The organism is Acinetobacter sp. CAU_H_56 (genome assembly GCF_058599425.1).
In genome coordinates, this window is the sequence record NZ_CM178654.1 from 2709716 (window position 1) to 2767386 (window position 57671).

The 57671-nt window shown below is 44.7% G+C and carries 49 protein-coding genes and 3 tRNA genes (2 of these 52 running past the window's edge); 30 read left to right on the plus strand and 22 right to left on the minus strand.

The genetic code is table 11. The features are described 5' to 3' along the window. The 5 genes from AC4MCC_RS12805 to AC4MCC_RS12825 form a co-directional block, all read left to right on the plus strand. Window positions 1–2943 carry the 3' portion of an Rne/Rng family ribonuclease gene (locus AC4MCC_RS12805; protein WP_491880542.1) on the plus strand. The gene continues 492 nt to the left of window position 1, outside the view, so 2943 of the gene's 3435 nt are visible here — the last part of the coding sequence; its start codon lies beyond the left edge, outside the window; its stop codon occupies window positions 2941–2943. A 174-nt stretch (window positions 2944–3117) separates the two neighbouring features. Continuing rightward, window positions 3118–4959 carry a long-chain-acyl-CoA synthetase gene (locus tag AC4MCC_RS12810; RefSeq protein WP_419363766.1) on the plus strand — a complete coding sequence of 614 codons (1842 nt, stop codon included), beginning with the start codon at window positions 3118–3120 and terminating at the stop codon, window positions 4957–4959. Window positions 4960–5156: 197 nt separating this feature from the next. After that, window positions 5157–5232, plus strand: a tRNA-Lys gene (locus AC4MCC_RS12815). A gap of 21 nt (window positions 5233–5253) precedes the next feature. Continuing rightward, window positions 5254–5329: transfer RNA gene (locus AC4MCC_RS12820), tRNA-Lys, on the plus strand. A gap of 57 nt (window positions 5330–5386) precedes the next feature. Continuing rightward, window positions 5387–5462 (plus strand) — tRNA-Lys (locus AC4MCC_RS12825). 158 nt (window positions 5463–5620) lie between these two features. Here the strand turns inward: AC4MCC_RS12825 and AC4MCC_RS12830 are convergent. Beyond that, window positions 5621–6307, minus strand: coding sequence for a hypothetical protein (locus AC4MCC_RS12830; protein WP_491880541.1), 687 nt, complete (start codon window positions 6305–6307; stop codon window positions 5621–5623). 250 nt (window positions 6308–6557) lie between these two features. On the opposite strand from AC4MCC_RS12830, the gene AC4MCC_RS12835 reads away from it, so the two are divergent. The 3 genes from AC4MCC_RS12835 (at window position 6558) to AC4MCC_RS12845 (ending at window position 9288) form a co-directional block, all read left to right on the plus strand. Further along, the gene (locus AC4MCC_RS12835; protein ID WP_419363769.1) at window positions 6558–6830 is read left to right on the plus strand and encodes a PspC domain-containing protein; all 273 of its coding nucleotides are present in this window, start codon (window positions 6558–6560) and stop codon (window positions 6828–6830) included. Between the two features lie 180 nt (window positions 6831–7010). Next, window positions 7011–7793: a sulfite exporter TauE/SafE family protein gene (locus AC4MCC_RS12840; RefSeq protein ID WP_419375038.1), complete on the plus strand. Its 783-nt coding sequence runs from the start codon at window positions 7011–7013 to the stop codon at window positions 7791–7793. Between the two features lie 85 nt (window positions 7794–7878). After that, the gene (locus tag AC4MCC_RS12845; protein ID WP_419363773.1) at window positions 7879–9288 is read left to right on the plus strand and encodes an SLC13 family permease; all 1410 of its coding nucleotides are present in this window, start codon (window positions 7879–7881) and stop codon (window positions 9286–9288) included. 71 nt (window positions 9289–9359) lie between these two features. Here AC4MCC_RS12845 and AC4MCC_RS12850 read toward each other — a convergent pair whose 3' ends face one another. Together AC4MCC_RS12850 and AC4MCC_RS12855 are read right to left on the minus strand one after the other, a co-directional pair. Beyond that, window positions 9360–10469, minus strand: a complete 1110-nt coding sequence (locus tag AC4MCC_RS12850) for an HPP family protein (protein ID WP_491876228.1) — start codon at window positions 10467–10469, stop codon at window positions 9360–9362. 199 nt (window positions 10470–10668) lie between these two features. Further along, window positions 10669–11496 carry a transglutaminase-like domain-containing protein gene (locus AC4MCC_RS12855; protein WP_491885402.1) on the minus strand — a complete coding sequence of 276 codons (828 nt, stop codon included), beginning with the start codon at window positions 11494–11496 and terminating at the stop codon, window positions 10669–10671. Between the two features lie 314 nt (window positions 11497–11810). On the opposite strand from AC4MCC_RS12855, the gene glyQ reads away from it, so the two are divergent. From glyQ to AC4MCC_RS12890, 7 genes are all read left to right on the plus strand, one after another. Then, window positions 11811–12800, plus strand: a complete 990-nt coding sequence (gene glyQ / locus AC4MCC_RS12860) for a glycine--tRNA ligase subunit alpha (protein WP_005232423.1) — start codon at window positions 11811–11813, stop codon at window positions 12798–12800. Then, window positions 12800–14869, plus strand: a complete 2070-nt coding sequence (glyS, locus tag AC4MCC_RS12865) for a glycine--tRNA ligase subunit beta (RefSeq protein ID WP_491885403.1) — start codon at window positions 12800–12802, stop codon at window positions 14867–14869. The genes glyQ and glyS overlap by 1 nt, the downstream gene beginning before the upstream one ends. A gap of 69 nt (window positions 14870–14938) precedes the next feature. Next, complete coding sequence (locus tag AC4MCC_RS12870) at window positions 14939–15670, plus strand: hypothetical protein (RefSeq protein ID WP_491885404.1); 732 nt, start codon at window positions 14939–14941, stop codon at window positions 15668–15670. 8 nt (window positions 15671–15678) lie between these two features. After that, window positions 15679–15918, plus strand: a complete 240-nt coding sequence (locus tag AC4MCC_RS12875) for a hypothetical protein (RefSeq protein WP_491885405.1) — start codon at window positions 15679–15681, stop codon at window positions 15916–15918. Between the two features lie 69 nt (window positions 15919–15987). Then, the gene (locus tag AC4MCC_RS12880; RefSeq protein ID WP_159123919.1) at window positions 15988–16377 is read left to right on the plus strand and encodes a hypothetical protein; all 390 of its coding nucleotides are present in this window, start codon (window positions 15988–15990) and stop codon (window positions 16375–16377) included. A 235-nt stretch (window positions 16378–16612) separates the two neighbouring features. Beyond that, entirely contained in the window at window positions 16613–17092 is a 480-nt protein-coding gene (locus tag AC4MCC_RS12885; RefSeq protein ID WP_180018241.1) for a hypothetical protein, read from the plus strand. A 108-nt stretch (window positions 17093–17200) separates the two neighbouring features. Beyond that, window positions 17201–17719, plus strand: coding sequence for a hypothetical protein (locus AC4MCC_RS12890; RefSeq protein ID WP_491885406.1), 519 nt, complete (start codon window positions 17201–17203; stop codon window positions 17717–17719). Window positions 17720–17758: 39 nt separating this feature from the next. Here AC4MCC_RS12890 and AC4MCC_RS12895 read toward each other — a convergent pair whose 3' ends face one another. The 3 genes from AC4MCC_RS12895 to AC4MCC_RS12905 form a co-directional block, all read right to left on the minus strand. Next, window positions 17759–18712 carry a 2-hydroxyacid dehydrogenase gene (locus AC4MCC_RS12895; protein WP_491885407.1) on the minus strand — a complete coding sequence of 318 codons (954 nt, stop codon included), beginning with the start codon at window positions 18710–18712 and terminating at the stop codon, window positions 17759–17761. 94 nt (window positions 18713–18806) lie between these two features. Then, window positions 18807–19001, minus strand: a complete 195-nt coding sequence (locus AC4MCC_RS12900; RefSeq protein ID WP_004781776.1) for a hypothetical protein — start codon at window positions 18999–19001, stop codon at window positions 18807–18809. A gap of 122 nt (window positions 19002–19123) precedes the next feature. Further along, complete coding sequence (locus AC4MCC_RS12905) at window positions 19124–20395, minus strand: hypothetical protein (protein WP_491876234.1); 1272 nt, start codon at window positions 20393–20395, stop codon at window positions 19124–19126. Between the two features lie 113 nt (window positions 20396–20508). Between AC4MCC_RS12905 and AC4MCC_RS12910 the strand changes: the two genes are divergently transcribed. Further along, the gene (locus AC4MCC_RS12910) at window positions 20509–21285 is read left to right on the plus strand and encodes a class I SAM-dependent methyltransferase (RefSeq protein WP_491876235.1); all 777 of its coding nucleotides are present in this window, start codon (window positions 20509–20511) and stop codon (window positions 21283–21285) included. Between the two features lie 15 nt (window positions 21286–21300). Further along, complete coding sequence (locus AC4MCC_RS12915; RefSeq protein WP_491885408.1) at window positions 21301–21879, plus strand: hypothetical protein; 579 nt, start codon at window positions 21301–21303, stop codon at window positions 21877–21879. 83 nt (window positions 21880–21962) lie between these two features. On the opposite strand, the gene AC4MCC_RS12920 is transcribed toward AC4MCC_RS12915, so the two are convergent. Beyond that, entirely contained in the window at window positions 21963–23165 is a 1203-nt protein-coding gene (locus AC4MCC_RS12920; RefSeq protein ID WP_491885409.1) for a TIGR03862 family flavoprotein, read from the minus strand. 3 nt (window positions 23166–23168) lie between these two features. Further along, on the minus strand, window positions 23169–23813 hold the full coding sequence (locus AC4MCC_RS12925) for a class I SAM-dependent methyltransferase (protein WP_419363882.1): 645 nt from the start codon (window positions 23811–23813) through the stop codon (window positions 23169–23171). A gap of 84 nt (window positions 23814–23897) precedes the next feature. Between AC4MCC_RS12925 and AC4MCC_RS12930 the strand changes: the two genes are divergently transcribed. Together AC4MCC_RS12930 and AC4MCC_RS12935 are read left to right on the plus strand one after the other, a co-directional pair. After that, entirely contained in the window at window positions 23898–24074 is a 177-nt protein-coding gene (locus tag AC4MCC_RS12930) for a DNA gyrase inhibitor YacG (RefSeq protein ID WP_419363792.1), read from the plus strand. 208 nt (window positions 24075–24282) lie between these two features. Further along, window positions 24283–24411: a hypothetical protein gene (locus AC4MCC_RS12935; protein WP_312535453.1), complete on the plus strand. Its 129-nt coding sequence runs from the start codon at window positions 24283–24285 to the stop codon at window positions 24409–24411. 32 nt (window positions 24412–24443) lie between these two features. Here AC4MCC_RS12935 and AC4MCC_RS12940 read toward each other — a convergent pair whose 3' ends face one another. From AC4MCC_RS12940 to AC4MCC_RS12960, 5 genes are all read right to left on the minus strand, one after another. Further along, window positions 24444–25088, minus strand: coding sequence for an MBL fold metallo-hydrolase (locus AC4MCC_RS12940; protein ID WP_491885410.1), 645 nt, complete (start codon window positions 25086–25088; stop codon window positions 24444–24446). 21 nt (window positions 25089–25109) lie between these two features. Further along, window positions 25110–26123 (minus strand): ferrochelatase, encoded by a 1014-nt coding sequence (gene hemH, locus AC4MCC_RS12945; protein WP_491885411.1) that lies wholly within the window; start codon window positions 26121–26123, stop codon window positions 25110–25112. Window positions 26124–26188: 65 nt separating this feature from the next. Next, window positions 26189–27217, minus strand: a complete 1029-nt coding sequence (locus AC4MCC_RS12950) for a DUF4062 domain-containing protein (RefSeq protein WP_312156452.1) — start codon at window positions 27215–27217, stop codon at window positions 26189–26191. A 115-nt stretch (window positions 27218–27332) separates the two neighbouring features. Next, entirely contained in the window at window positions 27333–28211 is an 879-nt protein-coding gene (gene murI, locus AC4MCC_RS12955; protein WP_419363798.1) for a glutamate racemase, read from the minus strand. A 49-nt stretch (window positions 28212–28260) separates the two neighbouring features. Continuing rightward, on the minus strand, window positions 28261–28872 hold the full coding sequence (locus AC4MCC_RS12960; protein ID WP_419363800.1) for a DUF1285 domain-containing protein: 612 nt from the start codon (window positions 28870–28872) through the stop codon (window positions 28261–28263). A 187-nt stretch (window positions 28873–29059) separates the two neighbouring features. On the opposite strand from AC4MCC_RS12960, the gene AC4MCC_RS12965 reads away from it, so the two are divergent. Beyond that, window positions 29060–30772: an electron transfer flavoprotein-ubiquinone oxidoreductase gene (locus tag AC4MCC_RS12965; protein ID WP_005232462.1), complete on the plus strand. Its 1713-nt coding sequence runs from the start codon at window positions 29060–29062 to the stop codon at window positions 30770–30772. A gap of 288 nt (window positions 30773–31060) precedes the next feature. On the opposite strand, the gene tusA is transcribed toward AC4MCC_RS12965, so the two are convergent. Further along, complete coding sequence (tusA, locus tag AC4MCC_RS12970; RefSeq protein ID WP_004781744.1) at window positions 31061–31321, minus strand: sulfurtransferase TusA; 261 nt, start codon at window positions 31319–31321, stop codon at window positions 31061–31063. Between the two features lie 201 nt (window positions 31322–31522). Between tusA and AC4MCC_RS12975 the strand changes: the two genes are divergently transcribed. Together AC4MCC_RS12975 and lnt are read left to right on the plus strand one after the other, a co-directional pair. Next, the gene (locus AC4MCC_RS12975) at window positions 31523–32362 is read left to right on the plus strand and encodes a CorC family transporter (protein WP_004781742.1); all 840 of its coding nucleotides are present in this window, start codon (window positions 31523–31525) and stop codon (window positions 32360–32362) included. Continuing rightward, window positions 32359–33918 carry an apolipoprotein N-acyltransferase gene (lnt, locus tag AC4MCC_RS12980; protein ID WP_491885412.1) on the plus strand — a complete coding sequence of 520 codons (1560 nt, stop codon included), beginning with the start codon at window positions 32359–32361 and terminating at the stop codon, window positions 33916–33918. The genes AC4MCC_RS12975 and lnt overlap by 4 nt, the downstream gene beginning before the upstream one ends. Before the next feature lie 144 nt (window positions 33919–34062). Here the strand turns inward: lnt and AC4MCC_RS12985 are convergent, their stop codons facing one another. The 3 genes from AC4MCC_RS12985 to gspF form a co-directional block, all read right to left on the minus strand. Then, window positions 34063–34398 (minus strand): hypothetical protein, encoded by a 336-nt coding sequence (locus AC4MCC_RS12985; RefSeq protein ID WP_104426673.1) that lies wholly within the window; start codon window positions 34396–34398, stop codon window positions 34063–34065. A gap of 284 nt (window positions 34399–34682) precedes the next feature. After that, window positions 34683–35066, minus strand: coding sequence for a type II secretion system major pseudopilin GspG (gene gspG, locus AC4MCC_RS12990; protein ID WP_240904185.1), 384 nt, complete (start codon window positions 35064–35066; stop codon window positions 34683–34685). Between the two features lie 183 nt (window positions 35067–35249). Beyond that, window positions 35250–36455 (minus strand): type II secretion system inner membrane protein GspF, encoded by a 1206-nt coding sequence (gene gspF, locus AC4MCC_RS12995; protein ID WP_491885413.1) that lies wholly within the window; start codon window positions 36453–36455, stop codon window positions 35250–35252. A 149-nt stretch (window positions 36456–36604) separates the two neighbouring features. Between gspF and AC4MCC_RS13000 the strand changes: the two genes are divergently transcribed. The 8 genes from AC4MCC_RS13000 (at window position 36605) to AC4MCC_RS13035 (ending at window position 44935) form a co-directional block, all read left to right on the plus strand. Then, window positions 36605–38827 carry a primosomal protein N' gene (locus AC4MCC_RS13000; protein WP_180011868.1) on the plus strand — a complete coding sequence of 741 codons (2223 nt, stop codon included), beginning with the start codon at window positions 36605–36607 and terminating at the stop codon, window positions 38825–38827. 74 nt (window positions 38828–38901) lie between these two features. After that, the gene (locus tag AC4MCC_RS13005; RefSeq protein ID WP_491885414.1) at window positions 38902–40758 is read left to right on the plus strand and encodes a cation:proton antiporter domain-containing protein; all 1857 of its coding nucleotides are present in this window, start codon (window positions 38902–38904) and stop codon (window positions 40756–40758) included. A 50-nt stretch (window positions 40759–40808) separates the two neighbouring features. After that, window positions 40809–41684, plus strand: a complete 876-nt coding sequence (gene hslO, locus AC4MCC_RS13010) for an Hsp33 family molecular chaperone HslO (RefSeq protein ID WP_159123419.1) — start codon at window positions 40809–40811, stop codon at window positions 41682–41684. 215 nt (window positions 41685–41899) lie between these two features. Further along, on the plus strand, window positions 41900–42349 hold the full coding sequence (locus tag AC4MCC_RS13015) for a DUF2147 domain-containing protein (protein ID WP_159123420.1): 450 nt from the start codon (window positions 41900–41902) through the stop codon (window positions 42347–42349). A 277-nt stretch (window positions 42350–42626) separates the two neighbouring features. Further along, window positions 42627–43088: a DUF2147 domain-containing protein gene (locus tag AC4MCC_RS13020; RefSeq protein WP_491880525.1), complete on the plus strand. Its 462-nt coding sequence runs from the start codon at window positions 42627–42629 to the stop codon at window positions 43086–43088. Window positions 43089–43275: 187 nt separating this feature from the next. After that, entirely contained in the window at window positions 43276–43737 is a 462-nt protein-coding gene (locus tag AC4MCC_RS13025) for a DUF2147 domain-containing protein (protein WP_491885415.1), read from the plus strand. Between the two features lie 511 nt (window positions 43738–44248). Continuing rightward, window positions 44249–44578 (plus strand): chaperone modulator CbpM, encoded by a 330-nt coding sequence (locus AC4MCC_RS13030; protein WP_004781729.1) that lies wholly within the window; start codon window positions 44249–44251, stop codon window positions 44576–44578. A gap of 93 nt (window positions 44579–44671) precedes the next feature. Further along, on the plus strand, window positions 44672–44935 hold the full coding sequence (locus AC4MCC_RS13035) for an HP1242/YdcH family protein (RefSeq protein WP_004781728.1): 264 nt from the start codon (window positions 44672–44674) through the stop codon (window positions 44933–44935). 162 nt (window positions 44936–45097) lie between these two features. Here the strand turns inward: AC4MCC_RS13035 and pnp are convergent, their stop codons facing one another. The 5 genes from pnp to AC4MCC_RS13060 all read right to left on the minus strand — a co-directional run. Next, window positions 45098–47185: a polyribonucleotide nucleotidyltransferase gene (pnp, locus tag AC4MCC_RS13040; RefSeq protein WP_491885859.1), complete on the minus strand. Its 2088-nt coding sequence runs from the start codon at window positions 47183–47185 to the stop codon at window positions 45098–45100. Window positions 47186–47437: 252 nt separating this feature from the next. Beyond that, window positions 47438–47707: a 30S ribosomal protein S15 gene (gene rpsO / locus AC4MCC_RS13045; protein ID WP_491885416.1), complete on the minus strand. Its 270-nt coding sequence runs from the start codon at window positions 47705–47707 to the stop codon at window positions 47438–47440. A gap of 893 nt (window positions 47708–48600) precedes the next feature. Further along, window positions 48601–50373: an exodeoxyribonuclease V subunit alpha gene (recD, locus tag AC4MCC_RS13050; protein WP_419375054.1), complete on the minus strand. Its 1773-nt coding sequence runs from the start codon at window positions 50371–50373 to the stop codon at window positions 48601–48603. A 71-nt stretch (window positions 50374–50444) separates the two neighbouring features. Then, complete coding sequence (locus AC4MCC_RS13055; RefSeq protein ID WP_491885417.1) at window positions 50445–54563, minus strand: UvrD-helicase domain-containing protein; 4119 nt, start codon at window positions 54561–54563, stop codon at window positions 50445–50447. Then, window positions 54563–57671, minus strand: partial view of an exodeoxyribonuclease V subunit gamma gene (locus AC4MCC_RS13060; RefSeq protein WP_491885418.1) — the 3' portion only. It continues 602 nt past the right edge of the window; the window shows 3109 of its 3711 coding nt (coding positions 603–3711); its start codon lies off the right edge, out of view — the gene reads right to left on this strand; its stop codon occupies window positions 54563–54565. Before AC4MCC_RS13060 ends, AC4MCC_RS13055 begins: the two co-directional genes overlap by 1 nt.

Here is a 57671-nt window from a genome sequence, read left to right on the forward strand (position 1 = left end):
ATTGTTCGTACAGCAGGCATTGGCCGTTCTCAAGAAGAATTACAGCTTGATCTGCAACATTTGCTAGACCTTTGGGCACAAATCCAAAGCACTGCAAATTCAGGCCCGTCACCTATGCTGGTCCATCAAGAAGCAGGTGTGGTAACTCGTGCGATCCGTGATTACCTGCGTGATGATGTAGCAGAAATCCTGATTGACTCTGAGCAGGCCTATAACGAAGCCTATAACTTCGTTAAAGCAGTAATGCCGCTTCAGTTAGACAAACTAAAAACTTATACATTGAATGAGCCTTTGTTTGCGCATTTCGGTATCGAAAGCCAAATCCAAACTGCTTATGAACGCGAAGTAAAACTGCCTTCAGGCGGTTCGATCGTGATCGACCAAACTGAAGCTTTAGTTTCAATCGACATCAACTCGGCAAAATCAACTCGTGGTCAGGACGTTGAAGATACAGCGTTAAATACCAACCTTGAAGCCGCTGAAGAAATTGCTCGCCAATTACGTTTACGTGATATCGGTGGTTTAGTTGTCATCGATTTCATCGACATGACCAAAGACCGTAACCAGCGTATGGTAGAAGCAAAACTGCGTGAAGCAACACAAAGCGACCGTGCACGTATCCAGTTTGGCCAACTGTCTCGTTTCGGCCTGATGGAAATGAGCCGTCAACGTCTGCGTCCTTCACTAGAAGAAGCAACTGGTTATGTCTGCCCACGCTGTCATGGTACGGGTATGGTCCGTGACCTGCGCTCTCTTTCACTTTCAATCATGCGTAAAGTGGAAGAAATCGCCCTTCGTGAACGTCATGGTGAAGTTCAGGTTGAAGTACCAGTAGAAATTGCAGCATTCATGCTGAATGAAAAACGTCATAGTCTGGTATATCTGGAACAAACTTCAAATACACGCGTAACTGTACTTCCACATCCACACTTGGAAACACCTCATTACGAAATTTCGTATAATCCTGAAGGTTTCGCACCGACAAGTTACGAGCGTACTGAAGCAACCCGTTCAAGCGAAAAAGAACTGGGTTATGAGTCTTCTGAGTGGCATTTAGAAGAAGAACATACGCATACCGCTGCACCAGCACCTGCACAGCAGCAAAACAACGGCAAAAACAATAAACGCCGCAATAACCAGAATCAGCAAAACGTACAGCAAGCACCTGTTGCACAACAGGCACCTGCTCAAGTTGCAGCACCTGCAGCAAGCCCATGTGCATGGTTAGAAAACCTGTTCGTACAAAAACAGGCAACTACTGTTGATCAATCTCGCACGGCGAATAATGCAGCTGCTGCCATCGAACAGATGGTGAATGGCGGTGCAGTGAGTCGTGGTCAGTTCGGCCAGGTTGCTCCTGTAACACCAGCAGTATCTGCACAGCCAGCAACTATTGCAGCACCGGTAACTACCGGTAATGCTTATCTAGCGCCTTCGACCGTAGCTCATAAACCAGAGCGTGATCAGTCTGAAAAAGCTGAACGTGAAGAGAAATCACAGCGTCATAACAAGAAAGCACGTAGCAACAAGCACAAAGAGCCACGTGAACAGGCACAGTCTGATAATGCATCACAACATCAGGTGCATGAAGAAGTGGTTCAGGTTTCTCGTCAGGAACAACGTCAGGAAGCGCGTGAAAACAAACGCAACTCTCGCCGTCAGCACCACAACGAGTCTGCACAGCAAAACGAAGCTCACGGCAATGAGCAACAGCAAAACGTGCCACGTCGTGACCGTCGCAACCAGCAACGTCCAGAACGTCCAAATCGCCACCGCGATCCAAGTGTTCTGAATGAACAAGCTGCACCTCAAGCACCTGCTGCCGTTGAAGCGCCAGCAGTCAATGAAAAGCAAGTTCGTGTGGAACTGGTCGATGCTCCTCGTAAAGAAGTGATGCCAACAGCAATGGTGGTAAATATTGACGAGGCGAAAAGCGAAATTGTGGCATTGAATGACACTGCTCCAGTCGCAAAACCTGCTGTTGAAGTGACTGCCCCTGCCGATGCTCCTGTAGAAGCACCAGCTGCGGAAGAGTTCCTGGCTGAAGTGACTGCATCTGCTCCTGCAGAGAAAACGCCTGAAGCTCAGTCATCATCAAAACAGCGTGCCAGCAATGACCCACGTCAACGTCGTCGCGACCGCCGTGCTGCACAAGGCCAACAGGCAAAAACTCAGCAATTGACACCATCACAGGTACCAACACTTGGCCAATACACCATTGGCAGCCTGATTCGCCATGTTTATGGTGAAGACTGTTCAGTCCTGATTGAACAGTTTGGTCTGTTACCAACCTTCAACCGTGCATTGCAAAAGTTCACGCAGGAATATAATGCGACTTTAGCAACTGTTTCGACTGCGACTACAGAGAAAAAACCTGTAACTCGCGATGTAGAAGTCAGCAAAGCACAACCTGAAGCAGAACCTGCACCTGTGCTGGATTTAACTCCGCCTGCACCGGTTTCAGAGAAACGTGTGGCGAATGATCCACGTGAGCGTCGCCGTCTCGCTAAACTGGCTGCCGAGCAAGCGTTACAGCAGGCTAAACAGCAAGCACAAGCTGAAGCAGAATCTACTGCGGCTGAACCTGCTGCAGAAGCAACAGCTCCAGCGGAAGAAGCGAAAGTTGAAAGTGCTGAAGCTGCACCTGCTGAAGCTCCAGTAGCCGCAGTGGAAAGTGCTGATACAACTGAAGCCACTCAAACTCCTGAACCAGCTGCTGAAGCGCCTGTAGAAACTGCGAAAGCTGAACAGGCTCCAGCTGAAGAAGTCACTGAAACGACTACAGCTGAAGCAACTCCAGCAGAAAACGAAGCTGCACCTACCGAAACTCCGGAAGCCGATAAAGCTGAAGAAACTGTAGCAAAAGCTGAAAAACCAGCTGCCCGCCCACGTCGTCCACGTGGCCGTCCACCGAAAAAAACCAATACTGCAACTGAGTCATAATTCGCCCAATTGCAGTTAACTAAAAAAACCTAGTCATTTCGGTGGCTAGGTTTTTTTTGCTAGATTTTGTCAGAATAGGTTGATTACTCTAGTTTCAACACGCTAAAAGATGGCTATCATCCGTTTATTGCATATAAATTAAACGCATTGGATACGAAAAATAATAGGACGCCCATGACCCAGACGAACCAACCCGATCTTATTGGCATTGCAGATGTCGCAGCCAAAATCCCTGCCTTCATCAGTAAGGTCCCTAATCTGCTGAACGGACTGCGACAGGCTTATTTACGTACTCCCAATACGCCCGCAGGCCTGGGTTTAGCTTTTGAAAAAGCAACACAGCGTAATCCTGAAGGTATTGCATTACGTTTTGAGGATCAGTCCTATACCTATGCTCACCTAAATGGCTGGGCGAACCAGATCGCACATTTCTACCTCTCTCTCGGTGCACAGAAAGGTGATGTGGTGGCCGTGATGGTCGAGAACCGTCCGGAGTTTATTGCCAGCGTGATTGGTCTAGCCAAGCTGGGCATCACGATTGCGCTGGTGAATACTTCTCAGGTCGGCAAAGTCCTGACACATAGTATTAATCTGGTGAAACCGATTGCGGTCATTGTCGGTGAAGAGTGCCGGGCTGCGGTTGATGAAATCCGTCATGATCTCAATATTGCTGCTGACCGTTTCCACTGGTTTGCCGATCAGAATACACAAGAAAATGCCGGACAGGCACCTGAAGGTTTTATTAACCTGGCAGAACAGATTGACCAGTTCCCGAAATTCAATACACCGACTACGCATTTAGTACAAGGCAAAGACGGCCTGTTCTATATCTATACTTCAGGTACCACCGGCTTACCTAAAGCGGTGGTCTTTACCAATAGCCGCTGGACACTCGCCTATGGCACCTATGGCCACGTCCTGAACCTGAATAAAGATGATGTGATGTACTGCACCCTGCCGCTTTATCATGCGACAGGCATTGTGGTGTGCTGGTGTGGAGTCATTGCCGGAAGCAGTACTTTTGCCATCCGCCGTAAATTCTCTACCTCTTCCTTCTGGAAAGATGTCAAAAAGTTCGATGCTTCTGCGATTGGTTATGTCGGTGAACTTTGCCGCTACCTGATGGATGCACCACCGTCTGAACTGGAAAAGGGCCACCGCGTTACTAAGATGATTGGTAATGGCATGCGCCCGAACATCTGGGATAAATTCAAATCCCGTTTTGGCATCAAGGAAGTACTGGAACTGTATGCCTCGAGCGAAGGTAATGTCGGTTTCAGCAATGTCTTTAACTTTGACAATACTGTTGGTTTTTCACCAACACCTTATGCCATTATCGAATTTGATAAAGATAAAAATGAGCCTGTGCGTGATGCCAAAGGTCGCTGCAAACGGGTGAAAAAAGGTGAAACCGGTTTATTGATTGGTAAAATTACCCGCCGCTCCCCTTTCGATGGCTATACCGATCCGGAAAAGAACAAGGCAGTCATCATGCATGACGTGTTCAGCAAAGGCGATTCCTACTTCAATACGGGCGATCTGGTGCGTAATATCGGTTTCCGTCATGCCCAGTTTGTCGACCGTCTCGGTGATACCTTCCGCTGGAAAGGTGAAAATGTTTCAACGACTGAAGTCGAAAACATGCTGACCGAGTATGACAAAATTATCGAAGCTGTGGTTTATGGCGTAGAAATTCCGAATACCAATGGCCGTGCCGGCATGGCTGCGATTACCCTGCAACCGGGAAGCACCTTGGATGAGCAAGACCTGAAAAATATGGTCAGCACCTTTAAACGCTGTCTGCCTGCATATGCAGTTCCGGTTTTTTTACGCATTCAAAAGCAGGTAGAAACGACCGGTACCTTCAAGTATCAGAAAAACAAACTGAAAGAACAGGCTTTTGATCCAAACAAGACCGATGAACGCCTGCTGGTTTTATTGCCAGGGAGCGATGCATATTGTGAACTGACTCAAGAAATTTTTGAGAACATTCAAGCCTATCAATATCGTTTCTAAGTGCTGAAGTTGCCTATTTTTTGTTTAGATAAAGCAGAATTGTTGTATTTATAATCAAACATAGGCAACTTTGTTATTTTTTACTTGCGCTGCAATGAGATCTTGCTACAATACGCTCCATCAAACAAAGTGGTGCTTTCAGAACTTTTTAGTTTCTCTTGCACTGCACGATTAAGCCTTGCTTAATTGTTGGTTCAGGGCCGTTAGCTCAGTTGGTAGAGCAGTGGACTTTTAATCCATTGGTCCCGCGTTCGAGTCGCGGACGGCCCACCATTAAATTTGATATCCCCTGATGGGCCGTTAGCTCAGTTGGTAGAGCAGTGGACTTTTAATCCATTGGTCCCGCGTTCGAGTCGCGGACGGCCCACCATCATTTCTAAAATCTCTTTTTAGAAACTTCAATCAAAGCTACTTTGATTACCCGAATGGGCCGTTAGCTCAGTTGGTAGAGCAGTGGACTTTTAATCCATTGGTCCCGCGTTCGAGTCGCGGACGGCCCACCATTCTCCCCTCTATATTTATTTTCTTCTTTCAATATTCTTATAATATTTCCTATATTATTCAGTTCATTCTTTTTATTTAAGCGCAGTTCATCCTGACAATTTTAAAATCGCCATTTTCATTTATGCTGTTTTTAAATTCTTTAGAGACTTTATCGCTTTTATTCAGTGATTTTAAATTCAGAATCTTTGACCAGCTCATACGCTTTAGAAGGCGCAGGATAACCCTGATCAAATAATTGCTGGTTTGCCCGTTCTTTTTCGTCATAAATTTTTTCCAGATTCATGACCAGATGGGTTGGGCTTTTAATCATATAGTAGAACTTTGCTCCTTCTTTACGGTCCACGATCAGTTCAGTTTGTTCCGGATTAATCGTCCAGCGATCCTTACGATAGGTCACATTGCTTTCGGTCTGAACCCGTCTGGAATTATTCACAAAGACTTTGCCATAATGCACGATACTGCGATGCACTGTACCATCTGGCAATAAAGTCAAAATAAACACCGACTTCCCTTCCGTACAAGGTGCAAACCGCCCGTCACAATCAATCTGGGTAAGATAACGCCCGACATAGCTTTTGGCATAATCCGGTAAAGGTTTAGGATCGACATTTGGTTCTACAGGCAATGCATTATAGGTTGCAGTCTGGGTGAGCGATTTAGCATTACGGGTATCATAACTTTCGTTGGCAGCGGAGATGACTACGCCATCTTGTGCCAAAGTTTTCGTAGTATCAGGTAAGGGTTTGCTTTGATGGTCATCACAGGCAATCAGTCCTGCAACACTTCCCAACACAAATCCAAGCCGGCACAAACCACTTAAATGATGCGATACATTCGATTTCATTTTAAAAACATACCTGAAGGGGTGCACATCTATATAGGCAGACGACTCACTGAAAAATTATAAATTTTAATAATGAATTCAATGGAATTTTTATGATCTTAGTGATTTTTTAAGGATTATTTAATCTCCCGTAACATTACTTAACGAATTTATTTTCAATAGATACTTTAAAAATTCAGATAAAACTCCATTCTTATAAATACGAGTCATTTTTTAGACTCAACCTTATTTTTTCTATCAGGAGACTTGGATGGCCAATGTTGGTTTATATCGCTCTAACCGCTCAAACATGATTGCAGGTGTAATGGGTGGTATTGCTGAACGTTTTGGTTGGAACGCAAATTTATTACGCTTGATCTTCGTGATTATTTCGGTCATGAGTGCTGCTTTCCCGGGTATCTTAGTTTATCTGGTTCTATGGTTAGTGATGCCAAAAAAGAATTCTATGCCTGATTATGCCGCGAGTAGAACTGATTATGAACATCCTGTGCGCACAGTAAATCAGGATAAAGACTACCGATAAAATCGTTTCCTCTTTCACCTAAATATTCATATGGTGAAATTTTTATGCCACGGTCCTTCCCCCAAAAGATCGTGGTTTTTTTTGCCTGATTTTTAGGTTTTGGTCTTATTACCATTTTATGCTTTACCCTGCTCGCCTATTCAGGATAAGTTGATGCTTTATTCTTGAAATGGATTTCAGATGACGCAGGCAGAATGGATTGTGCTTTGGCTGTGTGCGATCGCGGCATTACTGCATGGGGTCAGTGGCTTTGGCTTTCCTATGCTGAGTACGGCTGCCTTATCCAGTGAATATGCCTTAAGTACAGCAGTCACCCTGGTGATTCTCCCCTGCCTGTTATTGAATCTTTGGATGCTCAATAGTGATCCAAAACATAGCCTGTTGCAGAGCATTCGCTATTATGCCTCACGCTATTGGCCACTCATGCTCAGCAGTCTGGTCGGTAGCGTGATAGGGGTTAAACTACTCATCTGGATCAATGAAGGCTATCTTAAATTATTGCTGGGTCTGGTGATTATTTTCTATGTACTGGATCAGTTACGTTCTACTCCGCTTCGGGTCAGTAGCAGCCAGCTCAGTATGCTGGGATTCGGTTTACTGGCTGGCATGATCGGAGGCGCAACCAACGCCATGGCCCCCTTCCTGATGATGTATCTGCTTAGCTGTCAGCTCTCCAAAACCGATATTGTGATTATCAGTAATCTCAACTTTATTGCCAGCAAGCTGGTTCAGCTGACCTTACTTTTCCCGATCCTCATTTCTTTGCAAACCCATCAGCGACATATCCTGCTCGGAATCACATTATTTGCACTCATCGGCGTCTGGTTAGGGGGAAAAATACGGCATCGACTTTCCCAGCAACATTTCAAATATCTAGTGCTGTTTTTTCTATTTGGACTGGGGATTTACGCACTTTGGCAAAGTGTGGGATTATTACAACACTCTACTATACTGTTTAAATAATATCTTTTTTAATCAAACCACATATTTACTTTTATAAGAATTTCAAAAACGCTTTTTAAATAAAAAAGTTGAGCAAGGAGGTTGTATGAACGACCCTTTACGCACCCCGACTGATGCCATGCCAAAAGGAATTCGCAAAGGCTGGATTTTAATTGTGATCGCTGCAGTGATCTCTTATGGCTTGTATCATATTTTGCCTTATGACGAAAATGCCAACAAGGGATTGGCCTTACTGACCTTTATCGCCATTTTATGGCTGACCGAAGCGATTCACATCACCATTACTGCCCTGTTGGTACCCATACTGGCAGTCGTCCTCGCCATGCCCATGGCCAAAGGCGATGAACTGGAACCAATTACCACACAAGCAGCACTGACTACTTTTGCAGACCCCACTATCTTCCTGTTTTTTGGTGGTTTTGCCCTAGCCTCGGCGCTACATATCCAGAAACTGGATAAGAAAATTGCCACATGGATTATCTCGCTTTCCGGTGGACATCTTGGTGCTTCGGTACTGGCCATATTTTTAGTGACTGCTGCACTGTCGATGTGGATTTCCAATACCGCCACCGCAGCCATGATGTTGCCCCTAGCGCTGGGTTTACTTTCGCATCTGGATGTTGAAAAAGATCGTAAAACCTTTGTGTTTATTCTGCTCGGGATTGCCTATTCGGCCAGTATTGGTGGCTTGGGCACTATCGTTGGTTCTCCACCAAATGCGATTGCAGCCAAAGCCCTCGGTTATGACTTCGCTGACTGGATGAAAGTCGGCCTGCCAATGATGTTCATTATCCTGCCGGCAATGTTAGTAAGCCTGTATCTGGTGCTACGTCCAAAACTGAATCATAAGGTGAATTTTGTCACTGAAAATATTCCCTGGACCACGACCCGTATTGCCACCATGATTTTATTCCTTTGTACCGCGACTGCCTGGATTTTCAGTAAAAAATTGACTGAAAATTTCGGCATTTCACAGCCCGATACCTGGATCGCGATTCTGGCGGCCTGTATGGTAGTGATTCTGGGTACGGCTACATGGAAACAGGTTGCTGAAAATACCGATTGGGGTGTGCTCTACCTGTTTGGTGGCGGCTTGACCTTAAGTGCTGTCTTGAAGGATTCAGGCAGTTCTCTGGTTTTAGGTCAAACACTGGCAAATGCTTTTGGTGATGCCTCGCCTTTAATGATTATCTTTGTGGTGGCAACCTTCATCATCTTCCTGACCGAACTGACCAGTAATACTGCCTCGGCTGCCTTACTGGTTCCGGTCTTTGCGGCCATTGCCGACCAGATGGGTATGCCTAAAGAAATTCTGGTAATTGTGATCGGGATCGGTGCTTCTTGTGCCTTCATGTTGCCTGTAGCCACCCCACCGAATGCGATTGTATTCGGTAGCGGCCATATTCCTCAAAGAGAGATGATGAAAGTCGGCTTTGTCCTGAATGTGATGTGTGTGGTGCTGGTTTCCCTGTTTATTTACTGGTTCTTTATCTAAGTTGAGATAAATCCAGATTCCAAATAAAAAAGCACCCGAGGGTGCTTTTTTTAGGACAATCCCAAACAGTTTTAAGCTCTCATTTTAAAATGGTTCAGTTCCTGATTTAGGGCAGCGATAATATCTGCGCGGCTAATAATTCCGACCAGACGCTGCTCGCTCACTACCGGAATATAGTTAAAGGAACGCTCCACAAAATAGGGCACCAGATCCTGAATCGGCTGCAATGGCTGCACAGTGACCACTTTACGGGTCATAATATGTTTGACCTGATGTTCCCAGCTGCTGCGCACATCTGCAGCACGTTTAAACCATTCTACCACCTGATACATGGCCAGCGTTCCTACCAGCTTACCTTCCGCATTAACCACTGGCAGGCTCATCAGATTCATCTCTTTAAATTTATCCAGTGCATGCTGAATGTCATCATTGGCATTCAGGGTCACCACATCTTTGGTCATAATGTCCTGACAGGTGAACTGGTTGACCGCACGGGCATTGGCTCGGTCCTGCGCTTCTAGAATAATCTTTTGCAGGTCATATTCACTGATGTCCAGCAGCTCGGTTTGCTGATCCAGTACTTCCTGAATATCCTGTGGCTGGATGGTGACTTTCTGGGTCGGGGTCGGATCTTTGGAACGGGTATTTAATTGCGCCTGCTGCGGATAACGCTTGCCAATCATTCGGTTAAAGACAATCGCAATCACCATCAATAAAATTGAATTTAGCAGCACCGGATAGAAAACGAAAGCATAGCCGAGTTCATGGACCGCATTGCCGCCGAGTACCGCGGTAATGGCCACAGCACCACTGGGTGGATGTAGGGAATCTGTGGTCATCATCAGGATAATGGCCAAGGCCACCGCCAGACTAAAAGCTTCAGTTGGACTGGCAATAAACAAGGCGCAGGTTACACCGACTACAGCCGCAATAGTATTACCTACCAGAATATTCCAGGGCTGTGCCAAAGGACTGGCCGGAACTGCAAACAGCAGCACAGACGAGGCCCCCATCGGCGCGATATACCAGGCTTCAAAATCACCCAGAATCCATAAACTCAGTAATGACGATACCGTGAGACCCAGTAGTGCCCCAATACCGCAGAGTAAACGGTCTTTGAGTGGAAGAACTTTAAAATTTGGTTTTAAGGTATTGAGCCAGTCGAGATTGGAATGGAACACGGCGCGCCTGATTTTAATGTTTACAGATTTTGCGCATTATAAAACTAGTCGCTTTAAAGATGTATTCATTTTATATCTTTTAATCAAACTTAAATGGATGCTGTTTAAAAAGCCAAGTCTCTCTCCAGGCGACAGTCATCCATCTAGTCCTATTTTACTGTTCAATCTCTATAGAGGATTTTCAATAAGATAATTCATGTCAGGTGATTTTAGTCTCAACGCGACTATCGCATTCCAGTTTAATCAGAGGTTCGATTTTGAGCAGCTCGACCTGTCCATAATAGGTTGAGAAAGCCACATCTCCGGCATCTACCCCGGTGCCAATGCGAATCAGCTCGTCGACCGGAGCTAAACGGGTCGGATCAAACTGCATCCATCTTCCTTCCAGATAGGCTTCAAAAATGGCATGAAAATCAGGTAAAAACTTTTCAATTTCCACATAACCGACCACCATGCGTGCCGGAATGCCCAAAGCACGGCACAGCGCAATGCCTAAATGGGCAAAGTCACGGCATACCCCCGCCCGGTGGACCAGCACATCTGTCGCAGTCGTAAACTGGTCAGAACAGCCAGAGACATAAGAAATATTGTTATAAATCCACTGTTCAATGGCTTTTACACGCGTATAGCCGGGCGTCATCCAGCCAAATGAACGTTTTGCCATTTCTAGTAATAAATCTGAATTGCAATAGCGACTGGCCAGCAAATAAGGTAGGACTTCATCCGGCAGGTCTGGAATTTTGACTTCACTCAAGTTTTGCCTCAGATCATTCGGAATGCTCGGCTGACGGGTAACTGTCGCGCTATAATTCAGTTCAAATGCTTTACAAGGTTCGAGTTGCAACCGGATATGGCGGTTTTGATGCTGAGCATCCCGAAATTCATGCCACTTGACCGGCATATTTATGGTGAGCTGTTCTTCTAAAATATTTTGATCGGGATGATGGGCGACCTGAACCATAAAAATAAATTCGGTAGGTTGCACAATCTTGTATTTTAAATGGCACTGAATTTGGTAAGTGGTCATGAAGTTCCTTATTATTAGGCATTATTATATTGTGTGAAGATTAAACTAATTCTAAGACCGCAATCGTATGAGATCAGTTTAACTTTATCGCGTTTCAGTGAACAGGATGCTATACATCTGATTTATTCCTGATTTTTAGATCTCATCCCCTTGCTAATCCAGCATAAAATTGCAGCAAAGCCGCGCAAAATCTGGCATGAATAAAGACTATTTTAATTTTTTCCAAAATATTTTCAGCGTATTAACCCTTTGCCACTCCCCTGTAAAATCCTTATAATCAAGCACAATTTTTCTCTAATTTTAAGTGGATGACCATGAGTCGCGCCATATCGCATATTGATACCTTCCAAGGCTTAATTCTTGCCTTACAAAACTACTGGGCGGAGCAAGGCTGCGTCGTGTTACAGCCTTACGACATGGAAATGGGTGCAGGGACATTCCACACTGCAACTTTCCTTCGTGCGCTAGGTCCTGAAACCTGGAATGCTGCTTATGTTCAGCCATCACGCCGTCCGAAAGATGGCCGTTATGGTGAGAACCCGAACCGTCTGCAACATTATTACCAGTTCCAGGTTGTGCTTAAGCCAAACCCGGACAATATCCAGCAGCTTTACCTGGATTCTTTAAAAGCAATCGGTATTGATCCTCTCGTTCATGACATTCGTTTCGTGGAAGATAACTGGGAATCTCCAACACTGGGCGCTTGGGGCTTAGGTTGGGAAGTTTGGCTAAACGGTATGGAAGTGACTCAGTTCACTTACTTCCAGCAAGTTGGTGGTGTTGAATGCTACCCAGTTACTGGCGAAATCACTTACGGTCTTGAACGTCTGGCGATGTACCTACAAGGTGTAGACTCAGTTTACGATCTGGTTTGGACCAAAGGTCAGTTTGGTACTGTGACTTATGGCGATGTGTTCCATCAAAACGAAGTAGAACAATCGACTTATAACTTCGAATATGCACCAGTAGAAAAAATGTTCGAACTGTTCGATTTCTACGAAGCTGAAGCAACGCGTTTAATCGAAGCTGAACTGCCACTGCCAGCTTATGAGCAAGTAATTAAAGCATCACACAGCTTTAACCTGCTGGATGCGCGTGGCGCGATTTCCGTGACTGAACGTCAGCGTTATATCCTGCGTGTGCGTACTCTGGCACGTTCAATTGCGACCAGCTATGTGGCTGCACGTGCGAAACTTGGTTTCCCAATGGCAGAACCTCACCTACGTGACGAAGTCCTGGCTCAGCTTAAAGCTCAAGTAGAAGCAGAAGCGGCTCAAGCAGAAAAATCAGCGGAGAACAAATAATGTCTAAACATACAGTTTTATTTGAACTTGGCTGTGAAGAACTTCCACCAAAAAGCCTGAAAAAATTACGTGACGCTTTAAAAGCTGAAACTGAAAAAGGCTTAAAAGATGCGGGTCTGGCTTTCGACGCAATCGAAGCTTATGCCGCGCCACGTCGTCTGGCACTTAAAATCGTAAATGTTGATGCAGCTCAGGCCGATACGCAAAAACGTTTTGACGGCCCTGCTGTTCAAGCGGCTTATGATGCTGAAGGCAAACCGACCAAAGCGCTTGAAGGCTTTATGCGCGGTCAAGGCATTACGGTTGATCAGGTTTCTACTTTCCAGGCCGGTAAAGTTGAAAAAGTCTGCTACCTGAAAGACGTGAAAGGCCAAAGTCTGGACGTTTTACTGCCACAAATTCTGCAACATGCTCTGGATCAATTGCCAATCGCAAAACGTATGCGTTCTGCTGCTAGCCGTACTGAATTTGTTCGTCCGGTGAAATGGGTGGTGTTGTTAAAAGATAGCAATGTGATTGATGCAACCATTCAGGATCACAAAGCAGGCAACGTGACTTATGGTCACCGTTTCCATGCGCCTGAAGCGATTATCCTAGCCAATGCAGATGTTTATCTGGATGCCCTTCGCGCTGCGAAAGTAATTGCTTCTTTTGAAGAACGTCAGGCGATCATCGACCAGCAAGTCAAAGCACTGGCTGATGAAGTGAATGCGATTGCCATTGTTCCTGCTGATCTGCGTGACGAAGTCACTGCACTGGTTGAGTGGCCGGTTGCATTACGTGCCAGCTTCGAAGAACGCTTCCTTGCCGTTCCTCAAGAAGCATTGATCACGACTATGCAGGACAACCAGAAGTACTTCTGCTTGGTAAATGCTGAAAACAAATTACAGCCTTACTTCATTACCGTTTCAAATATTGAGTCTAAAGATCCGACTCAAATTATTGAAGGTAACGAGAAAGTGGTTCGTCCGCGTCTGTCAGATGCAGAATTCTTCTTCCTGCAAGACCAGAAACAGCCACTGGCTTCTCGTAAAGAGAAACTGGCAAACATGGTATTCCAGGCACAACTGGGTACTTTGTGGAACAAATCTGAACGTATTGCCAAACTGGCTGTAGCACTTGCTCCGATTACGGGTGCCAAAGCTGAAGATGCTGAAAAAGCTGCCCTGCTTGCAAAATGCGACTTAACTTCAGAGCTGGTGGGTGAATTCCCAGAACTTCAAGGGATCGCGGGTACTTACTACGCACGTCTTGAAGGTGAAAATGATGAAGTGGCTGAATCTTTAGGTGAACAATACTTACCTAAGTTCGCGGGTGATGTTCTACCTAAGACTAAAACTGGTACAACGATTGCGCTTGCGGATCGTCTAGATACTTTAACTGGTATTTTCGGTATTGGTCAGGCACCTACAGGTTCTAAAGACCCGTTTGCGCTACGTCGTTCTGCCATTGGTATTCTGCGTCTGGTGACTGAAAACGAACTTGATGTATCTATCGAAGACCTGATCAAGCTGGCATTGACTGCTTATGGCGATGTCTTGAAAGACCACGACAAGACTTTGGCGGATGCGGTTGCATTCCTGGAAGGTCGTTACCGTGCGAAATACGAAGACCAAGGCGTTGATGTTGACGTGATCCAGGCTGTTCAAGCGTTGTCACCAAAATCTCCGCTTGATTTTGACAAGCGTGTAAATGCGGTAAATCACTTCCGTGCATTGCCTGAAGCTGCTGCACTGGCTGCTGCGAACAAGCGTGTGGCGAATATTCTGGCTAAAGAAGCTGCGCCTGAAGGTGCTGTGGTTGAAGCAAATCTGGTGGAAGATGCTGAGAAAGCATTATTCGCTGAACTTGCGAAAATCACACCAGTGGTTGAGCCGTTATTCGCTTCTAAAGATTACACTGCTGCGTTGTCTGCATTGGCAGCCCTGCGTGCGCCAGTCGATGCGTTCTTTGACGGCGTAATGGTGATGGCGGATGATGCTGAACTAAAAGCAAACCGTTTACGTCTGCTTGCTCAGCTACGTGACCTGTTCACTAAAGTTGCAGATATTTCAGTGCTTCAGCACTAAGCCTTAATTAGTTGTAAAGTATATAAAACCCCGCTATAAATTAGTGGGGTTTTTCTATATATAAATACGATGCAAAAACTAGAAATATTTCTCATTAATTTATTCATGGTGGGAGAAGAATGCTCTGATTCAGTAAATGGACGAAGCGTATTAGATACTACTTTTATTAAATGTGGCGGTTATACTTTTGAATTTAAACAGCACGACATTCGTTTAAAACAAACTGATTATTATAATCAAAGCATTAACACGACTACTGTAACTGTAAAGAATGTGGCCGAACATGAAGTCGATCATATTTTGGAAATCGTAGATGATATCTGCCAATTACTATCTTTTGCTCAACAATCCTATGTCATTCGCAGAGGATATCAAATAGCAGATAAGCAACATTGCATAAACTGTGCAGGATTTTATATTTCTTCAAGAAGCAATATCATTGAGGACAAAGGTAAAAGTATTCGTAATTTTATCGAACAAGTTTATCCAACTTTCATCAAAATCAAAAATACTCGACAGCTTTCAGTTGTAATTAGTTATTTATGTGAAGCCAATCGTTCATCATTAGTCCAAGAGATTTCATTAATTTCGCATTATGTTGCGATAGAAAATTTAAAGCATACATTCGCAATAACTAATGGTTTCGAAAAAAAATGCAAGATACCAATTACTCACATCCTCAATATCCTGATCAGTTCTCACAACCAGCAGATTATCAGCACTATAAGAAAATTCCTAGAAAAAATGAAGAACCAATATATCGACATAAAATATTTGGAAAGTGTGGCTCTACAGAAATGACCAAAAGAATGTTCGAAGATATTGGAATTAATCGAAATGAAATCAAAGATATTTTAAAGAAAAGAAATAAAATTATTCACGAAGGAATTTTATTCACTATTGGTCATGAAGATTATAGTCAACATGCATATGAAGATTTAAAAGATGTTAATGATCTGATGCGTCAATACTTACTTATCCTTTTAAATTATAAGGGAGCTTATTATAGAAGTAGAGATCGGTTCGGCTGTTCTGTATGTTTGATTTAATATCCAAGTAGCGAAATTTCATACAATTCCCTATACTCATCTCAACAACACTCAACAAGAAAGAAGCGCATGAAATTTCAAACACTCATTATGACGACTCTTGCGGGTATCGCACTTACAGCATGTACATCTCAACCCACCATTCCACAACTGGAACTGGGTGTATTACAGGAAGTAAAAAATCTAGAAGTTATTCCAGAAACTACCAACAATAAGGCGAAACTGACCAAATTCCTCGACAAATGCGTGATTGAATTTACTGGCGACATCGGCAATAACCGTTCAGTTGAACAATGGTCATTTAAAGGCATGACCCTGATTGATGCCGGCTCAGCAACTTTCCAGCGCGACGGAACCAGCACCGCACAAAAATTTGACCTGCATGATGCGGCGGTACAAAAGAACTTTGTGACCCTGCGCAATCATTTTGCTAAAGATGCCCTGACTCAATGTGACTAAATAAATTGCCCTGTTTTTATGATGAAAATGGGGCTATTTATTTTAATGAATAGAAATTTAATCTTTCTTCTGATTTGATCTGCTCTTTCTTCCTCTTAAAAATTATAAAATCCTCGCATCAAACTACGCTGAACCTATACTCTCTTCACAGCTTATTCATTGTTTTTGGCTGATTATCCGTTACACTGAAAACCAAACTCAGACCGCTCTTTGACGAATTCGAGGTCGATCCATAATGAATATCAAAACCCCAATTATTTTAACGACAGCTTTAATGTTCTGCGCACCTGTATTTGCACAGACTGAAACCACTCAGACCACTAAACCGATTGCACCTTATGGTGAAAATCCGAACCTGCTGCATGTGTTTGCCTATAAAGCACAGGAAGGTGTTATCAATACCGCTGAAAAAGTAGGTGAAGTCACTGAAAAAGGCATTGCCAAAATCAAACCGGGTGTAGACCGTGCCTGGGGCAATACCAAGTCTGCGGCATCAGATACCATACAGAAAGTAGATGAAGGTGCGACTCAGGCAGCACAGCAAACGGGTCAGAAAATTCAGCAGACCCGAGAAGTCTGGCGCGGCAATTCACAACAGGCACCGATCGTGCAGCAGCCTTTGAGTCAGCCATCTACCGCAACTCAAAATTCATCGGTATCACAGCCCCAGTCAAGTTCCGGTACAGCGACCAGTTATGCAGTAGATGATCTCTAAATCATCGCATTAAAAAAAGCCCATTACGGGCTTTTTCTTTTAAGCATTGAAGATAGTTGAGTCTTTCTTTAGACTGAGCTCAAATAAAATCATGAGAAGATAATAAAAATGAAAAAAATTCTCCTCAGCTTTATCGCCGGCATTCTGTGTGGCGTAGCCATTCTATACATCACTTTACTGGTTTCAGGTGAAACCGTGACCTCAATTGCTGCGATTGATGATGAATTATCCTCCATCCCGAGCCTGTCTAGTGCGAATCCTTATAACCATAAAACCGAAGGCGAAAAAATCCAGCATATTCAAAACCTCGATGAAGCTGAATTTAGACCCGCCTCTGGCAATAATGCCGACCTGTATCGGATCAAGGATATGTGTAAATTAAGAATCGGGACTCAGGGAGATGACATTTATAGCTATCGAACTGCTTATTTCTCGCAGAATCATCTGATTTATATGTTTGAAACCCATTATCGAACATCTTATGACAAGCGTCCCGATGAACGGGTACCCGAATTTAAGCGTGTCTATCAGGAAATTATCTTTAATCCCCAGTCTGCACTGGTTCAGAGTGAATTTTTAAAACTGTTGGATAAATACATCACGCCAAAAAACCGAAAAAAATGCTGATCGAATTTGATCAGCATTTTGTTTTTATTCGATAATTTTTCAATTTACCTGACGGATGGGCTGGCCTTGTCTAAAGGCTGCTACATTTTCTACCATCTGATCCACAATGCATTGACGGGCATCAACGCTGCCCCAGGCATTGTGCGGTGTGACAATCAGGTTGGGAATTGAGGCATCGAGCAATACATTGCCTTCTTTCGGTGGCTCAACAGTAAGCACATCCGTCGCAGCACCGGCAATTTTGCCTTCGCGTAAGGCCTGAGCCAATGCCTGTTCATCGACGATTCCGCCACGTGCACAGTTAATTAAAAATGCACTTGGTTTCATCGCGTCCAATTCGGCATGACTGATTAAATGACGGGTATCTTCCGTTAAAGGGCAATGCAAGCTTAAAAAATCCACTTGTGGCAATAAATCGGCAAATGGAATACGTGAGTCATCTGCCGGACGGTTGGGCAAAGCTGCAATCAGTACTTTCATACCAAAGGCTTCTGCCAGTCTGGCAACTGCATGACCCAGCTCACCATAACCAACAATACCTAAGGTCTTGCCTGCCAGCTCCACAATAGGTGCACCCAATAGACAGAACTGGCTGGCTTTTTGCCATTCACCCTGCTGTACTGCACGCTGATAGGTTAAAAATGAAGTGGCCAGATTGAGCATCAGCATCAGGGTATGTTGAGCGACGGCAGAGGTGCCATAAGCCTGACAGTTACACACCACAATACCACGTGCCTTGGCCGCAGCCAGATCGACATTATTGGTGCCTGTGGCAGAAATCAGGATCAGTTTCAGTTGAGGGCATTGCTGGATAGTTGCCGCGTCAATCATGACTTTATTGGTAATGATGACATCGACATCGGCCACACGAAACTGAATCTCTGCAGCCGATGTGGCCGGGTATAAGGCCAGCTGATCAAATACTGCATGAAGTGCCTGAAAGTCCAAATCCTGTTGGTCTAAAGAAGCATAATCTAAATAAGCGGCTTTCATAGCGCTACCCTCAACCTTTTGTTTGACAATTTATTTTGATTGTCATTTAAAACAAGTCCTGCAGGGTTTTCAAGCAACTTACTGTCAGAAGTGGTTAATCTACAGACTTATCAATATGGTTACGCAGAGAACGACGCACCTTATAAATCACATATACACTGAGAAAGATCAGAAAAATAAGAGAAGAACTGAGCAAGATCACTGCAGGATGCACACTTTCTGCGTGTGCAAAATTAGGCAGCATCAGTCCAAGAATAAAACAAATACTTGAAACGCGTATGGATTGCATATATTTACTCCCTTGTCATATAAACAACCGGGAGCGGTGTGACTATTTTTCATACCGCCTAAGACCATATTAGGCCTTAGCGAACATAAGTCAAGTATTTGTTTTTTAGATAAATTTTTTGGTTAGTTCATTTCACTTCGTGTCACAAACTGTGTATTTTTGTCACTTGCGTCAACGAAACCGGAAGCGCCGTATTCATCTGTATGCAAATTCAGATGCTTATAGCTGAACATATAAAAATCAGCATAGCGTTTCATGATAATCGGATGCATGCCTACATTTAATTCGTCCTGTTCCTTGACCAGTTTCATGATATGCCGGTCATTCATTACCACCAGATAGCGTTCATCATTCAGATTGATGGTCAGCAAGCCATTACCTTTGGCATAAATTGGAATCAGGAATTTATGGTTCAGTGCAATCGCATCACCGGTATAGCTTTCGATCTTGTTGCTGATGACGTTAAAGACCAGTGCATGTCCATAGGCATCCAGCAATAACTGACGCTTTTCCTGCGGCAAATTAACGTGAATCCCAAGCTTGAGCAGATCCTGCTGATCCACCTGTTTATTACTCAGCAATTCACGCAAAATCACCTGTTTTTGCGCCGCATCAAAAAATTGGGTATCCAGCAGCAGATCATTATTTTTCAGGATACGCCCTAAAGCAAAACGATGGCGCGGCAAGATATTCTCAATCACCTTGCGATAATAGAACTTGCTGTTTTTCTTGACCCGACGCATTTTCTGGTAGAAATAACTTTCATCATATTCATGCAATAAAAAGTCATACAGCAGCTCGGAGCTGGCCAGAACAGCGATGGCATCATGGCCGGTAAATGGCAGATGCAGTACATGATGCTGCGGAAGTACGGCTTCCAGTTTCAGGTAATGTGCCCGGTCTTCGGTGCAATACGGATCATAAACCAGAATATATTCCCGTTCCGGACTGACATCTTCTGCCTCAATCCGCATGCCTTCATTCAGCTCAGGCTGGTAAAACATGTTGTAGCGGGCATCTTCGACATCTTCCGGATCAATCGAATATTGCGGCACCATCGCGACCACTCGCTGAACATTCAGAAGATTGGAATATTTAATCGCCGCATAACCGCCCATGGATCCACCATAGGCAATGCGCTGCTGAAACGGCGCAATCAGCTCGGCAATGGCTTGCAACATGTTCCACATGGAACTTTTTGGAAACCAGGATTTATGTTTGGGCATGATTCCCAAAACATTAAATTCAAATTTCGCTAATGATTTTTCGGCATTGATGCTCAAGCCCTTGGCACGGGTAATCAAATCTCCAAATGAAAAAATCAATTCTGAAGATGACCCCGGCATAAAAATTGTGCGTATATGCTCATCTTCAAAAACAATCTGCTTATCCATAACTTTCCCGTGCTGGTGAATCTAACTTTTCGGCAACAATTCACTCAATGAATAGGGCCGAAAAAGTGAATATGCTATTTTATATCGATGAAAAAGATTAAAAAGCGCAAAATATGACACAATCACTGCATCCTGCAGCTCAACAGGGGTTTAGTGCAGCGGCTGAGCTTTATCAGCAGGTACGCCCTGACTATCCGGCAGATCTTAGCCCATGGCTTGCCGAGACACTGTCATTGCCTGTAGATGCAGATCTTGTCGATTTGGGAACAGGAACAGGTAAATTTATTCCCTATTTGCGCCCACTCAGCAGCCACATCACCGCTATTGATCCTGTTCCTGAGATGCTGGCCCAGTTAAAACTGGCACATCCGGATATTCATATCCTCGAAGGGATGAGCCACCAGCTTCCCCTGCCCGATCATAGCGTGAATGCCGTGTTTTGTGCACAGTCATTTCACTGGTTTTCCAATCTTGAGACCTTAAAGGAGCTGGATCGGGTACTTAAACCTCAAGGCTTTCTGGTACTGGTCTGGAACCAACGAGATATTACAGTCGACTGGGTCAAAGCCCTGGCAGATTGCATTGCACCACTGGAAGGTGATACGCCACGCTATCATAGTGGTGCCTGGCGTGAGGTATTTGAAGAACAGAATCTCTTTCAGCCTTATGCTGAAACGCAAATGCGCCAGCTACAGCATGGCCCTGTCGAACAGGTGGTTTCCAAACGCTTATTGTCGACCAGCTTTATTGCCGCACTACCAAAAGAACAGCAACAGCAGCTCAAGCAGCAATTCGAACAAATTATCAAAAACTATACGGACAAGGGTGCAGAAGATATGATTAATTTCCCTTATATCACCTATGTTTATGTATTCAAGAAAAATAATTAGGAACAGGATTCAATCATGCACACGATTCAATTGATGTCACGAACTGCACTTTTCACTGCCGCCATGTTTTTGATGGCCTGTGACCAGAAAAGTTCACAATCTGTAGAACAGCAGGCAACGGAAGACTCTGCATCAGAGGAAATCATGCAGGAATTGAAAACTGGACCCGTGAAAAACTTCCCTAAAACAGAAGATGATTCACATGATATCGCTGCCTTAAATGACTATGAAGAACGTTTCCAGGAAATGAGCGCGGATCTGGAAGCTGAACTCAATGGCATGCGCAATGATGACAATCTGACTCCGGAATTTGTCCAGCAACGTCAACGTGATCATGTCCAGTCTTCGCTAAATATGCTCAAAGATCTGGAGCTGAAAACTGAACAGGGCCGTTATATTCAGGGTTTGATGTATCAATACTGGGAACATCAGGAAAAATTGGTGAATAGTCCGAAATCTCAGGCCACTACCGTAAATGAAGCCAGTGAAAATGTAAAAGGTCTGGGCAAATATCTACATGCCCAAGAGCAACTGGAACGCTGGCGTTCGCAATATCCAGAGATGATCACTGCAAATAAAGCCCCAGCACAATAAATAATACATTTCAGGAAGCAGATGCTTCCTGAAATTTTATATGCAGTCCTGAGATTTAACTTTCACTTTCTGAAGAATGCGTATTATTGAGCTTGAGCTAAATAGTGCTGCACCCCTTCTGCGGCTGCACGTCCAGTGGCAAAACAGGCTGTCAGCAAATAACCACCCGTAGGCGCATCCCAGTCCAGCATTTCACCACATAAGAACACATGTGGATTGGATTTAAGCTGAAGCTGCTCTGACAGAACCTCGCGTTTAACGCCACCTGCACAGCTAATCGCTTCCTGTATAGGACGGAAACCGGTTAAAGGAATTTTCAATTGCTTAATCTGCTGTGCTAATTCAGGAGCATTTTGCCAAAGCGGTTTTGGTACCAGTTCACGCACCAGAGCAGCTTTTGCACCATCCAGACCTGCTTTCCGCCAGATATTATTTAAAGATTGCTTTTTACTTGGCTGTAATTTTTTAGCTAATTGTTCTACGGTTTGATCCGGAAAAAGATCCAGATTCAGCTGCATCGGCTGGCCCTGTTTCAGCTGTTGACGCAGTCCCCGACCCTGTTTATAGATCAGACCACTTTCCAGACCATAGTGACTGATCACAATATCACCCTTAGTCTTGTCGCCACCCTCACCCCAAGCTTCGACCCGTTTTAAGGGCTGGCCAAAGATCGGCTGCATAAACTTGGACCATGGATATTCCACACCCGCATTACTGGCTTGGAAAGGTTCAATCTCGCTGCAATCAAGCCATGCTTGCCATTTCCCATCACTGCCGAGTTTTGACCATGACACTGCACCGCAGGCCAAAACAATCGCATCAAAGTTTTCTGTGAATGCGCAATCATTTTTTAAATCATGAATCTGTAGTTGATGATTTTCCAGATCTAGAATTTGATGGCGATAATGAAATTGCACCCCTTGCTCAGTTAAGCGTTTTAACCAGACACGCAATAGTGGAGCGGCTTTCATTTCTGTAGGAAAGACCCGACCTGAGGAACCGATATAAGGTTCAATGCCAAGATCTCTCATCCAGTTTTGAATCCATATGGCATCCCAGCGTTTGATCCAAGGCTCTAACCAGTCCACTTGATCATAACGTTGCACAAACTGTTCGACTGGCTCGGCATGGGAAATATTTAGACCGGTTTTCCCAGCCATCAGAAATTTACGGGCAGCCGAAGGCTTCTGTTCAAAAACATGTACTTCATAATCAGACTGGCTCAGAACTTCTGCAGCCATCAAGCCTGCCGGGCCAGCACCTACAATTGCAACGCGCTTCGTCATGGCTTATTCCGCTGAACTCACATTCTGCCCTTGTAGCGGCTGAAACTCATCAAAACGTGTTGTATAGCCTTCCGGTTTACTAATAATCAATTGCTGGCACAACTCACCACGCTCTAGATATTTAATTTCAAAATGAGTTCTTGCCGAGTCTTGGCCAATGATTTCTTTAACAAAAGGCAGCTTCCACAAGTTTTGAACCTGCTGTTCTGCTTCCTCAATATATTCAGGAATATTGCTGGCTAAAGTAATCGTGCCACCAGTTTTTAAACGCGATAATAAAAACTCAAAAAATGGCATATTCAGCCAGCGCTGTGCCGGGTTATGCGGCTCAGGGTTCGGATATAAAATAAAAAACTGTTCGACTTGCGCTGGATAGAGAGCATGCACAATCCACGGCAAGGCATCGGCATGAACCGTTTGTAAATTCGGTTGTCCTTCCAGCGCATGCTGTTTTTGCATGGCTAAAAATTTTTCTCGAGTTCGCTCGATCGCAATCAGCTTGCTGTTCGGATTGGTCTGGGTAAAGAGCAAAGCATGTTTACCTTTGCCCGCACCGATTTCCACACAAACCGGTTCAGAACTGATACTTTGGAAATCACGAGGCGCATGCATACGCTGTGCTTGAAATTGACGAATCGACATAATCAGATCAAACTAATAAAAACTGTATAAGTCTAACAAGTGCAGTTATATTTGCCTAATCGAAGCTTTATTTTTCTAGGGAGTGCGCTGATGTCGACCACTTTAAAATGTCCACGCTGTGGCAAACTGACCACTTGGGAAAATAATGAATTTCGTCCTTTCTGCTCGGAGCGCTGCAAAATGCTTGATCTAGGCGCTTGGGCCAGTGAGGAATATAAATTGCCGACCCAAGATGCTCCAGCGGCTGAATCTTCTGAAGAAGACTGAACCTTTTAAAATATCCTATCGCCTTAAGCATATCCTAAATAATCACATGATTTTTATAAAAGGCCTGTAGAAAACCAACACAAGTTAACAGCACATATGCCAGTTTAATACTATGTTCTTACGCAGAAATATCACATTATTTTAGAGCAAGAATATGGGCTACATTATTCTAAAGATCATTTTAATTGGGGTAGGAATACTTGCGATATTGTCATTAGGAATAGGCATTTTTCAACAGGATGGCTTATTTATTGTCGTTGGAGTTCTGCTTGCCATTATGACCTGGCTGATCTATGCACAAACCCGCCAGTCTTTGAATAATCCTTTTAGCAAATAAAAAGACCAGCTAGGCTGATCTTTTTACCTACTTTAACCCGCTTTTCCCGCAACGAAAGGGTTATGCTGCTTTTCAAAACCAATATTGCTGATCGGACCATGTCCTGAAATAAACCGAGTTTCATCCGGCAGACTAAAACATTCGCGCTGGATTGAATCGAGTAGCTGCTGATGATCGCCACGCGGAAAGTCTGTCCGTCCAATTGAGCCTTTAAACAGCACATCCCCTGTCCATAACAAAGCATGGTTCCTGTTATAGAACATCACATGACCTGGGGTATGACCCGGAGCAAAACGTACTTCAAACTCTTCATCACCCAGTTTGAGAACCTCTCCACCTTCCAGCCATTGCGTGACTTCTACTTTTTCCGGAATCGGAAAACCGTAACGGGCAGAGACTTCCTGAATCATATCCAGCCAGAATGCATCGTCCTTATGCGGACCAATCACCGGCACATCCCAAACGTTTTTTAAAGCACCAACTGCTCCAGCATGATCGAGATGACCATGAGTCAGCCATAAAGCCTTGACTGTTAAGCCCAGTGCTTCTACTTCCGCTTTTAATTTTTCAGGTTCGCCCCCTGCATCAATCAAAACAGCCTCTTTACTGTCACTATCCCAAAGAATCGAGCAGTTTTGCTGAAATGCAGTCACAGGAACAATTTTGACTTGTAACATAGGATAAGAAACCTCAAAAGATTAATGGGCAAGCGTCTGGCTCAATGCCTCAAGATTAGCCTGTAACAGCGTATTGAGCAATTGCACATGATCCTCACGATTATTCAAAGCCGGAATATAACTGTAGCTTTCCCCGCCATTGGCCTTGAAGGTCTCCCCATTTTCCATGGCCAACTCTTCTAGCGTTTCCAGACAGTCAGCCGAAAAAGCCGGACTCATCACCTGAATTGATTTCACGCCTTGTTTGCCCCACTCTTCAATTAAGGCATCCGTATAAGGCTTAACCCACTCCTGTTTACCAAACCGGGACTGGAAACTAATTGCATATTGATCTTCAGATAGACCTAAAGCTTCTGCAACCAATTTGCCTGTGATTCGGCAACGATCTGCATAGGGATCACCTTTATCGGCATAGGGCTGTGGAATACCATGAAATGACATCAACAGTTTTTCCGGCTGCCCATGAATCGCCTGATAATCCCGAACACTTTGCGCCAGTGACTGAATAAATAAAGGGTGTTGATAATAATCGCGGATAATCGACAAACCAGGTAAATTGCGCTGTTTCAGCACCCATTTTGCGACTGCATCATACAGAGGCGCGGTAGAGGTCGCTGAATACTGGGGAAATAATGGAAACAGAATAATGTGATCTTGGGGTTGAGCCGAAATCTGATCAAGGACAGCCTGAATATTGGGATTGCCATAGGTCATGGCAGGCACCACATTCAGTTCAAATTGCGGATATTGTTCAATGAGCTTGGCCTTTACTTGACTTACCTGCTGCAGCAGAATCTCACGCATGGGTGAATCCTCACCCCAGACCTGTGCATAAGCCTGGGAAACCCGCTTGGGACGGAACGGTAAAATAAATAAACGCAGAATAAGTTGCCAGATCGGCTTGGGAATTTCAATGACACGCTGATCAGATAAAAACTGCTTCAGGAAATCGCGTACTGCCGGCACAGTCGGTGCATCAGGTGTGCCTAAATTTGCCAATATAATCGTAACTTTCGGTTTAGCTGTAGAAAACATGCAGTACGCCCGTCGTGGTATCAACCCGCTTACTTTAACAGCTTTTTACTTATTCTCTATATGGATTAATACACTGACTTATATTGAAAAGTACGATCTTTATCCAGCAAGTTACTGTCCAGCAGTTTCTGTGCCTTAGGCGTAATCTGCCAAAGCAGACGCTGGCGGTCATCACGGCCCGACGGTACAATCCAGTCGTTCTGGCGCATTTGCAATTTCAGGCTATGTAGGGCACGGATATTAATCTGGGCACGGGCTACAGCATGTGCACGCGGCATTTCCGCTCGTGCATCTTCCAGACCGGTTTCATTCAAATACTCATTCATACGCTTGGAGAAAAATTCCTCCGGCGTTGGATTAATGAAGGTAGAGCCAAGAATAGCCAGCAATTGTGCCCAGGTCAGTCTCTTCTGAACTTTCAGCTCTTTAAAGTTACCATCCTGATAAGCATGCATACGGTATTCGAAAGAGAAAACTTCATGCATAGACACTTTCGGTAAGCTCAGGAAAGGGTCTACTTCACGCGTACCGCCATCTCGTTCCAGTTGGGCCACTTTGGCTTTGAGCTGGTCAATCTCGTCATGCAAGGCTTGAGTATTCTGCGGACGTACCCAGCCACTTACCGGATAACGTTCCAGCATTTGCGGCATGTTCAAACGCACCGCCATTTCCAGATCGCGCAGGGTGCGATAGCAAAAGACCTGATCAGCTTCCTGCTGCAATAACTGACGAAATTCTTTAAATTTTTCCTGTAATTCAGGTTTGGTATCGTGCAATGAAGAATCACGTGAGGCCGGATCTTCATGCATAAACACAATAATCGGTTTCTGCTTGGTCACAGCGTAAATGTATTCCAGGTGCATATAACCCACACCGGAAACCGACTGCTCGCCATACTGGCTGCCCAGCAGAATCACCACATAATCACAGTCATCAATCTGGCGACGCGCAAATGCAGTATTTAAAGGAGTGCGTTGTTCCAGCCCCCAGGAAAAGAAACCCATGCCGACCAAAGTCTGTGACAAGATGATCCGCTCTGGCTGCATTTCTGCACCAGAGGTGGAGATAAACACCTGATAACGTTTATCGAGCATTGATTATCCTCTTTTACTGCACATTGATCTGGCCGGCTAAACCCTGCCCTGACACAATATGACGACCCCAGTATAAAAATATATCTTTGAAAATTATAAGATGAGTGATGGTCGCCTAGCTGACTTCTGTCTCCATATTACTGACCTGCCATTTAATATCGGCTGGAATCAGATGCCCTAAAATCGGCTGGAGCTGTTCAGCATTTTGACCACTAACCACAAGTCGGATTTTTAGACTGTCCTTGCACTCATGTTCAAATAATAACCCATTTTTGATCAAAATTCGGGCCGTTTGTCTCGCAACCGCGAATCCTGAGTCAATTAATGTCAGCTTTTGACCAAAAATATACTGAATTGACGATTTTAGGAAGGGGTAATGTGTACATCCTAGCACTAAATAATCAGCACCCTGATCAACAACCGGTTGTAAAATCTGAGTTAATGTCGCCAGACACTCAGGACTCATCTGCTGACCGGCTTCTACAAAAGGCACCAGATCCAGACAGGTCACCGGAATCACTTTGACCTGTGCCGGCTCGGCAAAACGGGTCATGACATCCTTAATCAGCTGGCCACGAAAGGTTGCAGGTGTGGCCAGGACGGCCACCGTTTTGGATTGAGTATTGAGGACTGCAGGTTTGAGCGCTGGCACCAGTCCAATGATCGGAAAGTTTTCACCGTAATGCTCACGTAAATAATCCAGGCTAAATGCAGAAGCGGTATTACAGGCGACCACTGCAACTTTACAGCCTTCACGATACAGCCATTCAATCGCTCGCGCAGTCAGGTCACGGATTTCCTGATCTTTACGCGGTCCATAAGGTACGTAAGCCGTGTCGGCATAATAGACAAAGCGTTCATTGGGCAAATACCGGGCAATTTCCAAAGCAACCGATAGCCCTCCCACACCAGAATCAAAAATCCCGATAGGTGCATCAGCACTGGCTTTAGGCATGGGATTTACTAAGGGATAAATCGGTTGGATAGCGCTCATAACGTTGCTAGTTGCTTGTTTCAAATGACCTTGCGACAAAGCTTAAACCTCAGGTGCTTAAATGCAAGTCTAAATCACCACTTTTCAAGCTTAAAACCGTCTCTCCAGCAGCATTTTCACCAAGCTCGCCCATCTCCACCAGATGTAGAAAAGCAGCCCGCTGAATCAGCGCATTGATTCCAAAACGGACATGCACATAAGGGCGCAATTCATCCTGATACTGACGCATAAAGATAGGATGTTCGCTATCTACAATAATGAGGTCCTGAGTTGTTGTGGTCAGTTGCAGGTAAGTCTTGCCTTCAATCTCGACCTGATCCACCTGATTCACAAACAGAGGTTCATCTTCGACCTCGATTTCAATCATTTCAACTGGCGTCTTTAGGTAGAATTTTCCCTCTTCTTTCCAGAGTACCGTTGAAAACAGCTCTATCATCGGCTGACGCTTGATCAATTGACCTTCGTGCCACCATTCTCCATTGGCCAAAACCTTGAGATCCATTGCCCCACAATGCTTTGGATGCCATTGCTCCAAAGGCGGGATTGACCTTTTGTGACTGCCCTGTGCATCTTTTAAGTATTGTGCGATATCCATTAAATTTTTATCATCGCTAGAAGCTACTTTTTTCGTCGGATTTTTCTCGGGTGCTGACTTATTCATATAAAGAAGACCTTAATGACGGAAAAATAATATGTTTCAGCCAATTGGCTTAACCTGGGTTTAAAACTATACTAGCCCAGATGCTTAAAGACACTACTATTTTTGTGTCTAGGAATTCAGAACACTCATGGCAGCACCCAATCATCCGATTATGGTTGCCACCGAATAGAAATATGAGGAGTCCTACATGGAACACATCGAACGTGAATCGATGGAGTTTGACGTTGTGATCGTAGGTGCGGGTCCTGCCGGCCTGTCTGCTGCAATCAAGATCCGTCAACTTGCAATTGAAAACAATTTAAATGATCTGTCCGTTTGTGTCGTAGAAAAAGGCTCCGAAGTCGGTGCACATATTCTTTCGGGTGCTGTGCTTGAACCACGTGCCATGAACGAACTATTCCCGAACTGGAAAGAAGAAGGTGCGCCTTTAAATGTTCCTGTGACAGAAGATAAAACTTTCTTCCTTCTTTCAGATGAAAAATCACAAGAAGCACCGCACTGGATGGTGCCAAAAACCATGCACAATGATGGCAATTATGTTATCTCACTCGGTAATGTGGTGCGCTGGTTAGGCCAGAAAGCTGAAGAGCTGGAAGTATCGATCTTCCCGGGCTTTGCTGCTTCAGAAATTCTGTATCATGAAGATGGCACGGTCAAAGGTATCCAAACCGGTGACATGGGGATTGGCAAAGATGGCGAACCGACGCATAATTTTGCACCAGGTTATGAGCTGCATGCCAAATACACCATCTTTGCAGAAGGCTGTCGCGGTCATTTAGGTAAACGTCTGATCCAGAAATTCAACCTGGACAAAGATGCTGATCCGCAGCACTACGGTATCGGCATTAAAGAACTCTGGGAAATTGATCCTGCCAAGCATAAACCAGGCCTGGTGATGCATGGTGCCGGCTGGCCATTGTCTGAAACTGGTTCTTCAGGTGGCTGGTGGTTATACCACGCTGAAAACAATCAGGTAACCCTAGGCATGATCGTGGACCTTTCTTATGAAAATCCACATATGTATCCATTCATGGAAATGCAGCGCTGGAAAACCCATCCACTGATCAAACAGTATCTGGAAGGCGGTAAACGTATTTCTTATGGTGCACGTGCCGTAACCAAAGGTGGTTTCAACTCTCTGCCGAAATTCACCTTCCCGGGTGGTTCTTTAATCGGTGATGATGCGGGCTTCCTGAACTTTGCCAAAATCAAAGGCTCACATACTGCAATGAAATCTGGCATGCTCTGCGGTGAAGCGGTATTTGAAGCGATTGCTGCCGGTGTAGAAAAAGGCGGTGATCTGGCGATTGCACGTGTGACCGAGGGTGAAGACTTCTTCGTGAAAGAACTCACATCTTATACAGACAAGTTCAACAATAGCTGGCTGAAAGAAGAGCTGTACAGCGCACGTAACTTTGGCCCAGCAATGCACAAGTTCGGTCAATGGATGGGTGGTGCATTTAACTTCATCGACCAGAATGTCTTTAAAGTGCCATTCACGCTCCATGATTTAGTGCCAGACTTTAAAACCCTGAAAACAGTTGATGCCGTGAACTTCAAGCCGAACTATCCAAAACCGGATGGCAAGCTGACGTTTGACCGTCTGTCTTCTGTATTTGTATCGAATACAGTCCATGAAGAAAACCAGCCAGCGCACTTAAAGTTAACTGATGCTTCGATTCCTGTAGATGTGAACCTACCAAAATGGGATGAGCCTGCTCAGCGCTACTGCCCGGCGGGTGTGTATGAAATCATGGAAAATGATGATGGTTCGAAACGTTTCCAGATCAATGCAGCGAACTGTGTACACTGCAAGACCTGTGACATCAAAGATCCATCTCAGAATATCACCTGGGTAACACCGGAAGGTGGCGGTGGTCCGAACTACCCGAATATGTAATGCTTAATTAGCTTGCATAAGCCTCTAAAATAATTAATTACTTTAGAGGCTTTTTTTATATTTATAAGATTATGAAGTATGCATCATTAAATTTTTTTACTATTGAATGGCTTTGTTGCATAAATATGTAAGCATCTGATTTAAATAAATTTAATTTTGGATCAAAAAATAATCAAAACTTTTAAAATCATATAGTTATGAAATCTTTGTGCAACAAAGCCGCTTTCTTTTAATTTTAATCTTTCAAAAATATGGGCAAATAAATCACTCATCTGCCCAAAAAATCTTTTAACCGCCTTTTTTCACCAGATAGTGGAACTCTTTATTGCCATTTTCATCCAGACGTTCTTCTTGGAGCAGCAGTTCATGTCCTAAATGCATACAGAATTTTGGAATATCCCAAGAGGTTGAATTATCCGTAGCAAAAACTTCAACTACATCACCAGCTTTAGACTTACGGATGGCTTGATGCAACATCATCACTGGCTCAGGGCAGCGTAATCCACGGGTATTCAATTGCAGGCTTGGCGTAATTTCGGCTTCAGACATCGACAGACTCAGGAATTCAAGATCAGCCTTATTTTAGCATAAAGCGGCTATCGCATTGCAGCCTGCGCTTTGAGCCAATTCACAAAACCAGACTGACCCGCGCGATCAAGTCTGCGCAGCATAATTACAATAGACAAGCGTATTTTCTGCGGTATGATAAAATCACGTTTTTTTAGATATTAAGAGTCTTTAGGAAAGATCATGCACGAGGAATCAGGCCCGTCGTGGGGTATGCGCGGCTTACGTAAATGGCTGGGAACTGCACCCGAAACTCGCGACGAACTGCTAAAATTAGTACAAGATTCACGTCGATTTTTAGAACCCGATACTGTTGCAATGCTGGAAGGCGTATTGGACCTGCCAGCCACCAAAATTCGTGAAGTCATGACGCCAAGAACGTCTATGATTAGCTTGCAGGAAGATGACCAACTTCTGGAAATTCTGCATGTTTTAGTTGAATCTGCACATTCGCGATTCCCTGTGTTCTCATCGGATCAACCGGATAATGTAGTTGGTATTTTGCTGGCCAAAGATCTGCTTCCTTTCCTGACCGAGCCTTCTTCCAAAGTCGATATTCGTGCCTTGATGCGTCAGCCATTGTTTGTGCCTGAAAGTGCGCGTTCGGATCAGGTTCTACGTATGCTGAAAAATACCCAGACTCATATTGCGGTAGTGATTGATGAGTACGGTACAACTTCAGGTCTGGTGACTCTAGAAGATATTCTCGAAGAAATTGTGGGTGAAATTGAAGACGAACATGATATTGCGGATGAAGAAGCACAATATATTGTTCCAGATCAAGACCCGAAGACAGCCAATACCTGGGTAGTTCAAGCGCTGACGCCAATCGAGCATTTTAACAATATGCTGGATGCCAATTTCTCCGATGATGAAGTTGAAACCATGGGCGGTTTGTTATTGCAGGAAATCGGTCTGGTAAATGATCTGGAAGGTCAGACGATTGAACTGGAAAACTGGCAATTTACCATTCTTGAGGCAGATTCACGTTCTATTCGTTTAATTCGAGCTGTGCGCCAATGAGAGCATATTTCGATAAGCTATTAAATCCAGCCCAGCAGCAAAAGCAGTTAGCCCTGATTTATCCTGTACTGATTGCCTTATTTGCCGGCGCTATTTTTAGCCTGGCACTAGCACCTTATCATTACTGGTGGCTGGCGATTCTCTCTCCTGCCTTACTGTATGCTTGCGTCCGTGGTCGTAGTGCGAAACAGGCTTTTGGTATTGGCTGGGCTTATGGGATTGGATTGTGGTTTGTGGGTGCATTCTGGCTCTATACCTCTATTCATGTGTATGGCGATACCAGTTCTTTCCTGAGCATAATCATGATCTTGATCATGGCGATCGTCATGGGACTGTTTACTGCGCTTCAAACTTTCATTTATCGTCGATTTTTCCCAGAAACTCCTCTTACCTTCGCACCACTTTGGGTGATCTTTGAATGGGCCAAAACCTGGGTATTTACCGGTTTCCCATGGTTATTTGCAGGTTATGCTTTTACTGAGCTCTATCTGGATGCCTATGCGCCTTTATTTGGTGTATTTGGGGTGTCCTTTGTAGTGATTGTTCTGGCCTGTGCGCTGGTTGAAATCTTAAGTAAACGGGTCTTCTGGATCGTGCCTTCTGCACTCTTATTATTGGGTGCCTGGGGTGCTGCACAACTGACTTTCGTACAAGAAAAAAATGAAAAGCCGCTCACCGTTTCTCTGATTCAGGGCAATATCCCTCAGGATCTGAAATGGTTAACTGAATATCAGGTAAAAACCCTGCTGATCTATGCCAATCTGAGCAAGACTGAATGGGGACGTGACTTGATTGTCTGGCCAGAATCTTCGATTCCGATGTTCCAGACTGACATCGAGCCTTTCTTGGAGGCCATGAAAGTTCAGGCAGAAAAATCTGGAACAGCTTGGGTCACAGGTATTCCATTCTGGGATCTAGCTGAGTCACAGGAAGCAGGCACGCCAAAATATTACAATAGCATCATGGCGACCGGTGATGAGTCGAGTGGACTTTATAAGAAGCAGCGTCTGGTGCCTTTTGGGGAATATATTCCACTCTCTGGCGCACTCAGTTGGGTACTTCCAGCTCTGCAAAACGACCCTTCGGTGAGTGGTTTCTCGCGTGGTGCGGATATCCAGAAACCATTAAATGTGAAAAACCATCCTTTAGGTGCAGCGATTTGCTATGAAGTGGCTTATCCAAACCTGACTCGTCGTAATGCCAGCCAAAGCGATTTTCTGGTGACCGTATCTAATGATGCCTGGTTTACTGGCACTGCCGGTCCACAGCAACATTTACAGATGGTACAAATGCGGGCCAAGGAAAATGGTCGCTGGTTTATTCGTGCTACCAATACTGGGGTAACTGCGTTCATCGACCACAATGGCCATATTGTGAAACGTGCACCTATGGATAAAGAAGCTATACTCCGCGGTGAGTTACCCGCCATGCAGGGTGAAACGCTTTACATGAAACTCAGCGACTGGCCAGTACTGATTTTCTCCGTATTGTTATTATTACTGGGTTGGCGCTTCCGCCCACGTAAGGTGGATATCAGCTTTAAGTCTAGAAGGTAAGTATTTATTCCCTCTCCTTTTAGGAGAGGGTTAGGGAGAGGTCATTATGTGTTTCATCCTCTCCTTAATCCTTTCCCACATGGAGAGAAGGTATTAAGTATAAAAAAACCGAGGTTCATGCCTCGGTTTTTTATCTATATGTTATTAAAACTGGATCACCAGATAAGATAACATGCTCGCCAGTGACAGCATTGGAATATAGCGATAGACCTGTACAATTCCGTTTTCAAATGCAGAAGCCTGTTCCTGTTCAAACTGTACGACAGACGCTTTTAATGCTGACCAGAAGCATAGTACGAATAAGGTACTCATCATGCTAATGGCAAAGAAACCCACCATAATCTGGCTGCTGCCTTCAGTGGTCTGCCATAAATGCAAAATTCCCTGACTGGCTGGAAGAATGCTTAAAACCAAAAGAACAGATTTCAGCATCGACCAATGAAACTGGTTTATTTCATCCGACAATATTAATGCTTTCATACCATTCTCCTTTGGCTAAAAAAGGGCCATTAAGAATATTATGAGCTATTTTTTGTAAATAGAAAGTCTATATTTATTCACATTTTACGATAATTGTAATAGATAAATATGGGAATAATTCTTATTATAACCATCAAATCACTAATATTATAATAATATTATTAAATTCAATTGCTTATATTATATTTTATGATTGAGAGTTATTATCACTTCACCTAATATTAAAACAACCAATCAAGTGAAGTGATATATTCAATAACTCACTAATTTATAATAATTATCAATTAAGGTTGGTAATAAATATCAGCATCAGTTCCTTCACCACCCGCCTGTCCATCGGCACCAAAAGAATACAAATCAAAAGCACGACCATTGGTTCCCGGAATCACATATTGCAGGTCATTATCCCAGCTGTCTTTTGGATAACCCCCTTTCACATAGCCACCTGGCAACCAGTTCTTCGCTGTTGCTGGCTGATTTACCAGCGCATCCAGACCACCTTCCTGCATGCTTGGATATTTGCCATTATCCAGCTTATATTGATCCAGTGAACCCGCAATACTTTGCAACTTAATGACTGTGGTATCCACTTTAGCCTTTTCACCGCGTCCCATTACATTTGGAACAATCAGCGCTGCAAGCACACCGAGAATAACAATAACCACCATTACTTCAATCAAGGTAAAACCTGAGGCACGATGGGCACGTAACTGGCTCACACGTACGGTAGGTTCAACAGCTGTAGTTGAAGGGTCTATGGCTTGATTTGGATTCCTTTTCATTCAATATCTCTCATTCATCTTTAGAAAGTTCAGGCACTTTCAATTCTTCGTAGACGTTACACATGTTATTTAAATCATATTATTCATATTCACGATTGGCAGCATCACCGCGATCACAATTACCAGCACAATACCGGCCATAAGTACTAGCATCAGCGGCTCCAGAAGCGCGAGCAATGTCGAAATCAGCGTGGTCACTTCACGGTCCTGCATGGTCGATGCCCGTTCCAGCATACGATCCAGCTCCCCCGAGGCTTCGCCACTTTTGATCATTTGTACCATCATCGGGGGGAAATAACCACTACGTTCCAGCTGGGTAGCCAGGTTCCCGCCTTCAGTCACTTTTTCAGCAGCCAGATTAACCGAATCCCGGATCACCCAGTTATTACTTACCGCCGCTCCAATGCGTAAGGCATCTACCAAAGGTACACCGGACTGGGTCAGAATCGATAGAGTACTGGCAAAACGGGCAGCATTAATACCGCGTGATAATTTTCCGAATAAAGGTAGTTTCAGAGTTAGACGATCAAAAGCATAATGCCCAGCCGTTGTTCTTAAAAACCGTACCAGCAGAAAAATACCTACCGCACTCCCTATCAATAAAAATGGCCACGCGATCCGGATAAAATCGCTGGCTTTCATTAAAGTCACTGTAATCCACGGCAAGGCATCTTTGCTTTGATCAAAGGTCTTAACAATATCCGGTACCACATAGGTCATCAGGCCCATCACAATTGCAAAAGACATCAAGAGCAAAATAATCGGATAGATCATCGCCCCTTGAATCTTTTTCTGCATGGCGAAGCGGTTTTCGGTATAGTCGGCTAACTGATCCAAAATCAAATCCAAGTGACCAGAACGTTCGCCGGCCGCAATGGTGGCAATATATAGTTCTGGAAAACGTCCAGACTGTTGTAGCGCCTGAGCTAAGCTATGCCCTTCCAGCACTTTAGAACGTACTGACATCAGCAGATTTTGCACATGAACTTTTTCGCTCTGCTTGCCGACGGCGCGAATGGCTTCCTCCAGCGGAATTGCGGCAGCGACCAGTACCGAGAGTTGTCGGGTCATAAGGGCCAGATCATAAGCAGTAATGCTTTTTTCAAACCATTTGCGACGGTAATACTGGTCTTTTTTCTCAACCGGATCTACAGAGACCGGAATCAGCGCCTGATCCCGAAGCTGTTGCCGGATTTGTCGTGCTGAATCCCCCTCAAGCACGCCTTTTTGCTGCTTCCCTGAAGCGTCAAGCGCAGTAAACTGATATGCAGGCATTGTAATGCTCTAATTTTCCAAAATTTTGCTTAACGCTGTTGCGTCAGACCATCAAAATCATTCATATTCTTCAATATAAATTATCTGCTCACTCTAACATAACTGAACTTTGAGCACGACGAAATTTCATCAGGACCCACTCTGTTACTATGCCAAATTCTGTTCCCGTTACTGCCCCTGTTTATCGTGTTCGTGTTGCAGTGCCGGTGCATCTGTTTGACTGTTTTGACTATAGCTTGAGTCAGGAACAATATCAGCAGGCAGAAGTGGGTGCCCGAGTCGCGGTTTCTTTTGGCCGGCAAAATCTGGTCGGCGTGATTACTGAAAAATTACCGCTAGATGCTCCGATTGATCCGAGCTTCAAACTGAAAGCCATCACCGAGCTCTTAGATGACCGTGCCATTATCAATTCCCAGGTTTTAAGTGTATTGACCTGGTCAGCACAGTATTACCAGTTTCCTATCGGGGAAGTGATCCAGACTGCTTTGCCGACCTTATTGCGTCAGGGCAAACCTTATAACCTGCTGGCCCGAAACTGGAAATTGCTGGATCATGAGGCTGAAGCCAAGGTTCGCCGTTCCGAGAGGCAACAGGAAGCCTATCGGATTCTAAAACTGCATCCGGTGGGAACAACTGAGAATCTCTTAAATCTGGCCGGAATAGAAACAGCGACTTTAAAAGCGCTCGAAAAAAAAGGGATTTGCGAATGTGTCCTGGAAGCACAGGATTTTAGCCCGCAACCTGTACAACTGGCCCAGATGCCATTAACGGCCAATCCGGAACAAAAACATGCGATTCAGCAAGTGCTGAAATACCGCAAGCAATATCAGGCCTTTTTACTCGATGGCCTGACTGGCAGCGGTAAAACTGAAGTCTATCTTCAGATCATGGAACAGGTACTGAAACAGGGCAAGCAGGTACTGGTACTGGTGCCTGAAATCGGACTGACGCCACAAACGATTAGCCGCTTTCAGTCCCGTTTCCATTGTCATATTGCCTTGCTTCACTCTGGCCTGAATGACAGTAAACGCTTACAAGCCTGGCAAGCCGCTGAAACCGGTAAAGCCTCCATTGTGCTTGGCACCCGTTCTGCGATTTATACACCGATGCCGAATCTGGGATTGATCATTCTGGATGAAGAGCATGACCTGTCTTTTAAACAGCAGGAAGGCTTTCGCTATCATGCCCGTGATGTGGCATTGTACCGGGGACATTTACAGCAATGTCCAGTACTCTTGGGTTCAGCAACACCCAGCATTGACAGCTATGCGCTGGTGCAGCAAGGCAAAATGCAGGTGCTGGAACTGAATCAACGCGCGGGTACAGCGCTAATGCCGAAAATCCATATTCTGGATTTAAAAGTAGCACCAAAGCAGCATGGCATCAGCCTGCATCTGATTGAAGAAATCAAAAAGCGCCTGGCCAAAAAAGAACAGGTGCTCATTTTCCTGAACCGTCGTGGTTATGCGCCCGTACTGATTTGTGGCAGTTGTGGTTGGCAGGCGCAGTGTCCGAACTGTGATGCCAATTTCACTGTGCACCGGCAACCTTATCAGCATCTGCATTGTCATCACTGCGGCACCATTCATCGTATGCCTGAACAGTGTCCGCAATGCCAGCATCAGGAGCTGGCAACTTTAGGCATGGGCACTGGAAAAGTTGAAGAACATCTGAATGAGCTTTTCCCAGATTTTGAAGTGATCCGGGTCGATCGCGACTCAACCAGCCGGGTCGGTAGTTGGCAAAAGATCTATGACAAGATTCAGAAAAGTGAGCCTGCGATTCTGCTCGGCACCCAGATGCTGGCCAAAGGCCATCATTTTCCTTATGTCACGCTGGTTGCAATTTTGGATATCGATTCTGGTCTTCTTAGCGTCGATTTCCGGGCCACAGAACGTACAGCACAATTGATCGTACAGGTCGCAGGTCGTGCAGGACGTGGGGAACATAAAGGGGATGTATATTTACAGACCCTAAGACCTGATCATGCGCTGCTGAATACCTTAGTCACTGAAAATTACCGCGCTTTTGCCAAGCAGACCTTGACCGAACGGCAAATCGCCCAGATGCCTCCTTTTCGTTATGCCGTGCTGATTCGCTGTGAATCCAAAGATCAGGCACAAAATACCGAATTCTTACAGAAACATGCTGCTCTGCTCAGGCAATATCCCGATCTGGTGCTGGATATCTGGGGTCCCATTCCTGCCCCGATGGAACGTAAGGCCGGACGCTATCAATCCCATATGGTGCTATTGTCCGCAGACCGTGCCCGTTTGCATTATTATGTCCGTAGCTGGTGGCAAAACCTGTTACAGGATAAGCCATCCAATATGAAGCTGACACTGGATATTGATCCACAAGAACTCAGCTAAAAATATTGAGCCCAACTTCATTTGATAAAGGCTCAACTTTAAGACTGGATGAAAATAAAATTTAAGGCGGAAAAATGTCGATACTGTTACAAATAGCGCTGGTTCTGGCGATTGCACTGTTCATGGTGCCACTGAGCCATAAACTCAGACTGCCAACAGTGCTGGGCTATTTACTGACAGGTTTAATCATTGGGCCGAGTGCCTTAGCGCTGATCTCTGCTCCTGAGGTGATGCAGACTTTTATTCAAATCAGCCTGTTAGCCCTGATGTTCTGGATTGGTCTGCAACTCAGACCACAACGAATTCTTCAGCTTGGGCAACCCCTGTGGTTTATGGCCATTTTACAGGTACTGAGCACGACCCTGATTTTTGGCCTGCTGGCCTGGTTCTTTCTCGATCAGAATCTGGTTTCCAGCATTGTCATCGGACTGGCAGGCAGCCTTTCTGCCATGACATTAGTCACCCAGTTCCTGAACAATCAGCAACAATTGGCGACCAGTTATGGTCAATCCGCTTATGCCAACACCCTGATTCATGCACTGATAGCAATTCCCATCATTGCAGCGATTCCGCTCTTTGCAGGCGTCAGTTCAACAGAACATGGCATAGCTTATTTTGCTGCCATGATGGCTACCTTTACTGGCTTATTTCTATGTAACCGCTATTTCATGCAGCCGCTTTATCGCTGGATTGCCAAAAGTGGTCGTCATGAATTGCATAGTATTGTTGCCATTGTCATTTTCCTGGGCTTACTAGTCCTGATGGATACGCTGGGACTGAATCTGTACCTCGCAGCATTATTTGCCGGTATGTTACTGGCAGATTCTGATTTCCGGATTTCGATTGAAAAGAGTCTGCAGCCTTTTAGCGGTTTATTGATTGGATTGGCTTTTATCAGTCTGGGCATGTCATTGCAGTTTGCCGATGTGCTGACTCAACCCGTATTGATTATTGCCGGAACACTTTCGCTGATCCTGATTAAATTTGCGATTACCTTAGGATTGGCACGTTATTATCAGCATAGCTGGCGCAACAGTACGCTACTGGCTGCCAGTGTGGCACAAAGTGGTGAATTCGCTTTTCTGGCACTCATCATTGCACTTTCGCAGCAGATCATTACTCCAACCCTGCTCTCTCCATTGATGTGGATGGCAAGTTTATCCATGCTACTCACACCGGCATTTTACTGGTTATTGCATAACCAGATTCTGCCACGACTGGATCGGCAAAATCATTTGGCAGCGACCTTTGACATTGAAAGCCTTCCACCAAATACTGCACCGATTCTAGTAATTGGTTTTGGCCGTTTTGGCCAGATTATTGCCCGTATCTTGCTGCAACAGCAGCAAAAATTCAGTGTCATGGACAGCAATATCGAAGCAACTGAATTGTTGACCTCTTACGGTATTACCTTCTATCAGGCCAATGCGACTGAGCCAGAGGCTTTAGCTCAAGCACATCTGGATACGGTTCAGCATGTGATTGTCGCCATTGATGATATTGAAGATTCACTGCTGACCGTCCGGCATCTGCGATTAAATTATCCTGATATGTCTTTATGGGTACGGGCACGTGACCGGCATCATGTCCATTTACTTCAGGAGCTGGGCGTGGAACAAATCTGGCGAGAAACCTATGCTTCTGCACTAGAACTCAGTCAGTGTCTGTTAGGTCAGCTGAGCGGACTGTCTGAAAAGCAGGCACAACAAAAAATTATTGAGTTTCATACTCACGATGAAAACCTGCTCAATCGTCAATTTCATCCGGATACGGAGAGCCCGTTTAATTCCGCAGGCTCAAGGAATACACTGGCAGAACTGGAGCATCTTTTTGCTCAGGATCAGCTAAAAAAAGTATCGGAACAGGATACGGACACGCAACAGGACAACAACGCTTCAGGAATTGATGCCATAAGAGATGATCTGGCATAACTTGTGTTTTACAATAATGCCACCATTAAAGCAGGGTTATGGAGAATTTTATGTCTGATTTACGCCAACGCTTTTTTATTGAAGATAGCCCTGTTCGTGGTGAAGTGGTGCATCTTGAGGAAGCTTTACAAACAATTTTGGCCCAGCGTGACTATGCGCCTGCAGTAAAAATCCTGTTAGGTGAAATGCTGAGTGCCACTGCACTATTGGCCAGTACCCTGAAAATTAAAGGGCGTATCAGCCTGCAAATTCAGGCTTCAGGCACATTTAAATGGGCAATGGCTGAATGTAACCATCGCGGTGAAGTACGTGCACTGGCGGATTACGAAGAAGATCCGCATTTTCAGGCAGCAGAAGATAGCAGCACAGTTTTAAAATCACTGACTAATCCAGTGCTGTTTATCAATATCGAGCCTGAATTTGGTGAACGTTATCAAGGTATTGTTCCGCTTGATCAGGAAAATCTGGCTGGCTGTCTGATGCAATATTATGACCTGTCTGCCCAGATTCCGACACGTATCGTGCTGGCCAGTGATAACAATCGTGCAGGTGGTTTGCTGATTCAACTGCTACCGCGTAACAGTGAAGAAGAACAACGCCGTGTCGATGAAGACTTATGGCCACGTCTGACCATGCTGACTGAAACATTAAAAACAGAAGAACTGGTCACTCTGGATGCCAATGAAATTCTCTATCGTTTATATAACGAAGAAGAAGTGCGCTTACCAGAAGTAGAACATTTGCAGTTTGGCTGTACCTGTTCTAAAGAACGTTGTGCGATTGCCTTACAGCAGATTGGTGTAGAATCGGTTCGTGAAACTTTAGAATTCCAGAATCCAATTGAGATGGACTGTCAGTTCTGTAATAGCCGTTATATCTTTACGGCTGAAGAAGCTCTGAGCTTGTTTGGCGAACACCTCAGTTAATAACAGCCCCTGTTCGACTCGAAAAAGCACTCAATATTGAGTGCTTTTTTCATTTTATATTTTCATAAAATATTGACCAAAATTTCTCATAAAAAAAAGACAATTGTACTTAATTTCAAGCTTGCCACATGATTAAAATTTGCACACCGATAGAATCAGAAGATCAACGGTATTTTCAAAGTAAAAAAATCAAAAAAATAGGTGGAAGATTTTAAATGAAATTTCGATATTTAATGGGTGTGATGTTATGTGCTGTGCAGAGCTTCAGCTATGCAGCCGAAATCACGGGGACATGGAAAGCCATTGATGACAAAACAGGCTATGCACGTGCTGATGTTGAAATCAGTAAACTCAATGATGGTACTTATCAGGGTAAAGTTGTTCGTATCCATGCCATTCCAAATCGTCCTGCACATACCCATTGCTCTAAATGCAAGGGGGCACTGAAAGACGTACCTATTCTGGGACTATCTGTCTTATCAGGTCTAAAACCAAATCCAGAAAAGAAAAATGAATTCGTTAATGGATCAATTCTCGATCCACTAACCGGCAATATCTATAAAAGCAAGGCAACTCTGAATTCCCGAGGCAATGTGCTGACGCTTCGTGGCTATGTAGGTACACCCATGCTCGGACGTACAGTATCCTGGGTGAAAGTCGAATAAATCTCATTTTTTATAAATTCTCATCTGCAAGCTGTCTGGCCAGATCAAAGGCTTGGACAGCTTAAAATCATTATCTTTCTCCCATTCCTTATCACGGAAATAATTACTCATTCTCATCAGGATGAATGAACGTAATTTTTAACTCATATTCATTTTTCTTAATTTAATATGATTATTGACTAGTATTTAGTGTATTTTTCACGCTATATTAATCCCATAATTTTTTTATGCCTTTAAGAAATTAAATATATTTCCAATAGCATGGGGTAATGTGGCAATGAGATTCAAACTGCTTTGTTCTATCATTCTTACAGCAGCAAGCGCCATCAGTCTATCTGCTTTCGCCAACAGTGACCCATTACTTGGCCACTGGAAAACCATTGATGACCGTACCGGTTATTCCCTGGCAGATGTGGTGATTAGTAAGGATGCTCAGAACCGCTATATTGCCAAAATTGTGCATGTCCGTGAGATTCCAGGGGCAGCTCGACAGCAGACTTGCACTCTATGTAAAGGTGCATTGAAAGATCAGCCGCTCATCGGACTCACAATGCTTAAGGGACTGAGCAGTCATCCCGACCATAGCAATGAATTTATCAACGGCACTCTGCTCGACCCGGTTTCTGGACAGCTTTATCAGGCCCGTGCCCGCCTGAAAAATAATGGCAGGCATCTCGCCATTCATAGCCGTGCTGAAGGTGCACCGGTCGGACGCAATATGACCTGGATTAAAAACTAGTTTCGAATTCAGATGATTAAGAAAAGCTCCTTAGGAGCTTTTTTATTTTAGGCCATGTGATATTTCACTTGAATTCATTAATCTTATGCCAATCTCATCACATTTTATGCTATTGATTTTGTTACATTTTATGAATAAATTAGAGTAATAAATCTAATACGAATAATCATTGATCAACAGGCATGTTATGAAGAAAATTTTAAGTCGCTTAATGATGGGGATCACATTGGCAACAGCAGCAGGTTTAAGCTTTGCTTCTGAAGATCCACTACTGGGGAAATGGAAGACTATCGATGATCAATCCGGTTATTCTCGTGCTGATGTTGAAATCCGCAAAAAACCAGATGGCAGCTATGAGGGAATTATCGTAGAAACCCGCAGTCTGCCAGGTGCAGAAAAACTAGGAATCTGTAGCAAATGTCCAGGACAGCTTAAGAATAAACCATTTATTGGCTTGCCATTTATCTGGGATTTTAAGGCAGACCCCAAAAAACCTCGCGAATTTCATGATGGCAAGGTACTTGATCCAATCAGCGGTAAAGTTTACAAAGGTAAAGCACGTTTAAGCGCCAATGGCAAACGCCTGACCCTGCGTGGTTATGTAGGCGTTTCGGTTATCGGACGCAGTGTTACCTGGATAAAATACTAATTTTTGTCAGTTTTCTATGCCCCTGTTTCAGGGGCTTTTTTAATGGTTATGATTTGAAACAATTAAGTACAAATAAAAACTGTTTCCCTTAGCGCAAACTCATAATAATGAATTGAAGACGGTTATTTTTTATTCACACAATGATCTATCTTCAGCTGCAATCCAATCTGCTAAGGACTCTGAAACGGAGTATTCATGCGACATGTATTCCTCAATTGATAGGCATGGGTAAATGTGTGTTGCAAACAGCGGATGGTTTGCAAATGACAGATAAAACTATAAAAACAGATGCCCGCCTAGATCTTTGTTTCCCTGCTCAGACTGAGCTGTTCAGGTTCAAGCAGGATTTCCATAGGATAGGAGTTCCTCTTCTAGGCAGGATGCTGGTTCAACTAGCATTCCATACCGTTAGGGCACAGCGCAGCGGCCATAAAATATTATGGCATTCCCCTACTTCAGGACGACCTTCCTTTCTGAATGTCTCAAGCCTGGCTGTTTAAGGAGTAGAGCTATGACTACAATTCAATATAGAGAAAACTTTTCCAACGGTTATATCCCCTCTGAAATCATGGATGATCGTACCTTTGATTTGTTCCACTTTTCTGAAGCATGTGGCCAAAGTCCGGAATGGGTGATGCAACTCATTGAACATGGAATTTTGCCGAACCGTTCTAAAACGCATCCAGGTACCTTCCTTGGGGAAGATATTACTCGAGCACAACGCGCTTACCGTTTGCAGCGTGATTTTGATGCTTCCTTTAGTGCCGTTGCCATGATGTTGGATCTCATTGATGAAGTGCAGGAATTACGTCGTGAGGTGAAACATCTGCATTTCAAGTAATGCCCTTTAATGTCCAGTCTGCATGAGTTAGATCAATGCGGACTAGGGCATATTTTGCTTTTTTCTTTTATTTTTTGAGTGATAAATATCCCTATGAAAACCAAAGACTGCAATAAAAAGATCAAATATATGTTCCCAGAATACCGTGATTTAATTGTGCAATTACGCGAGGAAAATCCGTACTTTGCCCGACTATTTGAGGAACATAGTGAATTGGACAAACAGATTAGCCAGCTTGAACTCGATCCAGTCAATCATATCAATGATGATATCGATGCGATTAAACGCAAAAAACTAAAACTCAAAGACGAGATTTATCGCATGCTGAAAAACTCTGAAGCCGATCCGCTTACCTGAATGAGAGCAGCTTTCTTGACCAAGAGTGTTTCAACACAAGGCTTAATCATCCGTTTTATTTAAAATGTGATTATTGAATGATTTCGGTTCTTAAATAAAGAATCTGTCCAAATAAAAAAGCCCGCATGATGCGGGCTTTTTCAGACTTAAAAAGTCATCGAATTATACTTGTTCGATGTCTTTCATGGTCAATTTAATACGACCACGGTTGTCAACGTCAGCAACTTGTACTTTTACTTCCTGACCTTCTTTCAATACGTCAGCCACGTTGGCAATACGTTCGTTAGAGATTTGAGAAATGTGAAGCAGACCGTCAGTACCTGGCAGGATGTTCACGAATGCACCAAATTCAACGATACGAATTACTTTACCTGTGTAGATGGTACCTGGCTCAACTTCAGCAGTCAGCGCCTGGATTTTTGCAATCGCAGCCTGTGCAGCAGCTTTAGTTTCACCAAATACGCGTACTGTACCGTTATCTTCGATGTCAATCGCGGCTTTAGTTTCTTCGGTGATTTGACGGATAGTCGCACCACCTTTACCAATCACGTCACGGATCTTGTCAGGGTTGATGTTGATCACTTGGAAAGTTGGTGCGTGCATAGAAATTTCTGGACGAGCACGTGAAATCACTTGATTCATCGCATTCAGGATGTGCATACGACCTGCATAAGCCTGGTTCAATGCAACCTCCATAATCTCTTCGGTAATACCTTCGATCTTGATGTCCATTTGCAGCGCTGTAATACCGTTAGCAGAACCCGCTACTTTAAAGTCCATATCACCAAGATGGTCTTCATCACCCAGGATGTCAGAAAGAACTGCGAAACGTTCGCCTTCTTTCACCAGACCCATTGCGATACCCGCAACTGGTGCTTTAAGTGGAACACCGGCATCCATCAATGATAGAGAAGCACCACATACAGACGCCATTGAAGATGAACCATTAGATTCAGTGATGTCAGATACGATACGGATCACGTACGGGAAGCGGTCAGCTGCTGGAAGCACGGCTTGAACACCACGACGAGCCAGACGACCATGACCAATTTCACGACGTTTAGGACCAGACTCACGACCTGTTTCACCTACAGAATATGCAGGGAAGTTGTAGTGAAGCATGAAGTTGTCAGTTTTAGTACCAGCAAGGGTATCCACCATCAACGCATCACGAGTATTACCCAGAGTGGTAGTTACCAATGCCTGAGTTTCACCACGTGTGAATAATGCAGAACCGTGAGCACGGTCTAGTACACCAACCTGTACATCAAGGGCACGAACAGTTTTGGTATCACGACCGTCAATACGTGGTTTACCAGACAGGATGTTGTCACGTACGGTACGGTATTTAAGCTCTTCAAATAATTCGTTTACGTCATCAGCAAGACCAGTTTCGTCGCCTTCTGGAACGAATTGAGCAATTGCTTCTGCTTGAATTGCATCAAGTGCAGCATAACGGTCTTGTTTCACCGCAATGGTATATGCTTCAGAGATTTTCGCTTCAAATGCTTCTTTCAGTTTTGCACTAAGTTCTTCATTTTTCTCAGGAGCCACCCAAGTTGATTCTTTCGCACCAGCTGCAGCAGCAAATTCTTTAATTGCTTGAATCGCAATTTGCATTTCGTCATGACCGAACAATACTGCGCCCAGCATTTGGTCTTCTGAAAGTTCTTTCGCTTCAGATTCAACCATCAATACCGCAGATTCAGTACCCGCAACAACTAGGTCAAGATCAGACTCTTTTAATTGTTCATGGTTCGGGTTAAGAACGTATTCACCGTTGATCAAACCCACACGTGCGCCACCGATTGGACCACGGAATGGTGTACCTGCAATCGCAAGTGCTGCAGAAGTACCCAGCATTGCTGCAATGTCAGCTTCCATAGTCTTGTCAGAAGATACAACAGTCGCAGTGACCTGGATTTCGTTATAGTAACCTTCTGGGAACAATGGACGGATTGGACGGTCGATCAGACGTGAAATCAGAGTTTCAGCTTCAGATGCACGGCCTTCACGTTTACCGTAACCACCAGGAATACGGCCAGCTGCGTATTGTTTTTCTTGATAGTTAACAGTCAGTGGGAAAAAGTCTTGACCTGCTTTCGCAGTGGGTGCTGCAACCACAGCAACAAGTACTTGTACGCCGCCCATCGTAATCACAACAGTGTTCGCTTGACGTGCAATACGACCTGTTTCTAGCACAACATTGTGTTGGCCATATTGGAATTCTTTACGAATAACATTAAACATCGACATGTTTTATTTTTTCCTAATTTTATTCTAGTGGAGACCCCTAAGGTTTGGCATTCACAACTTAAACGTTTAAGTAAATGACAAAGCTTAGAAGCCGACCTCACTAGATATAAACACTATTTTTAAACACAAAGAAGGAGCGAAACATTCGCCCCTTCCCCTTTTACCCAGCAAAAACTGGGTAGACTTTAGTTTTCAGCGATAAAGCACAATTCATGCAATACATCCGAAAATAAAGTTTAAATCGAATTAACGACGTAAACCTAAAGCACCGATCAATGCTACATAACGAGCACGGTCTTTACCATTTAGGTAGTCAAGAAGCTTACGACGTTGGTTAACCATACGGATCAGACCGCGACGGCTATGGTGGTCGTGTTTGTGCTCTTTGAAGTGACCTTGTAAGTCATTGATTTGAGCAGTTAAAAGAGCTACTTGAACTTCTGGTGAACCAGTGTCGTTTTCAGCGCGAGCGAATTTAGCAATGATCTCTGCGCGATCTGCGTTTGTTAAAGCCATTCGATTTCTCCGAGATGCTTATATATCTTGATAAAAATCAAAGTAATGAGAATTCAATACATTGACTGCCGTGCATCACTACAGCAAGTTGCATATTTTAAGGGAAATTGCGTCAGATTGCAAAAATAGATCATGAATTTTGATGGTGTCGGCTGCCAGATGTCTTTGGTTATTTGCTGATATGAAGAAATCCCATATGGTTCAATTTACACATAATTTCAGGAATTGGACCTGATCTGGCTTACGAGTAGCTATTTAGATAACTGCAGAAATTAACTGATCTTTTTATATTTAAAATATTTCTGGTAGAGCTTAGAAATAAATGATAAAAAAAAGCCCGAGTAAACTCGGGCTTTTTCGCGCTGTAGTTTCTTCTATTATCATTTTTTATTTATTGTTTTTTTAGTGCGTTTTACGCTTTATTATTTTCAAATCTTCCTGACTAAAAATAACTTCCTTGTGTGGTAGATTTTGCCATATTGTCGAAATGCTCATAGAGGCATTTATCCTCACTCGCTGTAAGCCATTGCGTACAAAATTGTCATGGAAATTTGCAAAATATTACACTTATACATCTTTTGATTACGCTATTTACTTAAATTTACTTATTCTGCCAAATTTATCGCTCTATAAGATTACGGCAAAATTCCATTAACGGCAGATATAAAAAAGCCTTGTAGTCTCTCCCAAAACTACAAGGCTTAGCGGCTGTAAGTTTCCTCTTTCACTTACTTCACTGTAAGTTCGCTGTCTGGTGACATTCTTGTTCTTATTATGCGATTTATACCCAACTTTCCGTGTTGAGTTCTTTTGTGTGACCAATCTTCTCAAAAACCGAGTAAAAGCTCCATGCGCCAATTTCCTGAATCCATGTAAGCATTTACCTACAAAAGTTATTTATTTTTTGCCAATAAATTGTTGCAATGTTCAAGTATTTTTCCGCTTAAGCCACTCTTTCGTGTGGTTCTGACACATAGTGCTTGTGTAAACGCGTCGCGATCTACCAGCAAGCTCACAACTTTTTTGGCTCGAGTAATCGCTGTATAAATCAGTTCCTTACTCAGCAAATTTTTAGCCTGTTGATCAAGTACTACAGCCGTATGAGTAAATTCTGAACCTTGCGATTTATGAATGGTTAATGCAAAAGCTGTTTCGATACTTTTTGGCAGGCGGGTCGCCAGCACCCATTTTTCCAGACTCGGGAAATACACTTCAAATTGTGACTGTCCTTGTTGTTCTCTCCAGAAACAGATCCCGATATCACCATTGGACAAACCCAGCTGATAATCGTTATAAGTCATCATCACTGGCCGGCCGGTATACCAGTCGCCCTGTTTTAACTTGCCTACACTAGCTAGAAAACGCTGTTCAATCTGCTGATTGATTTTATTCAAACCCAGATCACCATGCCGGATTGCGGTGAGAATCCGGTAATGATCAAAGTGCTGAATTGCCTGCTGCACATATTGCTCGAAATCAGTCTGATCCTGAGCCTGCTTGATCGCGTCCGCATAAGCCTGATAGCCATACATCAGTTGATCATAATATTGGTCTAATTGTAGACCTGTAGTTGGGTTTATTTCTAGCAGATATTGCAGTTGCAGCTGGTCAATTTCCACCTGGTCCAGTGCAATCGCTTGCAGCTCACTCGCAGCAACCACTTGCTGTTCAAACTGGTTTAAAACTGATGCTGGAACATGCTCCTGCTGGATAAAGTGTGCCATTGCACCAATCCGGGCGCCTGAAGCAAAACGGCGCGTCGTGATTAAATTGACCCGGTTATCCGCCAGAACAGAAGTCTGCTGCAAGTCTGCCAATACATTGCCAACATCCACCGAGGCCAGTTGGTCTGCATCGCCTAACAGAATTAAGCGGGCTGAATCTGGCACTGCAGCAAGGAGCATCTGTGACAGGCTTAAGTCCAGCATGGATGCTTCATCGACCACGATCACATCATAGGGCAAAGACTGCTTGGCATGAAACCGTGGGCGTCCCAACCGCCCTAAGCCCAGTAAGCGGTGCAAAGTAACGGGTTGAACCTGCTTTAAAGCCTCCAGCTCAAAAGCGTGTAACTTTTCACTGTGTAGGGCTTTCTGCAAGGCTTCCTGCATCCGCTGCGCCGCTTTACCCGTCGGAGCAGCCATCGCAATCCGGATATTGGGTAGGGCTTCATGTAGCACCGCAATCATATGTGCCAAGGTGTAGGTTTTACCGGTTCCTGGCCCACCGGTAATAATATTCAGCCCCTGCTTGGCGACCATTTCCAGCGCTTGCTTTTGCTGTGGATCTGTCAGGAGGTTACGATCACGCTCACTTAAATTTACTGGCGTGATGGCTTGTGACTTGATCCGGGCGATCTGGGTGGCGACCGCTTGTTCCAGCTGCCAGTAGCGGTATAAATACAATTGCTGGTTTTCAAAAATAAAGGGCGCAATACCCTGAGCCTGCTGACTCCGATCCAGCACTAAATGATGCAATAGAGCGGTTTGCTCGGCACTGGCCGGAATACAACTATTGCCCTCCTGCATCGCTTCAAGGAGCTGCTGAATCAGCATTTTTGCGGCAGCATCAAAAGTCGCCGAACTGAATGGTGGCTGACATAGATAATCAATCCAGGCCATTAAATGGGCTGATTGCTGAGACACGTGAATTTGCTCATTTTCCACACAGTTATCCTCAAAGTTATCCACAGGATAATCTTCTGTTTAAACTCTTAAAATTTTATAAATCATCAAAATTATGCTGTTTTTTTCTGCTCAAAATAGCCCAGAATTTCATCCAGTTTCAGAATAAATTCCAGACTGGGCTGCCAGTGATAAGCACCTTGTTCAGCCTGACCATTCATACCGCGCAAATACAGATAAGTCGCCCCACCCAGATGCTGCTGTATGTGATACCCCTGCATGTTCACGCTTAAATAACGATGCAATGCCACCAGATATAAGGCCGCTTGCAGCCAGTAACTGGAGTGAGTCATATTCTGCTGGATGGCCTCAGCCGTGTAATGCTGCTGATCCGGTCCGAGAAAATTGCTTTTATAATCGGCAATATGATAGCGCTGGCCATCAAAATAAACCAAATCAATAGACCCGGTCAGATAGCGTGCTGATTTTGCCTCATTAAAATCAGGCATGAGGATATCATGCTCGGCAAACAGTTGCTGGATCTGACGAATCTGTAAGGGCGCATCGGTTAAAGACAGGTAAAACGGGAATTCGGACAGATAAGCGCCTTGCTGCAACTGCTCCAAGCTGAACTCTGCCTGTAGGGGTGCAGCCAGAATTTCTTTGAGCCAGTCATGAACCCGATTGAGCAGAAGATCTTCAATCATCTCATCAATGAAATGATCGAATGCCTGCTGAAAAACGGCTTCTACATCCAGCTGCGCTGCTGTCTCAGCAGGCGTCATCTGCGCCATTTCCTGTTCGAAAAACTGGATAAAAGGTTCATCATCCAGTTCTGTAAAATAGCGCTGAAACTGTCCTAAGAAGTTCAACCATTCAGAGTGATCGAATGTTTGAGCTGAACGGAAAAACTGCTGCCATTCCTGACGATAAGCTTCACTCTGATCATGCAGGCGAATTCCGGTCAGGATTTTATAATTCAGGCTGGAGAGTACTTTTTGCATACTCTGCTGCAATTTCTCCGGCTGCATTTGACCTTGAAGAGCCATCTGCCTGAACAGGGTCTGTAAATTCACACAGGCTGTCTGATAGCCCGGAGTAAATGCCTGCTGTAACAATGGACGAACATGAAAGGCCTGATGAAATTTCTCCTTTAGTTCCTGCCAGATTTGTGGCGCCGTATTTTTAAAACGGCGACGGATTTCCAGATTCCAGTAACTGCGATCCTGAAAATCGATATGCTCAAAAATACTGTGCAGGAAAGTTCCGGCCACCGTGCCTTTAGGAAAATTCAGCTTGATCCAGTCCAGTGGCTGACTGGCTGATTGCTGTTCCAGTTCCAGCAGATTCATTTCATCTGCGGCACTGTCCAGACGTTCAGGAGCGATGACCAGATCATCCTGCAATATCGCTTGATGCGGGAGATGCTGTGATAGTGCAGTAAAACTGGTTTTAGTCCGCGGATAGAACTGGCGCTCCGGTAAAGGATGAGCCTGCATCTGTAACGGTGCGTCTGTCTGTTGTGCCACAATTCTAGGCGGCTCAGAAGCCAGAGGCTGTTCCAGCAGACTTAAGGCATGCTGAAAGACCGCCTCACCTTGTCCACGCCAGAATGCCAAGCCTGAATCCACCTGTCCGCTCTGATCTTGCAGCATGGCATAAACCCGGTGACTGGCCCGGGTCAGTGCCACATACCAAAGCCGGTGATTTTCTGCGGCATTCCGGGCTGCATTTTGCAAAATTGCCTGCTCATGCAAGTCCTTATGATTAACTGCAATCACCCGGGATTGTTCCAGTACATTTTCCGCAGCTGACAGGGAAAAGTTCAGATTCCCCTTATTTACATCAAAAGGTGCATCGGCACCCAACAGGAATACGACTTTGAATTCCAGTCCCTTGGAAGCATGGATGGTTAAGAGCTGTACCCCATGATCGCCAGAGAGTTTGCGTTCTTTTTCGTTGTCCTTGCCGGAAGGTGATTGCAATTGACGCAGATACCAGTGATACAGCTTTTGAGCACCCTGATAATATTCACTTTGCTGGCACAGAATTTCGGTCAGATGACGTAAATTCACCACTACCCGTTCATTGTCCAGACTCTGGCTCGCGACCAGATTGGTCCAGACCTGAAACAGGTTTAAGGCATAATTCCAGGCAGTCAGGAATCCTTTTTCAAACCATATTTCCCGGATGGCATCAAAGTCGGCAATATAACGACTCAGACCTTCACTCTGCTCTTGCAGTTCGATTAGCTTTTTCAGGTTAAAGCCCAATAAACGGGTCAATAAGGCACGTTTAACTTTGGCTTCATTAAAAGGTTCCATAATCGCAGTCAGAACAGCTGCAACATCCTGAGCCACCGGGCTGGCAAAGACGCTCTGCTTGGATTCCTTATAACAGGGAATACCCATGCGTTGCAGACGCTGTTTAACCTGTTCCAGCGCATAATGGCCAAAACTGAGGACTGCAATATCATCCGCTTTTAAGTGCTGAACGTTGTCACCCTGCTGGAAATACAGTTGCTGCTGTTCAGACTGATTCAATAACTGGCGGATTTTCCAGACTACCTGATCGGCTTCAACATCCTGTTCACCGAGCTGAATCCAGCGTAATGGATGCGGATTATTCAGCGTTTTATCGATTAAATCCGGATGTAGCCGGCTTCCCGCCTGAATCAGGGTGTAATGCACCTGCTCACCAAAATCCATCTGGCGTTGAAACAGCGCGTCTACCACCTCGACCAGAGGTTTTATCGAGCGATGGTTTTGGATCAAGGTGTATTCACGACCCTGCTTTTGCCGCACGTCGGCACGCGCCTTGTTATAGGTCAGCATGTCGCCACCACGGAAACCGTAAATCGCCTGTTTCGGATCGCCCACCATGATCATACAGCCGGCTTTGACCCGATTCGGATCACGCCAGATTTTAGCCAGCAGATCATCCTGATCCTGGTTGGTATCCTGAAATTCATCGACCAGAATTAGTGGATAGCGGGCCTGTACAAACTGGGCAAAACGCTGACCTTGCTGTCCCTGTAAAGCTTCAGCCAGGGTACGAATTTGTTGGGAAAATGTAGTTTCACCCTGTTTTTGCAGGGTTTGTGGCAGACGGTTCTGCACACTGCGAATAATATGATATTCAAGATAGGTCATCAGCTGCTTCAACTGGGCATCCATCTTCTCTTTGACTTCACACAATCCATCAATGGCCTGAATCAGATTATTTTGTAGAATCTGCTGCTGCTCTGCTTCCGGACAGCTTTTGTTAAACACTTGTGTCGTCGGCTGAAAATCGGTTTTTTTACGGCGCAAATAACACAGATTCAATAAGATCGTATGCAGTTCTGGATCAAAAAAGCTCATCACACCTTTGGTTTTCAGTGCCGCCATCCAGGTCATAAAGTTTTCACAGACATCGCTTAATCTGGTGAAAAAACTTTTATGAAAATACTTCGGAGAATTCTGACAATACTCCCGAATGATCTCAATTTCATGTTCATGTACATTGAACAGGCGCTGGATGCAGTGCTCTAGTTCAGCCAGATCCCATTCGACTTTTTCTACCTTCTGAAAGTATTGCACACGGAAATTTAAAGCATCGCGGACCAGCCCGGTATAGTGTTCTACTGGTTTCAACAGGTTTTGCAGATACAGGTGATTGACCATATATTGCGGCTGCTGCTGGATCCATTCTCGTAGTACATCATGAATCAGCTGCTGGATATACAGGTCCTGATCTTCAGTCAGTTCTGCCCGTTCAATCTTGCCGCTTTCAAAGGCAAATTCACGCAATAATTTCTGGCTAAAGCTGTCCAGTGTCCCGACAAACAGCTCATCTAGTTGGTTCAGTACCAGACGCAGACGGCGCCGGGCATAATCCATGCGTGAGCCATAATCTTTTAATACCTGCTGAAATAGTGGATCCGATTCAGTCTGGATTTTGGCGGTGATTTCGACCGAATTCAGCTCCTGATGACGCTGAATAAAGGCCAAGGTTTCTTCAATTCTGAGACGCACCCGGTTTTTCAGTTCAGCTGTGGCTTTGCGAGTAAAAGTCGTCGCAATGACCTGATGCGGATAATACTGATCCAGAAAAATCCGTACCATCAGGCTGGATAAGGTATAGGTTTTACCGGTCCCCGCGGAAGCTTCAATCCAGTGCAGGCCGCTAAAGCGCATGTCTTGAATCGGATTGGTTGAAATCTTTTTGTTCTGGTTGGGTAACATGGTCATTATTCTTTTATCCATTCCAGATGTTCATGAATCGGTGCATATAACGCATGGGCAAAATCATGGCAACAGCGTTGCAAGGCCAGATCCGGGTCCTGATCCTGCAAAATAAACTGCCAGTCCTGATGCAACTGGCTGGATTCATCGCTGGCCAAAGGCTTGGCACTTTCATAGCTGTTGTTCCAGGCCTTTAGCAGTTCCTGCATCTCGGCAATAGTGATTTGTCCCTGTTCATTTTCGGTCCATTCCCAGGCCTTTTTCATCAGCAATTCGGCTGGCAGTACTAGCGGCTGGGTCTGTCCGACTTCCCAGGCTTGCAGCCAGGCCTGTAAATGATGACGTGCCTGACTAGAACGCAGTCCGGAAAATTTCAGGGTTTTATTACTGAAAATGACAATTCGTTCCAGCTGTGGAGACAGTTCATCATTATTCAGATAGGCCAACCAGAGCAGATATTCCAGCCAGACCTGTGCCCGACGTTTTTCTGAAGCGGAGGAAGACTGCATGCTGAGCCAGTAACTGCTGTGCGGTACTTGTGGCAAGGTAATATGAATCAGCAGCTCAGGATTATATTGCCAAGTTTGCTGAGTAACAGGCGTCAGCTCTTTATTCAGCTGCAATAAACGTTCTTTTAGCGATTGCCGTTCCTGCTGACTGCTGAGCCAGGTCGCTTCCTGAGTTTTTCCCACCGGCAAGCGGTCCAGCATCAGCTGTGGCTCAATCTCTTGATCCTGTTGTAATAGGAAATCACGGACTTGATACTGTTCCAGTTTATTCAGCAATAAGGGTTCTTGTGAACTTGGCAGATCGGCATACCTCACACTGGAAATACCGACACTTTTCAGGAATAAGCGTGCCGGGAAAATCATGTCACGAATCCACTCATCCCCTTTCAGCACCCGGATTTCTTTCTGCATCAGTGCTGGATAATGGGCATTGATCCAGCTGCTGCGCTTGCCCTCTGCACTGCGAATATATTCGGCCACAGCAAACCACTGGGTCTGATAACGTGGGGTATGAGACTCTACATAACCGATCGGGTCAAAAGGCTGTAATGGATGTACATGATAGAGTTGACGGATATGCTTGGCGACACTCAAACTATTCATCTCAACCGTTTCATCGACTTCAGCATCGGGCTGATCTGACTGGCAAATCAAGGCAATATGCTGGATTAATTCCTGCAATGAAGTGGATGGATCACGCGCTTCCCCGTCATCAACATCAAAGCCATTATAGAACAGCCATAAATTGTCCTGCGCCAGTAGCAATGCATCCAGAAAAGCGCCTTGGTCATCATCCAGACGGGAACGATCCCCTAGTTGCGGCTTCAGACTGCCCATCAGGTCAAATGGCACCTGCTGATTCCGGCTCGGAAATTTACCGGTATCCAGATTCAGCATCACCACCAGTTTATATGGCAACGGACGGATCTGTCCGATCTGACTAAAGGTAATCTGTCCGGTCGGTTCAGCCTGATCGAGTTGCATCTCCAGTGTATTCTGAATTTCTTCCAGTACATAAGGCAATGGCAGACTTAAGGCGACCAGCTCCTGGCTGGCCTGCGGATCATCCTGATCGTGATAATCGGCCAGCGTCAGCATCCGCATCTGCTTGTCGATAATCTCTGCAACCGTCTTTAAGGACTCAACCCCGGCTTCACGGAATTCATTCAGATCTTCACGCAGATATTCTAGCCAGGTTTTTACCGGGGTACATTGGCCCTGTTCATGCAAAATCAGCCAGTCACGGCGCTGCACCAGATCCTGATAAATCTGAATTAAAGTCGAGATGAGAGGGAAATCACTACTCAAGACCTGAGCATAACTTAAGGTGTCCTGAAACAGGACATGTTCTGGCACTGCGAGTCCGAGTGCCAGTCGATCCAATGCAAATTTAAAACTGAAGCGGTAGTCTTCATCACCGGCAGTCAGGCTTTGCTGTAAATGCTGCTGATCCAGACCGCGTTTAAAGCCCGCTTCACCCAATAACTGTAACATGCGCTCAACTTGGGTATAGTCCAGCGCATAAAGTTGCTGGGTGGCATTCAGGCTGAGCCAGTCGGCAAAATCCTCAATACTGAAACGTCGATGCACCAGCTGAATCCGGCCCAGTACCGCGCGCCAGGCATTGCTGACATCGAGTCGGGACACCCCGGCAATCTGAATCGGTAAATATAGATTATCTTTTTGCAGACGCTGGCTATTGCCTTCCCGTTCTCGTGGGGGGGGTGCAAAGACACTCCGAATCGCCGGCTCCAGCTCTTTCAGGTTCGGGGCCAGCACCAGAATATCGCTCGGCTGACGTGGGACATCTTCGGTACCTTGAGCCAGCCAGTGAATCATCTGTTCTTTTAAAACTTCCAGCTGGCGCAGTGAAGAATGGCAGACATGAATCTGCACCGAATCATCGTCTGGTTTGAGCGGATATTGGTGTTTTTCCGGTTCCAGCAGGTACAGAATATCCGACTGGATTTTGGCCAGTAACTTATCCTGATATTCATCGACGAAAGCATCGGCCCAGAGACCTTCTTCACCTGAAGACAGTTTAGACAATAACGAGAAATGATCACGTGCCTGCTTGCCAAAGCGCGTCAACAGTGGATGCCGCGATTCCCGGTCTTCGGCATTAAAGTTCAGCTGAAAGGCTGTAAAGAAATGCTGGATTTCGATATCAGTCGGCAAACGTCCCTGAGATTTTTCAAATTTCTTGATGAAACGTTCCTGCACGCCAAGGTCATAACGTGCTTTCCAGTCCGGATCGACACTATCGGCCCAGTATTCCTGTGATGGGTTAAAGTGGAAAATATAAATATCGATGTATTGACCGAGACGGCGCAAGAAATCCAGTTGACTCGGTGGCAATTCTAGCAAGGTAAAGACCACGACCTGTTGTGGTAAGCGTTTTAAAGCCTGTGCCTGGGTATCTTCATTCTCTAGACGTTCCCAGTACATCTGTTCGATGTCCAGAATCTTGGCATAATCATCCTGAAAGACATGCTGCCACAGCCAGCGCTGCCAGGCTTCCAGTTCACGTGCCTGAATCTTGACGAAGTCCGCCACCGGAATTTCATGGCCATTTTCATCTTTAGGAATATAGATCATCTGCTCA

Coding starts and splice junctions, on each gene's coding strand:
- AC4MCC_RS12810 (WP_419363766.1), top strand. CDS start 3,118: ATGACCCAGACGAACCAACCCGATCTTATTGGCATTGCAGATGTCGCA.
- AC4MCC_RS12830 (WP_491880541.1), bottom strand. CDS start 6,307: ATGAAATCGAATGTATCGCATCATTTAAGTGGTTTGTGCCGGCTTGGA.
- AC4MCC_RS12835 (WP_419363769.1), top strand. CDS start 6,558: ATGGCCAATGTTGGTTTATATCGCTCTAACCGCTCAAACATGATTGCA.
- AC4MCC_RS12840 (WP_419375038.1), top strand. CDS start 7,011: ATGACGCAGGCAGAATGGATTGTGCTTTGGCTGTGTGCGATCGCGGCA.
- AC4MCC_RS12845 (WP_419363773.1), top strand. CDS start 7,879: ATGAACGACCCTTTACGCACCCCGACTGATGCCATGCCAAAAGGAATT.
- AC4MCC_RS12855 (WP_491885402.1), bottom strand. CDS start 11,496: ATGACCACTTACCAAATTCAGTGCCATTTAAAATACAAGATTGTGCAA.
- glyQ (WP_005232423.1), top strand. CDS start 11,811: ATGAGTCGCGCCATATCGCATATTGATACCTTCCAAGGCTTAATTCTT.
- glyS (WP_491885403.1), top strand. CDS start 12,800: ATGTCTAAACATACAGTTTTATTTGAACTTGGCTGTGAAGAACTTCCA.
- AC4MCC_RS12870 (WP_491885404.1), top strand. CDS start 14,939: ATGCAAAAACTAGAAATATTTCTCATTAATTTATTCATGGTGGGAGAA.
- AC4MCC_RS12875 (WP_491885405.1), top strand. CDS start 15,679: ATGTTCGAAGATATTGGAATTAATCGAAATGAAATCAAAGATATTTTA.
- AC4MCC_RS12880 (WP_159123919.1), top strand. CDS start 15,988: ATGAAATTTCAAACACTCATTATGACGACTCTTGCGGGTATCGCACTT.
- AC4MCC_RS12885 (WP_180018241.1), top strand. CDS start 16,613: ATGAATATCAAAACCCCAATTATTTTAACGACAGCTTTAATGTTCTGC.
- AC4MCC_RS12890 (WP_491885406.1), top strand. CDS start 17,201: ATGAAAAAAATTCTCCTCAGCTTTATCGCCGGCATTCTGTGTGGCGTA.
- AC4MCC_RS12895 (WP_491885407.1), bottom strand. CDS start 18,712: ATGAAAGCCGCTTATTTAGATTATGCTTCTTTAGACCAACAGGATTTG.
- AC4MCC_RS12900 (WP_004781776.1), bottom strand. CDS start 19,001: ATGCAATCCATACGCGTTTCAAGTATTTGTTTTATTCTTGGACTGATG.
- AC4MCC_RS12905 (WP_491876234.1), bottom strand. CDS start 20,395: ATGGATAAGCAGATTGTTTTTGAAGATGAGCATATACGCACAATTTTT.
- AC4MCC_RS12910 (WP_491876235.1), top strand. CDS start 20,509: ATGACACAATCACTGCATCCTGCAGCTCAACAGGGGTTTAGTGCAGCG.
- AC4MCC_RS12915 (WP_491885408.1), top strand. CDS start 21,301: ATGCACACGATTCAATTGATGTCACGAACTGCACTTTTCACTGCCGCC.
- AC4MCC_RS12920 (WP_491885409.1), bottom strand. CDS start 23,165: ATGACGAAGCGCGTTGCAATTGTAGGTGCTGGCCCGGCAGGCTTGATG.
- AC4MCC_RS12930 (WP_419363792.1), top strand. CDS start 23,898: ATGTCGACCACTTTAAAATGTCCACGCTGTGGCAAACTGACCACTTGG.
- AC4MCC_RS12940 (WP_491885410.1), bottom strand. CDS start 25,088: ATGTTACAAGTCAAAATTGTTCCTGTGACTGCATTTCAGCAAAACTGC.
- hemH (WP_491885411.1), bottom strand. CDS start 26,123: ATGTTTTCTACAGCTAAACCGAAAGTTACGATTATATTGGCAAATTTA.
- AC4MCC_RS12950 (WP_312156452.1), bottom strand. CDS start 27,217: ATGCTCGATAAACGTTATCAGGTGTTTATCTCCACCTCTGGTGCAGAA.
- murI (WP_419363798.1), bottom strand. CDS start 28,211: ATGAGCGCTATCCAACCGATTTATCCCTTAGTAAATCCCATGCCTAAA.
- AC4MCC_RS12960 (WP_419363800.1), bottom strand. CDS start 28,872: ATGAATAAGTCAGCACCCGAGAAAAATCCGACGAAAAAAGTAGCTTCT.
- AC4MCC_RS12965 (WP_005232462.1), top strand. CDS start 29,060: ATGGAACACATCGAACGTGAATCGATGGAGTTTGACGTTGTGATCGTA.
- tusA (WP_004781744.1), bottom strand. CDS start 31,321: ATGTCTGAAGCCGAAATTACGCCAAGCCTGCAATTGAATACCCGTGGA.
- AC4MCC_RS12975 (WP_004781742.1), top strand. CDS start 31,523: ATGCACGAGGAATCAGGCCCGTCGTGGGGTATGCGCGGCTTACGTAAA.
- lnt (WP_491885412.1), top strand. CDS start 32,359: ATGAGAGCATATTTCGATAAGCTATTAAATCCAGCCCAGCAGCAAAAG.
- AC4MCC_RS12985 (WP_104426673.1), bottom strand. CDS start 34,398: ATGAAAGCATTAATATTGTCGGATGAAATAAACCAGTTTCATTGGTCG.
- gspG (WP_240904185.1), bottom strand. CDS start 35,066: ATGGTGGTTATTGTTATTCTCGGTGTGCTTGCAGCGCTGATTGTTCCA.
- gspF (WP_491885413.1), bottom strand. CDS start 36,455: ATGCCTGCATATCAGTTTACTGCGCTTGACGCTTCAGGGAAGCAGCAA.
- AC4MCC_RS13000 (WP_180011868.1), top strand. CDS start 36,605: ATGCCAAATTCTGTTCCCGTTACTGCCCCTGTTTATCGTGTTCGTGTT.
- AC4MCC_RS13005 (WP_491885414.1), top strand. CDS start 38,902: ATGTCGATACTGTTACAAATAGCGCTGGTTCTGGCGATTGCACTGTTC.
- hslO (WP_159123419.1), top strand. CDS start 40,809: ATGTCTGATTTACGCCAACGCTTTTTTATTGAAGATAGCCCTGTTCGT.
- AC4MCC_RS13015 (WP_159123420.1), top strand. CDS start 41,900: ATGAAATTTCGATATTTAATGGGTGTGATGTTATGTGCTGTGCAGAGC.
- AC4MCC_RS13020 (WP_491880525.1), top strand. CDS start 42,627: ATGAGATTCAAACTGCTTTGTTCTATCATTCTTACAGCAGCAAGCGCC.
- AC4MCC_RS13025 (WP_491885415.1), top strand. CDS start 43,276: ATGAAGAAAATTTTAAGTCGCTTAATGATGGGGATCACATTGGCAACA.
- AC4MCC_RS13030 (WP_004781729.1), top strand. CDS start 44,249: ATGACTACAATTCAATATAGAGAAAACTTTTCCAACGGTTATATCCCC.
- AC4MCC_RS13035 (WP_004781728.1), top strand. CDS start 44,672: ATGAAAACCAAAGACTGCAATAAAAAGATCAAATATATGTTCCCAGAA.
- pnp (WP_491885859.1), bottom strand. CDS start 47,185: ATGTTTAATGTTATTCGTAAAGAATTCCAATATGGCCAACACAATGTT.
- rpsO (WP_491885416.1), bottom strand. CDS start 47,707: ATGGCTTTAACAAACGCAGATCGCGCAGAGATCATTGCTAAATTCGCT.
- AC4MCC_RS13055 (WP_491885417.1), bottom strand. CDS start 54,563: ATGACCATGTTACCCAACCAGAACAAAAAGATTTCAACCAATCCGATT.